This window comes from Hymenobacter mellowenesis (assembly GCF_030581005.1).
GTDB classification, from domain to species: domain Bacteria; phylum Bacteroidota; class Bacteroidia; order Cytophagales; family Hymenobacteraceae; genus Hymenobacter; species Hymenobacter mellowenesis.
In genome coordinates, this window is record NZ_JAUQSX010000008.1 from 1 (window position 1) to 57671 (window position 57671).

Annotated in this window: 39 protein-coding genes, 1 tRNA gene, 1 rRNA gene, 1 pseudogene and 1 riboswitch (1 of these 43 running past the window's edge); of the genes and pseudogenes, 20 read left to right on the top strand and 22 right to left on the bottom strand. The window is 62.8% G+C overall.

The annotated features are described in order from the left end of the window. Positions 1–298 (bottom strand): 16S ribosomal RNA (locus Q5H92_RS15510); the annotation flags it as partial. 113 nt (positions 299–411) lie between these two features. Here Q5H92_RS15510 and Q5H92_RS15515 point away from each other — a divergent pair. Both Q5H92_RS15515 and Q5H92_RS15520 read left to right on the top strand, forming a co-directional pair. Then, positions 412–693, top strand: a complete 282-nt coding sequence (locus Q5H92_RS15515) for a hypothetical protein (RefSeq protein ID WP_305012458.1) — start codon at positions 412–414, stop codon at positions 691–693. 858 nt (positions 694–1551) lie between these two features. After that, positions 1552–2154 (top strand): MBL fold metallo-hydrolase, encoded by a 603-nt coding sequence (locus tag Q5H92_RS15520; protein ID WP_305012459.1) that lies wholly within the window; start codon positions 1552–1554, stop codon positions 2152–2154. Between the two features lie 308 nt (positions 2155–2462). On the opposite strand, the pseudogene Q5H92_RS15525 reads toward Q5H92_RS15520, so the two are convergent. After that, positions 2463–2742, bottom strand: a pseudogene (locus tag Q5H92_RS15525) (integrase core domain-containing protein); the annotation flags it as partial. A gap of 408 nt (positions 2743–3150) precedes the next feature. Further along, positions 3151–3223 (bottom strand) — tRNA-Gly (locus tag Q5H92_RS15530). A 90-nt stretch (positions 3224–3313) separates the two neighbouring features. On the opposite strand from Q5H92_RS15530, the gene Q5H92_RS15535 reads away from it, so the two are divergent. Genes Q5H92_RS15535 through Q5H92_RS15545 form a run of 3 tightly spaced genes read left to right on the top strand, consistent with a single transcriptional unit; the run spans position 3314 to position 5225 of the window. Continuing rightward, positions 3314–3580, top strand: coding sequence for a hypothetical protein (locus Q5H92_RS15535; RefSeq protein WP_305012460.1), 267 nt, complete (start codon positions 3314–3316; stop codon positions 3578–3580). A 29-nt stretch (positions 3581–3609) separates the two neighbouring features. Further along, positions 3610–4155, top strand: coding sequence for a GNAT family N-acetyltransferase (locus Q5H92_RS15540; RefSeq protein WP_305012461.1), 546 nt, complete (start codon positions 3610–3612; stop codon positions 4153–4155). Positions 4156–4178: 23 nt separating this feature from the next. Continuing rightward, positions 4179–5225, top strand: coding sequence for a hypothetical protein (locus Q5H92_RS15545; protein ID WP_305012462.1), 1047 nt, complete (start codon positions 4179–4181; stop codon positions 5223–5225). Between the two features lie 6 nt (positions 5226–5231). Here the strand turns inward: Q5H92_RS15545 and Q5H92_RS15550 are convergent, their stop codons facing one another. Beyond that, positions 5232–7559, bottom strand: a complete 2328-nt coding sequence (locus Q5H92_RS15550; protein ID WP_305012463.1) for a B12-binding domain-containing radical SAM protein — start codon at positions 7557–7559, stop codon at positions 5232–5234. Between the two features lie 124 nt (positions 7560–7683). Beyond that, entirely contained in the window at positions 7684–9327 is a 1644-nt protein-coding gene (locus tag Q5H92_RS15555; protein WP_305012464.1) for a hypothetical protein, read from the bottom strand. Between the two features lie 254 nt (positions 9328–9581). Here Q5H92_RS15555 and Q5H92_RS15560 point away from each other — a divergent pair, with 254 nt between their 5' ends. Next, positions 9582–9935 (top strand): four-helix bundle copper-binding protein, encoded by a 354-nt coding sequence (locus tag Q5H92_RS15560; RefSeq protein WP_305012465.1) that lies wholly within the window; start codon positions 9582–9584, stop codon positions 9933–9935. Positions 9936–10026: 91 nt separating this feature from the next. Here Q5H92_RS15560 and Q5H92_RS15565 read toward each other — a convergent pair whose 3' ends face one another. The 3 genes from Q5H92_RS15565 to Q5H92_RS15575 are packed head-to-tail and all read right to left on the bottom strand — an operon-like array spanning position 10027 to position 11622. Beyond that, complete coding sequence (locus Q5H92_RS15565) at positions 10027–10599, bottom strand: helix-turn-helix domain-containing protein (RefSeq protein WP_305012466.1); 573 nt, start codon at positions 10597–10599, stop codon at positions 10027–10029. Between the two features lie 5 nt (positions 10600–10604). Beyond that, positions 10605–10964 (bottom strand): hypothetical protein, encoded by a 360-nt coding sequence (locus tag Q5H92_RS15570; RefSeq protein ID WP_305012467.1) that lies wholly within the window; start codon positions 10962–10964, stop codon positions 10605–10607. Between the two features lie 55 nt (positions 10965–11019). Then, complete coding sequence (locus Q5H92_RS15575; protein WP_305012468.1) at positions 11020–11622, bottom strand: thioredoxin family protein; 603 nt, start codon at positions 11620–11622, stop codon at positions 11020–11022. Positions 11623–11791: 169 nt separating this feature from the next. Between Q5H92_RS15575 and Q5H92_RS15580 the strand changes: the two genes are divergently transcribed. After that, complete coding sequence (locus tag Q5H92_RS15580) at positions 11792–12064, top strand: hypothetical protein (RefSeq protein WP_305012469.1); 273 nt, start codon at positions 11792–11794, stop codon at positions 12062–12064. Between the two features lie 239 nt (positions 12065–12303). Here the strand turns inward: Q5H92_RS15580 and Q5H92_RS15585 are convergent, their stop codons facing one another. The 5 genes from Q5H92_RS15585 to Q5H92_RS15605 form a co-directional block, all read right to left on the bottom strand. Continuing rightward, positions 12304–13365 (bottom strand): YncE family protein, encoded by a 1062-nt coding sequence (locus tag Q5H92_RS15585; protein ID WP_305012470.1) that lies wholly within the window; start codon positions 13363–13365, stop codon positions 12304–12306. A gap of 83 nt (positions 13366–13448) precedes the next feature. Beyond that, the gene (locus tag Q5H92_RS15590) at positions 13449–15386 is read right to left on the bottom strand and encodes a TonB-dependent receptor plug domain-containing protein (RefSeq protein ID WP_305012471.1); all 1938 of its coding nucleotides are present in this window, start codon (positions 15384–15386) and stop codon (positions 13449–13451) included. A gap of 200 nt (positions 15387–15586) precedes the next feature. Beyond that, positions 15587–15796: riboswitch (cobalamin riboswitch) on the bottom strand. A gap of 76 nt (positions 15797–15872) precedes the next feature. Then, positions 15873–16727: a transporter gene (locus Q5H92_RS15595; RefSeq protein WP_305012472.1), complete on the bottom strand. Its 855-nt coding sequence runs from the start codon at positions 16725–16727 to the stop codon at positions 15873–15875. A gap of 64 nt (positions 16728–16791) precedes the next feature. Further along, the gene (locus Q5H92_RS15600; protein WP_305012473.1) at positions 16792–19260 is read right to left on the bottom strand and encodes a TonB-dependent receptor; all 2469 of its coding nucleotides are present in this window, start codon (positions 19258–19260) and stop codon (positions 16792–16794) included. Positions 19261–19368: 108 nt separating this feature from the next. Continuing rightward, positions 19369–20715 (bottom strand): Nramp family divalent metal transporter, encoded by a 1347-nt coding sequence (locus tag Q5H92_RS15605; RefSeq protein ID WP_305012672.1) that lies wholly within the window; start codon positions 20713–20715, stop codon positions 19369–19371. A gap of 246 nt (positions 20716–20961) precedes the next feature. On the opposite strand from Q5H92_RS15605, the gene Q5H92_RS15610 reads away from it, so the two are divergent. Further along, positions 20962–21948, top strand: a complete 987-nt coding sequence (locus Q5H92_RS15610; RefSeq protein WP_305012474.1) for a cation diffusion facilitator family transporter — start codon at positions 20962–20964, stop codon at positions 21946–21948. A 240-nt stretch (positions 21949–22188) separates the two neighbouring features. On the opposite strand, the gene Q5H92_RS15615 is transcribed toward Q5H92_RS15610, so the two are convergent. After that, positions 22189–25089, bottom strand: coding sequence for a T9SS type B sorting domain-containing protein (locus Q5H92_RS15615; RefSeq protein ID WP_305012475.1), 2901 nt, complete (start codon positions 25087–25089; stop codon positions 22189–22191). Positions 25090–25718: 629 nt separating this feature from the next. Here Q5H92_RS15615 and Q5H92_RS15620 point away from each other — a divergent pair. Both Q5H92_RS15620 and Q5H92_RS15625 read left to right on the top strand, forming a co-directional pair. Beyond that, the gene (locus Q5H92_RS15620) at positions 25719–27824 is read left to right on the top strand and encodes a T9SS type A sorting domain-containing protein (protein WP_305012476.1); all 2106 of its coding nucleotides are present in this window, start codon (positions 25719–25721) and stop codon (positions 27822–27824) included. Between the two features lie 243 nt (positions 27825–28067). Further along, positions 28068–30929 carry a CUB domain-containing protein gene (locus Q5H92_RS15625; protein WP_305012477.1) on the top strand — a complete coding sequence of 954 codons (2862 nt, stop codon included), beginning with the start codon at positions 28068–28070 and terminating at the stop codon, positions 30927–30929. A 76-nt stretch (positions 30930–31005) separates the two neighbouring features. On the opposite strand, the gene Q5H92_RS15630 is transcribed toward Q5H92_RS15625, so the two are convergent. After that, complete coding sequence (locus Q5H92_RS15630) at positions 31006–32406, bottom strand: PQQ-dependent sugar dehydrogenase (protein WP_305012478.1); 1401 nt, start codon at positions 32404–32406, stop codon at positions 31006–31008. Positions 32407–32533: 127 nt separating this feature from the next. Here Q5H92_RS15630 and Q5H92_RS15635 point away from each other — a divergent pair, with 127 nt between their 5' ends. Further along, the gene (locus tag Q5H92_RS15635) at positions 32534–32986 is read left to right on the top strand and encodes a GNAT family N-acetyltransferase (protein WP_305012479.1); all 453 of its coding nucleotides are present in this window, start codon (positions 32534–32536) and stop codon (positions 32984–32986) included. Positions 32987–33103: 117 nt separating this feature from the next. Continuing rightward, the gene (locus Q5H92_RS15640) at positions 33104–34669 is read left to right on the top strand and encodes a family 43 glycosylhydrolase (RefSeq protein ID WP_305012480.1); all 1566 of its coding nucleotides are present in this window, start codon (positions 33104–33106) and stop codon (positions 34667–34669) included. A gap of 35 nt (positions 34670–34704) precedes the next feature. Here Q5H92_RS15640 and Q5H92_RS15645 read toward each other — a convergent pair whose 3' ends face one another. Both Q5H92_RS15645 and Q5H92_RS15650 read right to left on the bottom strand, forming a co-directional pair. Continuing rightward, positions 34705–35310: a DNA-3-methyladenine glycosylase gene (locus tag Q5H92_RS15645; RefSeq protein ID WP_305012481.1), complete on the bottom strand. Its 606-nt coding sequence runs from the start codon at positions 35308–35310 to the stop codon at positions 34705–34707. A gap of 5 nt (positions 35311–35315) precedes the next feature. Then, positions 35316–37268, bottom strand: a complete 1953-nt coding sequence (locus tag Q5H92_RS15650) for a carboxypeptidase-like regulatory domain-containing protein (RefSeq protein WP_305012482.1) — start codon at positions 37266–37268, stop codon at positions 35316–35318. A gap of 243 nt (positions 37269–37511) precedes the next feature. Here Q5H92_RS15650 and Q5H92_RS15655 point away from each other — a divergent pair, with 243 nt between their 5' ends. Next, positions 37512–38108 carry a hypothetical protein gene (locus Q5H92_RS15655; protein ID WP_305012483.1) on the top strand — a complete coding sequence of 199 codons (597 nt, stop codon included), beginning with the start codon at positions 37512–37514 and terminating at the stop codon, positions 38106–38108. Positions 38109–38110: 2 nt separating this feature from the next. Here the strand turns inward: Q5H92_RS15655 and Q5H92_RS15660 are convergent, their stop codons facing one another. Continuing rightward, positions 38111–39112, bottom strand: a complete 1002-nt coding sequence (locus tag Q5H92_RS15660) for an aspartate-semialdehyde dehydrogenase (RefSeq protein WP_305012484.1) — start codon at positions 39110–39112, stop codon at positions 38111–38113. 229 nt (positions 39113–39341) lie between these two features. On the opposite strand from Q5H92_RS15660, the gene Q5H92_RS15665 reads away from it, so the two are divergent. The 4 genes from Q5H92_RS15665 to Q5H92_RS15680 all read left to right on the top strand — a co-directional run bounded on the left by Q5H92_RS15665 (position 39342) and on the right by Q5H92_RS15680 (position 46790). Beyond that, on the top strand, positions 39342–42800 hold the full coding sequence (locus Q5H92_RS15665) for a lamin tail domain-containing protein (protein WP_305012485.1): 3459 nt from the start codon (positions 39342–39344) through the stop codon (positions 42798–42800). Between the two features lie 126 nt (positions 42801–42926). Next, a complete protein-coding gene (locus tag Q5H92_RS15670) occupies positions 42927–44498 on the top strand; it encodes a DUF1800 domain-containing protein (RefSeq protein ID WP_305012486.1) in 1572 nt (523 codons plus the stop codon). 166 nt (positions 44499–44664) lie between these two features. Further along, entirely contained in the window at positions 44665–45882 is a 1218-nt protein-coding gene (locus Q5H92_RS15675) for a DUF1501 domain-containing protein (protein WP_305012487.1), read from the top strand. 101 nt (positions 45883–45983) lie between these two features. Beyond that, positions 45984–46790: an energy transducer TonB gene (locus tag Q5H92_RS15680; RefSeq protein WP_305012488.1), complete on the top strand. Its 807-nt coding sequence runs from the start codon at positions 45984–45986 to the stop codon at positions 46788–46790. A 2-nt stretch (positions 46791–46792) separates the two neighbouring features. Here the strand turns inward: Q5H92_RS15680 and Q5H92_RS15685 are convergent, their stop codons facing one another. Continuing rightward, positions 46793–47563 (bottom strand): alpha/beta fold hydrolase, encoded by a 771-nt coding sequence (locus tag Q5H92_RS15685; protein ID WP_305012489.1) that lies wholly within the window; start codon positions 47561–47563, stop codon positions 46793–46795. Between the two features lie 128 nt (positions 47564–47691). On the opposite strand from Q5H92_RS15685, the gene Q5H92_RS15690 reads away from it, so the two are divergent. Further along, positions 47692–48693: an SRPBCC family protein gene (locus Q5H92_RS15690; RefSeq protein ID WP_305012490.1), complete on the top strand. Its 1002-nt coding sequence runs from the start codon at positions 47692–47694 to the stop codon at positions 48691–48693. A gap of 124 nt (positions 48694–48817) precedes the next feature. Here the strand turns inward: Q5H92_RS15690 and Q5H92_RS15695 are convergent, their stop codons facing one another. Next, on the bottom strand, positions 48818–49855 hold the full coding sequence (locus Q5H92_RS15695) for a LacI family DNA-binding transcriptional regulator (protein ID WP_305012491.1): 1038 nt from the start codon (positions 49853–49855) through the stop codon (positions 48818–48820). Between the two features lie 325 nt (positions 49856–50180). On the opposite strand from Q5H92_RS15695, the gene Q5H92_RS15700 reads away from it, so the two are divergent. Beyond that, a complete protein-coding gene (locus Q5H92_RS15700) occupies positions 50181–53003 on the top strand; it encodes a bifunctional transaldolase/phosoglucose isomerase (protein WP_305012492.1) in 2823 nt (940 codons plus the stop codon). A 260-nt stretch (positions 53004–53263) separates the two neighbouring features. Next, positions 53264–54247: a glycoside hydrolase family 43 protein gene (locus Q5H92_RS15705; RefSeq protein WP_305012493.1), complete on the top strand. Its 984-nt coding sequence runs from the start codon at positions 53264–53266 to the stop codon at positions 54245–54247. 142 nt (positions 54248–54389) lie between these two features. On the opposite strand, the gene Q5H92_RS15710 is transcribed toward Q5H92_RS15705, so the two are convergent. Continuing rightward, positions 54390–56546, bottom strand: coding sequence for an alpha-galactosidase (locus tag Q5H92_RS15710; protein WP_305012494.1), 2157 nt, complete (start codon positions 56544–56546; stop codon positions 54390–54392). A gap of 243 nt (positions 56547–56789) precedes the next feature. Continuing rightward, positions 56790–57671 carry the 3' end of a glycoside hydrolase family 127 protein gene (locus Q5H92_RS15715; protein ID WP_305012495.1) on the bottom strand. 1167 nt of this gene lie beyond the right edge of the window, so 882 of the gene's 2049 nt are visible here — the last part of the coding sequence; the start codon falls outside the window, past its right edge; it ends in the stop codon at positions 56790–56792.

A 57671-nucleotide genomic window follows, 5' to 3' on the forward strand; every position in this document is an offset into this window, starting at 1 on the left:
GGGGACCAGCCTCTCAGCTCCCCTAGCCATCGTCGCCTTGGTGGGCCGTTACCCCCCCAACTAGCTAATGGCACGCAGCCCCATCCGAATCCAATAAATTTTTAACAACTACACGATGCCGTGTTATTGTCTTATGCGGTATTAATCCGCCTTTCGGCGGGCTATCCCCCAGATTCGGGTAGGTTGGCTACGCGTTACGCACCCGTGCGCCACTATCGTATTGCTACGACCGTTCGACTTGCATGTATTAGGCCTGCCGCTAGCGTTCATCCTGAGCCAAGATCAAACTCTCCATTGTAAAATGTTCTACACCATTCCGAAGAATGGCTGATGTCGAGTGCGAATCCGACTCGTATTGACGAGTTCTATGTATTCGTGTTACGCTTGTAATTTCTACTTCCAACACTGCTGTTGAAAGCCCTTACTATTTATCTTTTCCAAACATTCAAAGAACGTGTGTCAACTCCATTTGAGGTGACCGTGTGGCTGTTAGCAGCCGGTGTTTCTTCTTTTCGTTTTCCCCTTCTGGCGATTGGGAGTGCAAAGGTAAGAAGAAGTTTTGAAGTGGCAAGCGAGAGGCGAAAATTTTATTCTTTCTTCGTTTCGCTTTTCAAACTGTTGCCGCCTCCTGTTGAAGCGGGGTGCAAAGGTAAGGCGCTTTTTTCGGCTTTCACAAGGGCTTTCGAAATTTAATTTTCGAGGGCTTTGGCGAAGCGGCACGGCGGACAATACACGTATCGTGGCCGTGAAGTTCCTGTCCTTTTCAAATTTTCTGTCGGAGCAGTTGCTTTGGCAGAACCCGAGGCCCGGTTGGCGATTGGGAGTGCAAAAGTAAGAGGAATTTCTGGGGTGGCAAGGGGTAACAGGCAACTTTTGTGGGGGAGCGGACGTAGCGGAGACGGTTTTGAGGCGGCGTGGTGTTTGGAATCAGCGACTTATAGCGCAACGGTTTTTTAGAAAATTTTAGCGGATGGGTTCAGGGGCGAAGAATTCGGTGAGGTTGGGGCGGTATTGACTACAGCCGGCTGCTACATGTGCTCTGAGCTGGTTGGGGGGATACGGTGAAGATGATGCTATTCTGCTTGTGGCACGGCCATTTGTGATAGGTTTCATGGCTGGAGACAGTTTGAGGCATTGGGTGACGGTGGACACCAAATAAAAATGTGATTCTAATGGCCTGCCATGGTTTTGAATTACGTGGCGGGTTTCAGCCTCCGTTCAAACTCAACTTAAACTTATATGATATGCTATAGGCCCGAACATGTGCAGGCCGGTTGGGTTATGGCCATAGGTTTCAGTAGCTACTGTAGCATCTGCTTCAGCGCGTGCTGAGCTTGAACGAATACTTCTTATTATAATAAGATTGGCAAATGATGAAGCATTATCTTCTTACGGCTGCGCTGGCGGCAATTACGCTTCAAGCACAGGCCCAAACTGCTGCCACTGCACCGCGGGTGGCCGCCAACAAGATTGTAACCAGGAATGGTCTGCTCACAGTGCAGCCCATCACGCACGGCAGCGTGGTACTTACTTGGAATGGTAAGACTATTTATGTGGACCCTTATGGTGGGGCCGAGGCTTATGTCGGACTGGCCGTACCTGACATCATCCTTAATTACGGATATCCACGGTGACCACCTAGACCTGAAGACGCTGGCCGGCTTATCGGTGGGCAAGGCGCTAATGGTGGTGCCGAAAGCAGTGGCAGAGAAGCTGCCATTGGAATACAAAGCGCAGGTCCGCATTCTTAGTAACAGTCAGCGGCTCGATACGCTGGGCATAGGAGTTTCGGCCATTGCGATGCACAACCTGCCTGATGCGGCTGATGCGCCTCATACCAAAGGCCGGGGCAACGGTTATGTGCTGAACCTGGGCGGCAAAAACGTGTATCTATCTGGCGACACGGAAGATACAGCTGAAATGCGTGCCTTGAAAGGCATTGATGTGGCCTTTGTGTGTATGAACCTGCCCTATACCATGGATGTGAACCAGGCCGCGCAGGGCGTGCTGGCCTTCAAGCCGGGCATTGTGTACCTGTACCATTATCGGGGCCAGAACGGCCTGGGCGACGTGGTGGCGTTTAAGAAAACGGTGAACGCGGCCAATAAGAAGATTGATGTGCGGCTGCGCAATTGGCACTTGGCAGCTAAATAAGGTACTATAACTATTTTGGAGGGTTGGTTAAGTGGCGGAAATGGGCTCCGCTTGCCTCCAGTGCAGGTTGATGATATTGTTAATGTAATGCTCTATATCGACTGAAGTGCTGTAAGACGAGCGGGCCAGATGGTGCGCTCGTTTCGTTTTCGCTTTGGCGTATGGCGTAAGTATTGGTTTAATTCTTAGTAGCAATGCTGCATCGATAATTGTTTGAATTTTGTGATTATCAGTTTGATTCCTGATTTCAATCGGGATGTGGTTAGAGAACTTTTTGAAGCAGGTTAAATTATCTGTAAACCAGCTAATTAAATTATAATTAGATGTATAGTTCCAGCGTGAGGTGGACGGGTCTTGGGTAAAGAGGTGGTATTCTTTTGCCACGGCGCACAGACGAATTCGGGAGGGGTCAGCCCGCGCAGGGTCTCCAAGCGCTTGGCGGGGTTGTACGCCATCAAAAGACCTGCAAGTGCTTATTGAGTTCGTCGGTCGTCTGGCAATGGTAGTGCTGTACGGTGTCCGCTTTGATGGTGCGGTTCATGCGCTCGACCTGACGTTGGTCCACGGGTGCGCCGGTTTGGTCAGGCGGCGCTTCCCCCCAAAGTCCAGCAGAGGCGAGCAAAGAGGTGCCCGCCCGGAAACTATCGGTGGGGCTGCAGTGAACTGTGGGCCGTTGCCGGTCCGTACGGTGTGGCCAAAGCCCCTATCCGCTTGGCTTGCCGATAAGGCGCCGCCGGTGATACGTATTATCTGGTTGACCTGAACCTGAAACCTAATAGACGGGCCCCAGCCGGGAGAACTAGGACAGCCTCTCGGCCTTGGCGGCACGGGCCATCGGCCAAGACTTCGCGACCCTACTCGACAACCTAATGCGCCAAGCATGGACTATGACCCAGTCTTGCAAAAATGAACACCTTCAAGACTTGTATACACTCCAGTACAACCCAAAACCAAAACAGCCACCTAGCAACGAAGCTAAATGGCTGTTTCTGAATGAGCGAGAAACGAGGTTCGAACTCGCGACCCTCAGCTTGGGAAGCTGATGCTCTACCAACTGAGCTACTCTCGCGGGGGACTTGGTGGCCCGAAATTAAGCCAAAGAACCGGATTCACAACCTGGGCCAACCCGCGCTTTCGCGGCCGCGTATGACGCAGCACCATGGCTACTCCTCCCCTTCCCCCCGTTACCCGCCGCCTGGTGGGCCTTTTGCTCATGATGAGCGGGGCGCTACTGGGCCTCGGTATGCTGTTGAAAGTGTACGTGGCGGTGATGAGTTGGAACACGGTTTATCAGGATTCCTACGCCATGCTGTCGGTGTATCTGGTGGGGCTGCTGGCGAGTGGGCTGCTGATGCGCATGGGACTGCGCATGCGGCGCGGCGATGACCTGTCGAAGCGCGACCCCGATACCGAAGAGATACTGTAAATCGGCCGCGGCGGCCCGACCTTTGCTCCATGTCATCTCCTCTGCGCATCTCGCTGGCCAAAGCCAACCCCGCCACCGCCGCCCAACTGGCTGACCTGGGCCGCCAAACATTCCAGGATACCTTCGCCGCCACCAACACGGCCGCCGACATGGCTGCTTATCTGGCCGAAAACTTTGGGCCTGAAATTCAGCTGGCCGAGTTGCAGGACCGTGAAAACACTTTCCTGCTGGCCCACATGCAAAACGAACTGGTGGGCTACGCCAAGCTGCGCGACAACTCGGCCCTGGGCCTGGCTGAGGGGCAGGAAGCCGCCGGCCGCCTCGAAATAGAACGCTTGTATGTGCGCGACGATTGGAAGGGCACCGGCCTGGGCGCCGCCCTCATGCGGGGCATTCTGGCGCTGGCCGAGCAGCTGCACTGCTCCGCCGTGGTGCTGGGCGTATGGGAGAAGAACGACCGGGCCCGCGCTTTTTACCAGCGCTTTGGCTTTCGGGAAGTGGGCCAGCACGAGTTCCGGCTGGGCCAGGATGTGCAAACCGACCTGATTTTGCGCAAAGGGATGGCAGGGCGTTAAACCGGCTACTTTTGGGAATGCCTATGCCCGCCTTGCTGCGTTTATTGAAGAGCCGTGCCGCTGGGGTACCCCTCGCGCTGGCGCTCCTGGCTGCGGGAGGTTGCCAGTCGCAGTCCGACGCGGCCACGGCGGCCGCCCCGCCACCCGTGGGCCACTACGAGGGCAGCCTCACGGTGGCGGGCCAGCCCGAAACGCGCATCGCGCTCGACATTCGACACCCCAGCCCGGGCCACTACGAAGCCGAACTAACCGCGCCCACGGCCCCAGGCCTCAGCTTCGTGGCCGACACCGTTTTTTTTGGCAATAATCAGTTGCGCCTTGTGCGCCCGGCCCGTCCCGGCCAGACCCTGAGACTGACCTCGGAAGGCGACTTCTGGCGGGGCACGCTGGGAATGGATTCGGTTCAGGCCACCACCGTGCTGCTCAAGCGCGGCAACCCGACGCCCAGCACCTACCATGTTGAAGAAGTGCCGCAGGCCAACGGGTCGGGCTGGCTTTTCGGGCCGGCCGATGTGGGCACGCTGGGACCGGCGCTGGCCTTGCTGCCTGATTCGGCTACGGCGGCGGCGGCACCACTATGGGCCGATGCGCTGGCCCGTGAGGGCACTATTGTGCTGCTGCTGCCCATGGCTGCTGCACCAACGCCCGAAACTGAGATGCCGCGTCTGCGGGCAGCGCTGCGCTTGCTGCGCAGCACGCCGGGCGCCGATACTGCCAACGTGGGTGCGTGGGCCGCCGGACGGCGGGCGGCGGCGCTGGCGCAAGCCGTAGCAGCGCCCAACGGGTCCCGGGCGTCTTACCTCATTATGCAGAATGCATCCATCGACCCGGCAACGCGGGCAGCCTTGCGCGAGCTGAGAAACCGGAAGCTGTCGGTGCTGGGCTTGTATGGCGGGCTGGGCACCGGCGCGCAAGCCGCTGCGCTGCGCAACGCCTTGGGAGGCCGCCGGGGGGCAGTAGTGCGCAGCTACCGCACCGGCGGGGCCGATTTGCTGGTGCCCGGCGGCCTGAGCCCACGCCTCGGGCCCGGCCTGCCCGCCGATGTGGTGGAGTGGATGCGCAGCCGGTAGCTGATTTTAAATCAAGAGCAGACCTTTTTCACGCACCAGCTGCCAGGCAGAGCTTTGCAGAAAAGCTTCGAAAGAGCCCTCTGAGGCAGGGAAAGTAGCAGCAGCTTCTTTCAGCAGCACTTTGGTGTCGTAATCTTCGCTAAGGCTGGTGAGCAATTGGTGCAGCCAGCGGCCGGCGGCTTCGGTGGTTTTCACTTCGAAATCTTCGGCCTGCTCGTAGCAGGTGAGCACGGCGCGCGGGGCTTTTTTGCCGGCTTCGAGGCGGAGCTCCGGCGCGTTGCCGAGCCAGAACAGGCGCTGGTTCTGGCGGGCGAAATCGGGCTTTTCGGGGGCTTGCAGGGCCTGCTGCACGAGGTGACGCGGGGTGGTGGGGCGCGGGGTTTTGAAATCGAACCAACGGGCTAGCGGCTCATCCAGCGCCACGCCGTGCAGGTAATTGTAGAGGCTCTTGGCCAGGCCGGGGCCGAAGGTTTCGTGGTCGGTGCCGAGGGGGTCGTCGTGCCAGAGGTCGTTCCAGGCGAAGCCGGCGGGCTCGGGGCCAATGGCCTGCACCTGGTATTTCGCGGGGTTCTTGCCCACGGGCGAGTGCGCCGTCATCGAAAAGCGGTGCCAGTAGCCGCTCTGCACCACGCCAGCGGCGAAAAGCTGGCGTACCACTTCGAGGCTGTCGATGGTTTCCTGCGCGGTTTGGGTGGGAAAACCATACATCAAATAAGCGTGCACCATGATGCCAGCTTGGGTAAAACCATCGGTCACGCGGGCCACCTGGGCGAGGGTGACACCCTTTTCCATCAAAGCCAGCAGCCTATCCGACGCCACTTCCAGCCCGCCGCTCACCGCGATGCAGCCCGAGGCAGCCAAGAGCCGGCAGAGGTCAGCCGAGAAGGTTTTCTCGAAGCGAATGTTGCCCCACCAGGTGATGGGCACGCGGCGCTTGAGCAGCTCCACGGCCAGGTCGCGCAGGGCCAGCGGCGGCGCGGCCTCGTCCACGAAATGAAAGCCGGTCTGGCCGGTTTGTTGGATGATTTGCTCGATGCGGTCCACCAGCAGGGTGCTGGGGGCCGTTTCGTAGCGCGAGATGTAGTCCAGCGTGACGTCGCAAAAGGAGCAGCGCTTCCAATAGCAGCCGTGGGCCACGGTAAGCTTGTTCCAGCGGCCGTCGCTCCAGAGGCGGTGCATGGGGTTCAGCACCTCCAGCACCGAGAGGTACTCGGTGAGGGGCAGGTCGGAGTAGTCGGGCGTGCCCACTTCGTGGTGCGGCACGTCGGGGTGCGGATGGTTGATGTACTGGATTTGGCCGTTTTCGTCGCGCAGAAAGGTGCGTTGGAACTGGCTGCGGTCAGGTAGAACGTCATTATGCAGCACGTCATGCTGAGCTTGTCGAAGCATCTCTACCGCTTCGCTGCCACCAGTACTGATTACTTGTACGGTAGAGATGCTTCGGCTGCGCTCAGCATGACGTGCTTTTTGCTCATTCGAACCGCCCAAATACTCCAGCAGCCGCAACCAAGGGCCTTCGCCGTCATCCAGCGTCAGGTAGTCGATGTAATCAAAGAAACGGGGCTCTTTGATGGTGCGCAGCTCCGTGTTGGGATAGCCGCCGCCCATGATGGTCACGGTGGCGGGGTTGGTTTCTTTGATGCGCTTCGCCAGCCGCAGGGCGCCGTAGAGGTTGCCGGGGAAGGGCACGGTGAAGCCTACCACATCGGGCTGCACGCGCGCTAGCAGCGGCTCCAGTTCCTCCAGCAGCATGCGGTCGAGCAGGTTGGGGCCGGCTTCCAGCTCCTGGTGCAGGGGCTCGAAGCTGGTGGCCGAGAGGGCCAGTTTCTCGGCGTAGCGCGAGAAACCGAAGTGCGGCCCCACAGTTTCCTTGATGAGGTCGGCGAGGTCTTCGAGGTAGAGCGTGGCCAAGTGGCGGGCCTGGTCCGTCAGGCCCATGGTGCCGAAGGCGGTTTCGAGGTCGGCCACGTTGTCGAAGCGGCTGGCTTCGGGCAGGAAACGGCCGTGGCAGATGCGCGGGGCCAGGGTTAGGTCTTTATTCTGGAGGAAGCGAATGACCGGGCCGATGGTGGCGAGGTAGCGGCGTTGCAGCCGCAGCATGCGCCGGGCATTGTCGCTCAGGTCGAAACCGCCAGCCTCAATCTCCTGAAAAACTCGCTTCAACCCTGCCTCCGAAAACAGCCGCAGCACCAACTGCAGGCCCATATCGGCCTGCGTCACATCGTAGTCGCGCCCCGTGAGGAAGCCTTTGATGTAGGCCGTGGCGGGGTACGGGGTATTGAGCTGCGTGAGCGGCGGCGTGAGCAGCAGAATGCGGGGTGAGGCAGTAGGCACAGTGGGGACTAACCCGGCCAGGGCGGCTAGGGTTCATTTCCGGCAAAGGTCGGGCTGTAGCGCGGACTCTGCGAGTCCGCGCGTTGCAGAACGTTCGCCCAGGCGCGGACTCGCAGAGTCCACGCTACATCTTCATCCACGGGGCCGTGAGGCGCAGGTACACCGAGGCCGAGAGCGGCAGCTTGCCGTAGCCGGGGCCGGCGTAGGTGACGCCGTATTGGCCATTTTGCAAACTCTGGGGAATGAAATAGCCCGTCAATTGCCCGCCGAGGCTCAGCTCCGGTCCGCGCGCGCCGCCCAAGCTGGCCAGGCGGTAGCTGGTGCCCAGCGTGAGGGCGTGAATGTTATAGACTGAATTCACCAAATTATCAGTTGAACCCGAGGAGTAAAAATTCAGCTCCTCACTGTCCTTTTGCACAAACTCGTAGCGGCCGTAGAACGTGGGCCGGCCCAGCGTGAGGTTGGTTTCGGCCAGCACGGCGTGCTCACCGCGGTGGCCGGCGCCGTGCTCGTTCAGGCCCCACACCAGGGCCGAGGCCAGGTAGTGGCGCTCGCCGCTGAGCATTTTGCTGTGCAGCACCGAGGCCGTGGTGCGAGTCACGTTTTCGCCGGGATGCAGGTCTTCGGGGCTTTTGATGAAGGCGCGGCTGACCTGCAGGGCCAGGCTGCGACTGGGGTTCCAGTTGAGGCGGCCGGCCCAAGAATCGGCGCGGGGGCGGTCGAAATCGTAGCGGTACTGGTCGGGCTCGCGGCCGGTGAAGTTGCTGCCTTCCAGCTTGAACTGCTTGTAGCGCACGCCCAGCGTGGCCACCCCGAAGGTGATGTGCGTGGCATCGGTCCAGTGGTGCGAGAGGGGCGCGTCGGGGTTGGGCATGGCCGAAATGCGGTGCATGAACGCCACCGGCCCGATGGCCGGCTCGCCAGGGTAGCCCACGTAGAGGCTCAGGTCCACGTCCTCGTTCACGGCGTGGGTGTAGCTCGCGCTCAGGCCCGAAATCAAGTCGTGCGGGTGCTGCTTGTCGATGAGCGGCTGCCCTTTGTAGCTCTCGCCGGTCTGGAACAGCAGCGGGTAGCCGCCGCGCGTTTCGGTGAGCGGGTCGAGGCTCACCATCAAACTCAGATTGAGCAGGCCACGCGCGCCGATGTTGCGCTGGGCCATGGCCATGCCCCAGTTGGGCCCGTCGATGGCGTTGTCGTGACCGCGCTTGCCGCTGTTGTTGAAGTTCTGACTGGTGTAGCGGGCGTAGGCGCCGGCGTGGTACATCAGCATCCAGGGGCCCTTGTGCTGCATCCACATGTACATGGGCGTGGCGTCGGGGTGCCAGCTGGTGCCCGAGCCGTTGCGGTTCATGGGCAGGTTGCGCGAGAGGGCGTGGCTCATGCCGCCCATGTGCATCATGCTGCTGTCGTGGGCCATGTCCATACCGCCCATGTTGTGCTGGGCACCCGACATTTCCATGCCCTCGGTGTGCCCGGCGTGGTTCATGGGTGCGGGTTGAGCGGGCGCGGCAGGTGGCGCGGGCATATCCATGCCGGGCATCGAGTGCTCGTGGCCGGCGTGGTGGGTAGTATCGGCAGGCGCGGCGGGCACGGGGACAACTGATGTGGCGGGCCGTGGGGCCGGAGCGACTTTTTTAGGCGCGGCGGGCCTGGGCGCGGCCGGGCGGGGTTTGGCGGGTTTGGGCTGGGGTTTGGCCGGCATGGGCATCGTCATTTCCATGTGCTCATGCGTCTGGGCCAGCGCCGGCAGCAGAGGCGCGGCGGCCAATATTCCGACCGCTAATAATCGGTTTAGAAATGACATATCGAATGGCCTGATAGAAGGAGAATCATCCTCGCTATACCCACAACCATCCCCAATGGTTAAGCCATTATTTGGCCGAAAGTGTACAGCATCCCGGGGCCGCCCAAATTGTGTAGAGCTGAAGCAGGAATTCTATACCGCCCGCTTCCCGGCCAGCCGCGTACACCAAATCCACCGCTTTCCGCTTCCAATCCTTTTCACTAAATCAACCCCATACCATGCAAATGCCCGCTGCCGCGCCCCGCGCCCGCCAAAACAACCAAGCCGTTCTCGATGCGCTCAGCCGCTGCATCGCCGCCTGTGAAATGTGCGCCGACGCCTGCCTCGACGAGGCGGACCCTAAAATGATGGTGCCCTGTATCCGCCTCGACCGCGACTGCGCCGATATCTGCCGCCTCACCGCCGCCTTCATCGCCCGCGGCTCCGACCACGCCCAGCACGTGCTCAAGGAGTGCATCGAGATTTGCCAGAAATGCCACGATGAGTGTGCCCAGCATCAGCATGACCATTGTAAGAAATGCGCCGAAGCCTGCCAAGCCTGCGTAGAGGCGTGCAAAGGCTACACCGTGTAGTATCTGCCCAGCTAGCATAAGTGTCAGCTTGTGCCACAAAAAAGGCGGCCCTTGAGAGGCCGCCTTTTTATTTTATGCCGACACTGGGCCTCTACGCCAGCGCGTCGAGCGACAGGCGCTCGGGCAGCATGAGGCGGCGGAACTCGCTCACAGAGTAACCCGTCACCTGGCGGAACTGGTTGCTCAGGTGCTGGCCGGAACTGTAGCGCATCTGGTCGGCTATCTGGTTCAGGGTCAGTTCGCCGTAGCTGAGCAGCTCCTTCACGCGCTCAATTTTGAGGCGGATGAGGTATTTCTCGATGGTAAGGTGGGCGGTGCGCGAAAACACCTTGCTCAGGTGCGAGTAGGTGGCCGCAAACCGGTCCGTCAGGAACGCCGAAGTGGTGAGCGGGGAGCGCGCCGTGCGCAGGTGCTCCAGGTATTCGGCTAGGGTGCCTTTGATTTGCTCGGTGAGCTGTTCGGCCCGGCCGCGCAGCAGCTCGAAGCCGGCGGCTTGCAGCAGCGGCGCTAGGGATTCGGGGTCAGCGGGGGTGGTTTCGTCCAGTTCGGCCACGCCCAGGCTCACGGCTTTGGGCCGGTAGCCGGCGCGCTCCAACAGATTTTGTACGGCCTCCACGCACCGGGGGCACACCATGTTTTTGATATGCAGTAGGTTGGTTTTCAAGAGTTCTAACGTGTTTCTGGCCGCCGCGAGGCCGCCGGTGAGGAATGAGAACGCGCCGCTGCAGAACCGGCAGGGCTCCGGCGCAGACGGGGCGCCGGAGTAGAAACTTCCGCCCACCCGCGCCCGAACCAATGCCCAGTGGCCCACGTCACGAACGGCACCACGGCCAGGAACGTGACGGCCAGCAGCCAGACGAATACGAGAAAGGCGAAAAAAAGTCGACTAAAGAAATGGTCACCTGTCCCGAATAAATAACCGACCAGCATGAGTGCCAGCACCAGGCTCACGCCGGCCAGCACGCCCACCCGCCGCCAAGGCCAGGCGGCAACGTGTTTTTCCAGGCGACGGCGCAACGGGAGCAGCATATTTTTCGGGAAACGAGGAGGTGAAAATAGGGGAAATTTTATTGAGACCAAGCCCTTAGCCCAACAAGGCCAGCAGTTCGCGCTGCACGGCCTCGCCGTTATCGGCCTCGTACCAGGCATTCATCTCCTTAATTACTTGATTGACGTGCAATGTTTTATCGGCGTGCAGCTGCTTGGCCAGCACCTGCGCGGCAGCCGGGCGCGGGCCCCAGTCGCCGAGGTCGGCGCCGGTGGCCGCGTCGCGCCGAATGAGCTTGGGAATGCTGTTGCCGCCGTTGGTTTGGTGGGCAGCCATCAGTTCGGGATGGTCGGAGCGCAGCACTACGTGCAGGCTCACGCGGCCGGCGCTCACTTCGGCCAGGTGAGCCAGCACGGGCAGCGTGTGGGCGGTGTCGCCGCACCAGGCTTCGGCCAGCAGCAGCCACTGCTCGGGGCGGGGCAGGTTGGCGAGGGTTGAAACCAATTCGGGCAGCAGCGGCTCGGCGTAGGCGCGGTCGAGGTGGGCCTGGTTCTGGTCGGTGTAGCGGATGAGGCCGGGCGTTTGCTCGGGGCCGGTGGTGCGGTGCTCGGCGGCCAGCGTGGCCACCAAGGCGCGGAATTCGGGGTAGGTGTAGGCGGGCGCGGGCACGGCGGCGGGCGAAACAATGGGGCTGGACATCAGAAGCAAGCAATGAGAATGAAGGCGCCGGGCCGCACCGGGCGCAACCCCGGGGCCACGCCTACCGCTACAACCGTACCCGCCCGCCAGGGTTCAGGTTGCGCTGCGCTGGGTTATTTCTTTACCTTGCAGTGTCACTCATTTCTTTCTCCTTCACCTTCACGCTTTCATGCTTCTGAAATCCCTCCTCCGCCCCTTCGCCGTGGCTTGCGTTCTCACCGCCACGTTTAGCGCCTGCAGCTCAGGCACCAAAGACGGCGACACCAACGTCGAGCGCGGCTATACCAAAAAAGGCATGGCTGCCGGCACCGACGGCACCGCCGGCGGCGACTCGGCCACCGCCGGCCTCAGCCGCGACACCGCCCGCAAAGTGACCGGCAAAGACCTCTACAAAGCCGCCAGCGACGCCAAAGACCGCAACCACGACGGCATCGCCGACTAATTTTCCCCTTTGGCTTGGATGTAAAAAGGCCCACACCTTCCGGTATGGGCCTTTTCCTTTTTTGCAGAGGGAAGGTGGGTATTTAAATGGTCACGCAATTCCTAATAGAACGTCATGCTGAGCGTAGCCGAAGCATCTCTACCGCTTCGTTGAATCGATTGGGTTACTACCGCAGTAGAGATGCTTCAGCTGCGCTCAGCATGACGTGCTGATTAAGAAGGTCACGTCTTCACGACCCATTAATAAAACACGAACCCATTCGGGCCCACCTTCACCTCGAAGGAATCGATGGGCGCGCCGGTTGCCTGGTAGCGGATGAAGCGGCCGTTGCTGTTGTAGCTGGGCGAAACGGCCGCGAAAATGGAATTGTCGCGCGGGTCGATGTCGAAGCCGGTGAAGCTGCGCCGGATGAAGGGCGCAGTGGGCAAGGCCGTGGCCGCGGTGCTAATCTGGTACTCGGCCCCGCCGAAGCTATAGTAGAGCTGGTCTTTGGCTGCGTTGACGCGTAGCTTGCCGGGGCTGGCTGTGCCGGGGAACGCCAGCTTCAACTGCGTGGTGGGGCTGCCCGGGTTGAAGCGCACGAGGGTGCCGTTCGAGATGCGGGTGAGGGTGTAGGGCGGCACGCTCAGGTACGACACAAAGCCGCTGCACAGCGCCCACACGTTGCCGTCTTTGTCGGCCACCAGGCTGCTGGGCCCGTCGGCCACGGTGATGGTGGAGGCCAGGGTACCCGTGGCTTCGTCGATAACGGAAATGGTGTTGTCGAGGCTGTTGGGCACGTAAATTTTGCCGCCCAGGGCCAGCAGCTTCTCGGGGTTGCGGCCCACCGTCACGCGGCTAGTCACGGTGTTGGTGGTCAGGTTCAGAATACTGAGCACGCCGGGCAGGTAGCTGGTGTAGGGTCCGCGCCATTCCGTGACGTAGCCGCGCGTGCCCGAGGTCGAGGTGAAGTAGCGCGGCTGCGTGAGCCCGCTGATGGTGGCCACCGACTTGAAATCGGTCAGGTTGACTACTTCAATTTTGTTGGAAGCGTTGACCACGATGTAGCCGCGGCCGTCCTGCACGCCCATGCTCTGTACCACGTCGCCGAGTTTGGCGCCGTTGTTGGCACTGCCGAAGGCATCGGGCGTCAGCGCTTTATTGGATTTGTTGAACACGCTCACGGCGCCGTCGCCCACCCCAAACTGGCCTTCGCTGAGGATGTAGACGCCATAGGTGGGCGGAGTTACCGGCACGGGAGTTTCTTCGGTTTTCGGGTCACACGCGGCCAGTAGCGCCAGGCCGGCGAGAAAGGGAATCAAGTGTTTTCTCATGAGAAAATGCGCCGACGGCTGCCGGCTAAAAATGGAAAATGAGTTAAGAAAAAGACGTCGTAAACCCGCCGCTAGCGCCAGTTCAGGCGCACGCTGGCGCTGATGGCACGGGGCGGTGCCGGCCGGCCGGGGTAGCTGAAATAGCTTTGGTTGAGCAGGTTGGTGGCTTGTAGCAGCAGCAGCACACTGGTATTGGCCGGGCCCTGCACGGTGCGCCCCAGCGTGGCGCCCAGCAGCCCGGTGCCCGGCAAAAAATCGGTGCCGGAGGCATTGATGTAGCGAAAGCTGGTGAAGGCCAGCGTCGTACTCAGCAGCCAGCCGCGCCAGTGCTGGTCGGTGCTGAGGCTGGCCTGGTGCAGCGGCACGTAGGCCAGCTGCACGCCCACGGGGTCGGAGTCAGCAGCTGAGCCCTGAGTTTTGCGCGTGTCGGTGTAGTGGTAGGCCACTTGCACGCGGCCATCGTAGCGGCCCTGGCGCAGGCGCAGGGCCGTGCTGGCTTCCACGCCTTGGCTGCGCACCCGGCGCAGGTTGCGCGGGCTCCAGATGCCCGTGCTGGCGCTGGGCAGCCACTGCACCCAGTCGTCCACATCCTGCCGGAAGGCCGTCAGCTCGCTTTCGAGGGCCAGGCGGCGGCTCCAGGCGCGGCGGTGGCGTAGGCCGCCCTCGTAGCCGATGCCCAATTCGGGGCGCAGGTCGGGGTTGCCGCCCGGCCGCCAGTACCGCTCGTTCAGGGTGGGGGCGCGGTAGCTGCGGGCGGCGCTGGCTTTGAATGTAAGGGCCTGCGCGGCGGCCGAATCAGGCGCGGCCAGCAGGTCCCATTCCAGCCCCAGGGTGGGCGTGAGCGGAGCCAGGCCGGCCGGCAGCGCTGCCTGCCGCAGGTTGGCCGAGAGGCGCAGGACCGGGCGCGGGTCGTAGCGTAGCAGGGCGAAGGCGGCGGCGCGGTTTTCGCTGATTTCGGTGCTGCCGTAGCCGTCTACCCGGGCAGCAAAATGCTGCGCTTCGGCGCCCAGGCGCAGGCTGCCGCGCGCACCCAGGGCGGAGGTGTGCTCGGCCTGGGCCTGGGTGGTGCGCACGCGGGAGTTGCTAGGGGCGCCGCCGTCGCGGTAGTTGAGGATGTCCTCGAACCACGCGCCGCGCACGGTCCACTGCTGGCGCGCGCCCACGTGCCGGTAGCCCAGCACGAGGCGACGGCTTTGGTCACGCTCGCGGGCCTGGGTGCCCACTATGTTCACACCCGACTGAATTTCGCGGTCCACATCAGTCAACCAGGCGGCGGCGGTCAGCTCGCCGGCTTGGCCGATGCGCCAGGCCACGTCGGGGCTCAGGCTCCACTGGTGGCGCAGGGCGGCGTTTTGCAGGGTGTAGCGCACGGGGCCGCGGGCTTCCTGCAAGGTATAGGTGTAGTTGTTTTGGGCCTCGCGGTAGCTGGCAGCCACGCGCACGGCCACGCTGGGGGTGGCGGTGCGCGTGGCTGCCAGGCTGCCGCCGGCCAAGCCAAAGCTGCCGGCATCGGCCTGCACACTGCCGCGCAGGCCGGGCCGCCAGTCGGGGGCCGAGTTGAGGAGCACGGCGCCGCCCACGGCCCCGCTGCCGTAGAGGGCCGCCGCCGGGCCCGGCTGAATGGCCACGCTGGTGCTGGCGCCCACGGTCAGCAGCGAAAAATCGTTCTGGCCCAGCGTGGGCAGCATGATGTTCAGGCCATTCCAGAGCACGGCCGTGTGCTGGGCCGAGGTGCCGCGCAGGGCAATGGTAGCCAGCTGGCCGGGACCGTAATACTTGAGCGCCAGCGGGGTGCGGGCTTGGAGCACGTCCGCTAGGTTGCCGCCGCGGTACTGGGACAGCGTGGCCGAATCGAGTTCCAGGCGGGTGCTGCCCACGGCAAACCGCTCGGGGCCCACGGCGCGGACCTGCACCTCGCCCAACCGGTGCCGCCGCTGGCCGAGGCGGGCCGAATCGGGCGGGGCGGTCTGGGCATGGGCGGTGCCGGCCAGCAGGCACAGCAACGCCACACGCCGAAGCGAAGCCCGATTGAGAGAGAAAAAACGTATCCGAATCAAATTCTCAGTTAAGAAAATTCGATTCAAAATCCGGCGCCAACCGGCTGCAATTAGCAGCTGGCTACCGTCAGACTGAGGCCGAAAAACAGGGGTAAGGTGGCCGCCCGGGGGTGGCCGCTGTTCTCTTTCTCCATTCGTCCTCCGCGAATGCTGAACCTGTGAATGTCCGGGCAGGTCTCCTGGCTTGCTCCGCCGAACGGACCGCCTTCCCATTTCATTGATTAACAATCAACAAACAGTGGCATTGTGGCCCGCTCCGATGTGAAGCGTACAGTTGCGGGGACAGCTCCGGCATTGAACCGGATTCCCTTTTCAGCCGCGCCCCGCGATTGGGAGTTGGCACCTTGACGGGGCAAAGGTACAACCGTAGCGTGGACTCTGCGAGTCCGCGCCCGCCTGAACTAACGTGCGCGGACTCGCAGAGTCCACGCTACAGCCTCAGCGGCGGAAGGTGACGCCCACCAAGTACTCGCGGTCGGTCAGGCGGTTCAGGGCCAGGTGGGTGCCGAGGTCGAGCTGCAGGTTGGGAGTGAGCTTGAAGATGGGCGCGATGTTGGTGGAAGCCAGCCAGCGGCGCTGCTCCGTATTCCATAGGGCCACGGCCTCCGTTACGAGGCCGAATTTTTCGGTAAAATCGTATTCCAGTGCAGTAGAGGGCATAAAGCGGACGTAGCGACTGCCCGTTTCACGGTCATAATTCAATTCGGCTCCAAGCTGCGCTTCGAGGTTCGCCTTGTCGCTTAGCTCCACGTCGAGGGGCAATACCACGCCGTATTCCATCCCACCATCGCCCACGGCGCCGCCGCTGGGCAGGCGCACGTAGCCGATGACGGACATGGCGAACGTGCCCTGCTGGTCGTCGCCCACGAAGTTGTGCTTCACGCGCACCGTCACGTCGCCGAAACCGGCGTTGCGCTCCTGCCAGTCGTCGGCGTCAGTGGGGCGCTGCTTGGCCACGCTGTAGAGCGGCACTTCCAGCTGCAGGTCGGTGCGGCGGCTCAGGCCGAGCTTGAGCATGGAGTAGGCTAGGTGCAGCTCACGATTTTTGTCATCGTTGCCCGAGCCGCTGTTGATGAGGCGCAGGGCGTCCATCTCCAGTTGAAAGTGGCCGGCATCAACGGTGAAAGGGCTTTCGGTGACGCCGGGGCGGTCGGGTTGCAGCTCACGCAGGCGATTGCGCGGCACCGGCTTGCGCCAGCTGAAATGGGCCGAATCGTAGGGCGAGGACCTGGGCGGTGCCTGCGCCCGGCCCAGGATTGGCAGCAAGAGGAATAGATAGAACAGCTGTTTCATGCGCGCTCTACGCAGAAAGTCTGCAGTCGGGGGTTAGACGACAGGCGACCCTAATATCCAGCCCCTAAAACGGCACCAGCACTTTCACACCCACGTTGCGGCCAGGGTTGAAAATACCGGTGCGGCCCGTGGGCGAGCTGGCGTAGTATTCGAAATACTTAAGCCGGTTGAGGTGGGCCTGGTAGGCGGTGTCAAACACGTTATCGACCTGCACGATAAGCTGGGCCACGGTGCGGCCGGCGCGGCTGGTGTAGGTGGTGCCGGCGCCCAGGCCCAGCAAGGCGTAGCCGGGCGTAGCGGTTTCGGTGTTGTCGAGGGCGTAGAAACGGGTTTGGCGGGCACTGCCGTCTATGGTAAGGCGGGCGTAGGTACCGGTGAAGCGGCCGGCGCGGACCGGCGCGGTGGCGCGCAGCTCGGTGCGGCCGCGCAGGGGCGGAATCAGGGGCAGGTAGCGCGCGGCTTCTTCCTGCTGAGCAGGCAGGTTGGTTTGGGCGCTTTCGCCGGTCACGAAGGCTGCGCTGCTGCTCCAGGCCAGCCAGGGCAGGGCCGCGGGCCGCCAGCTCAGGCTGGCTTCGAGGCCGTAGAGACGGGCGGCGGCCTGCTGAAACTGGTAGGTGACATTGCCGGGCACGATGACGACTGGCTGACCGGCGGCGTCCTGCAAGCGGGCCTGGTAGATGAAGTTCTGCACGTAGTTGTGGAATACCTCCACCGAGGCATCCACTTCGGACTGGTGCCAGAGCACGCCCACATCCTGCTGCCAGCTGAATTCGGGCTCGAAGCCGCGGTTGCCGAGGTACACGATGTGGGCGCCGGGGTCGAGGCCGTTGGAGCCGATTTCGGGGATGTTGGGCGCGCGGTAGCCCCGGGCCAGATTGGCGCGCAGCGTGAGGCGCTCCGTGGCCACGTAGCTCGCCCCCAGGCTGGCCGACCAGCCCTGGTAGCGCCGCCGAAACGCCGGAAACTGCAGCGCCGCGCCGGCCTGCGCGGGCCCGGCCGCCTGGTCGAACCCCGTGGCCGGGTTGGGCGCCACGTAGAAATCCTGCCAGCTCACCAACCGCGTATCGTAGCGCGCGCCGCCGCTGATTTCCAGCTTGCCCAGCGGCTTTTTCAGCAGCACGAAGCCGCCCGCGTCCAGCAGGTTGTAGTTGGGAATGGGGAAGTCGGTGGCGTTGAGGTGGCGGTTGAGCTGGCCCATGCCGTTGCTGCCCACGCTCATTTCCAGGCCCTGCCAGGTGGGCAGGTGGTAGCGCACATCGTAGGTGAAGGTGGTGAGGCGCAAAGCCAGGCCCGGCTGGCTGGGTACGGTAGGGTGGTTGAATTCCTCGCGCTGGTTTTGCTGGGCGCCCAGCAGCAAATGCAGCTCGCCGCCACCCAGCGCCACCTGCGTTTTGGTGAACACCCGGTAGTGCCGGATGCGCTGGTGCAGCGGGCCAATGCCGTAGCTGCGCAGTTCATTATCCGTTACCAGCGGCCGGTTTTTCACGTCGTCCAACCCGCTTTCCGCCATCTGGCGCGTGAAGCGGCGGCTGAGCGAGTCGCGGCTGCCGTCGGGGATTTCCTGCTGGTTATCGTAGAGGGTTAGGTAACAGTGCGAGCTGCCCCAGGCCTTGCGCACGCCGGCCATGCCCGTCAGCGTCAGCTCCCGAAAGCCGGTGTTGTACACCAGGCCGTCCACGCTATTGCGGTAGTCCCGCGCCAGGCGGTGGCTGGCCCGGAAGCTGGTCTGGAAGCCGTTTTTCTGATAGTTCAGCCCCAGCGAGTTGCCCACCAGGCCGTTGTTCGACTGGTATTCGGCCAGGGCTTCGCCGCGCAGCCGGCCTTCGGGGCCGCTGGGCAGGGCGGGCAGCAGGTTCACCACGCCGGCCACGGCATCGGAGCCGTAGAGCAGGCTGGCGGGTCCTTTCACTACTTCCACGCGCTCAATGTCGTAGCCGTCCACTTCCACGCCGTGCTCGTCGCCCCACTGCTGGCCTTCCTGGCGCAGGCCGTTATACAGTGTGAGCACACGGTTGTAGCCCAGCCCCCGAATGAAGGGCTTCGACACGTTCGGGCCGGTCGTGACGGCGCTCAGGCCCGGAATGCCGCGCACGGCCGCGTCGATGACGTTGGTGTTGGCGTTGAGGCTGATTTCGCGGCGGCTCAGGGTGGCAATGGGCACGGGGCTGCGCCGCACTTCGGTGGCCCGGCTCACGCCCGTCACCACTACGTCGGCTAGGGCGGCGGGCGCGGCGGCCAGGGTGAAAGTGAGAGGCAGCGTTTGGCCCGCGGCCAGATTAACGTTTCTATTTACGGCCGTGTAGCCCACGGCGCTGGCCAGCACCCGCACCGGCCCGGCGGGCACGTTGGCGATGGTGAAAGCACCCTCGGCATCGGCCGTGGCGCCCAGGCCGGCGGCGGGCAGCGCCACGCTGGCGAAGGGTACCGGCCGCAACTGCTCGTCGCGCACGGTGCCCGCGAGCGTACCCGTCTGGGCCAGCAAGCAGCCGGGCAGCAAGAGAAGCAGTAGCATCGCAAGTAGCAGCTGTTTCATACTTAGAATAATAAATATTAATGGATATTAAAGCCAATAGAGCGACAGGCCAGAATGCTTAGCACCTGATTTCACAGCTTTTAGCTCTGGGCTTTTAACTCAGTCCCCTTACCCTACCGCCGTTTGCCAGAGCAGGTAGCCGTTCAAAGCAATGATGACGGCCGACACCGACCAGGCCAGCACGCGCACCACCGGCCGGTTCACAAACACGCCCATCTTGGCCCGGCTGCTGGTGAAGAGCACCAGCGGCACCACCGCAAAGCTGAGCTGCATCGATAAAATAACCTGGCTGAAAACCAGCAGCTTTTCGGCCCCGCTTTCGCCGTAGATAATGGCCACCGTGAGGGCCGGCACCACGGCCACCAGCCGCGTGATGAGCCGCCGCACCCAGGGCCGGAGCTTGAGGTCAAGAAATCCTTCCATCACAATCTGACCCGCCAGCGTGCCGGTCAGGGTCGAATTCTGGCCCGAAGCCAGCAAAGCCACCGCAAAGAGCACGCTGGCCGCGCCCGCGCCCAGCACCGGCGCCAACAGCTTGTAGGCGTCCTGAATCTTCGCCACTTCAAACATGCCATTGTGATGGAATGCCGCCGCCGCCAGCACCAGAATGGCCGCGTTGATGAAAAAGGCCAGAAACAGTGCCACCGTCGAGTCGATGGTGGCGAACTTGATGGCCATGCGTTTGCCGGCCTCGGTCTGCTCAATTTGCCGCGTCTGCACAATGCTGGAGTGCAGGTACAGGTTGTGCGGCATCACGGTGGCGCCCAGAATGCCGATGGCCACGTAGAGCATGCCCGGCGTTGTCACCACCTGCCGCTGCGGCACCAGCCCATGGGCCAGGGCCACCCAATCGGGCCGCGACACGATGAGTTCGTATAGAAAGCACCCAAAAATCAGCACCATCAGCCCCGCCACGATGCTTTCAATGATGCGAAAACCCTTGTTCTGGAAAAATAGCACCACCAGCACATCCAGCGTAGTCAGCACCACACCCCAGGCCAGTGGCAGCCCAAACAGCAAATTCAGGGCAATGGCCGAGCCGATGACTTCGGCCAGGTCGCAGGCCGCGATGGCGATTTCGCACAGAAACCACAGCATCAGGCTGATGGGCCGGGAGTAATGGTCGCGACAGGCCTGGGCCAAGTCGCGGCCCGTCACGATGCCCAGCTTGGCCGCCAGGTGCTGGAGCAGCATGGCGAACAGGTTGGAAATCAGCACCACCGACAGCAGCGTGTAGCCGTACTTCGAGCCGCCGGCCAGGTCGGTAGCCCAGTTGCCGGGGTCCATATAGCCCACGGCCACCATCAGGCCCGGGCCCCAGAAGGCCATCAGCTTGCGCCAGAACGAGGCATTGGCGGCCGGCACCTTGATGCTCGCGTACACTTCGCTCAATGAATTGGCCCGGCGGGGGTGCCGCCAGCCGGTTTCGGCCGGCGCAGTAGGTTCGGAGAGGATAGCAGGAGGCACGTTGAATAGTTGTTTCAATACAAATATACTAAATTTTAGGCTTACCTAAAAATTGATTTCGACTGCCTTAAATACAGTAATTCTCAAAAAAGGTTTCACAGCCGGCCAAGCATTGTTTCGAGTTGGGTCAGCTCTGAGTTAGCGCACGTTAGTTGCCAATGAAGCCTTGCTGGCGCGCCGCGCCTCTGTTGGTTGGCATCAGGCGCCCGACCTTTGCCCCGAAAACCGCTTTGCATGACGCCTTCCCAAACCAAACGCCGCCTCGGCCTGCTTTCCCTCGTAGTGAGTGTGGTGCTGGTGGCCATCAAGTTCTACGCCTACCACCTCACCCGCTCCCAGGCGGTGCTGACCGATGCGCTGGAAAGCATCATCAACGTTTTTACCAGCGGCTTTGCGCTCTACAGCCTGTACCTGGCCAGCCTGCCCAAGGACGAAAACCACCCCTACGGACACGGCAAGATTGAAAACCTTTCACTGGGCTTCGAGGGCGGGCTGATTTTCATGGCCGGCGCCTTCATCCTCTACCACGCCTCGCGCGGCCTGCTCCACCCGCACCCCGTGGCCCGGCCCGACTGGGGCGTGGCGTTGCTGGCGAGCACGGCTTTCGTGAACCTGGGCGTGGGACTCGTGCTGGTGCGGGCCGGCAAGCGGTTGAAATCGATAGCGTTGGTCGGCGATGGGCAGCACCTATACATCGATGCCCTCACATCCATCGTGTCGTCGTTGGCGCTGGTGCTGGTGGCCGTCACGGGCGTGGTGCGCTTCGATACGGGCGCGGCCCTGCTGCTGGGCGGCTTCATTCTGGTGAACGGCTGGCGCATGCTGCGCCGCGCCATCTCGGGCCTGATGGACGAAACCGATACCGCCACCGTGGCCGCCGTCATTGCCGAGCTGCAGGCCCAGCGCCGCCAGCCCTGGATTGACGTGCACAACCTGCGCGTGCAGCGCTACGGCGCCAACCTGCACATCGACTGTCACATGCAGATGCCCTACTACTTCACGCTGGAGCAGGTGCATTCCCAATTATTCGACATTGAGGAACTGATTAAGGAGCGGTTTGCGGTGGATGTCGAGATGTTCGTGCACGCCGACCCCTGCACCTTCGCCGCCTGCTCCCTGTGCCTGATGGCCGACTGTCCGGTGCGGGTGCACCCCTTCCGCCACGAAATCGTCTGGGATATCCACAACGCTGTGCGGAACGAGCGCCACCGCCTGAGCTAAAGCAACGCTCCGGCTAGGTTGCACGAGGCGGGCTACCGGCTTTGGGCCGGCTGTTCGCCCGTCACTCAGCAGACCTCGGCGCATAACAAGCGAACAACGAACTGAATGCCAGCAGCCAATCCAGTTGCACCACGAAATCTTTAGACACACGGCGCTTCCGCCGCAGGTTGAACACAAAAAAAGGGTGCCGCGATTATCGCGGCACCCTTTTTTGCATGGATGCGGGTAGGTAGCGCGGGCTTAGCGCACTACTTCCAGCCAGCCTTTGGTCTGAACACCTTTGCTGTTGGTCAGCAAGTAGTAGTACACACCAGCGGGCTGGTTGTCGCCACCCCAGTTGTTGGCGTAGTTCGTCGTTTCGTACACCTTGCGGCCCCAACGGTTGTAAATCTCCAGCTTGCTGTTCGTGTTAGCAGTCGAGACTTTAAACACGTCGTTCTGCTGGTCGCCGTTGGGCGTGATGATGTTCGGAATCTGCAAGTCCGGCACAAACACCTCCAGCTTGGCGGTGGTGGGAGCGCAGGTCTGGCCGAAGCCCGAGGGCGTGGTGGTGAGCGTGATGGTGTAGTAGCCGGCCTGCGAGAGCTGCAGTGCCGTAGGCGTAGTGGCCGAGCTGAAGGTCACCGGCGATTCGCTCACCGCGTCACCCAGGATGTCACGCACGCGCTGGTACGTCCAGACGGAAGCCACCGATACACCAGCCGGCGTATTCGTGGTGTTGGTGAAAGTGAAGTACACGGGCGGACGCGTCGTCGCCTTGCCATTTACCGGCGCGTCGAGCGCACCGCTCGAGGTGAAGGCCGCAGTAACCGTCGGCAACACGCGCACCACTACCGAGGTAGTATCGCCGCAACCGAATTGCGGGTTACCCAAAATCGTCACGCGGTAGCGGGTCGTCACCGTCGGGTTCACCGTCGGGTTGGGCTTGGTCAGGTCGGCCGTAGCCAGGCCGTTGGCCGGGTCAAAACGGTAGGTGTAAGTATCCGTGAAACCCGGCACCGAAGGCGGCGTGGCCGAAGCAGTGAGCGTGGCTGGGCTGCCCGAGCAAACATAGGCACTGCTGGTGGTCAGGCTCACCGTGGGACGGGGCACTACGGTTACCTGCGTCGTAGCCGTGTTGGTGCAGGCGTAGGGAGAAGCACCGTTCACAGTCACGGTGTAGGTGGTGGTGGTAGTGGGGCTCACCCGCAGGGTCGCGGTATTCGCACCTGGGGTGCTAGCCGTCACGCCCGGTCCCGACCAGCGGTAGGTGTAGGAGTCAACGAGGTTATTACCCGCGCCAGCCGGGCGGGTGGTAGCAGCCGTCAGTACCACTTCCGTTCCGGCGCAGACGTTCGGCACCGAGCGGGTGATGGTCACGATGGGCTGGGGCACTACGCGCACCACCACCGAAGTAGTATCGCCGCACGCACCCTGCGAGAAGCCCAGCGTGGGCGCAATGCTCAGTAGGTAACGAGTCGTCACCGAGGGATTCACCACGATGTTGCGGGTGTTGGTCACAGCCGGCAGGCCAGCCGTGGCGGCACTGCCCGCTCTTACGCTCCACTGATAGGAGTAAACCTGCGCCTGCGTGGTGTTGGTGGCGATGCGGCGGATGGAGTCCGGCCGCAGCACGTTGCCTTGCAGCGTGAGCGAGCCGCCGGGGCAGATGCTGTTCGAGCCGGGAGTCGTGTTGCCAATGCCGGTAGCACCCAACGTGGTGACTGCTTGGGCAACGTTGCCTTTTATAATCCGAATAACGAGTACGCGGTTCTGCACACCTTTGATGGGGCAGGCGTTGTCTTCAATCTTGAAGCTCAGCAGGATGGTGCGACCCACCGAGCCGGGCGACGGCTGGAAGAAGAACACGCCCTTGGGGTTGGTCGTGCCGTTGCCGGTGAGGCTGAAAGTGCCCACATCGCCCGAGTCCAGGTAGCGGGGGTCGGTGTTGATGTTCGGGGGCAGCGTCACGGTCAGCAGCTGGTTGGCGCTGGGGACGCGGGTGTTGTCGGGGTCGGTGAAGTTGAGCTCTACGCGCGAGTAGTTGCAGCTGCGCACGTCAATCCGCGTCGTGTCGGCGGTGTTCACCGCGTTTGTGCCCGAGTTCACGGTGATGGGGTTGGCCTGCACGGGGTTGGGGGTGCTGTTGCCACCGCAGTCAATCACAATCAGGTTGGCCTCGCGGCGCACCGTGCCAATGACGCGGCGCACGCCGTTGATGCGACGGTACTCAGTGATGAGCACCGCAATCTGGTACTTATTTGCGCCGCCAGCCGGGCCAGCAGTAGCGTTATAGATGCCGGGCGTGAACGTAATGGTGCGCGACTGCTGGTTGAAGTTGAACGAGCGCGCCACACCGGTTTTGAGCGGGCAGGAGCCGATGGTATCCAAGCCCAACTGAATGGGGTTGGTGGGGCTGTAGTTGCCGCCCGGGATGCCTGCAAAGCTGAAGAAACCGCCACCGGGGCAGTTGATGGGCGCCAGCACCGCGCCAGCACCGGGGAAAGTCAGGTAGGTAGCGGGGGTGCCGCAAGCCTGCAGCGGGGCAGCCAGCGAGTACACCAGCGAGTCACCATCAGCTTCAGTTGCCGAGAAGGTGATGGTGGTGCGCTGCTTCCAGCACACATACTGAATCGGAATATCCTGCGCATCGAACTGGGGCGAGTTGTTGGCCACAGCCGTGGTGCCCTGGTTGCGGTTGTCGAGGGTGGCTTCCACGTACAGGTCGCCGGCGTTGATGTTGGCCAGCGCCGGGCGTGCGTTCTGGCTGGTGCTCAAAATCCACTGCCCGGGGGCCAGCGTCACCTCGGCCAGGTAGTTGTACACGTCGTAGTTCGGCAAGCCGGCCGGGCCCTGGCAAGGGCCGGCCGATACGGCGGCACAGAACGGGTTACCGGCTTCCACAGCACCTTGTTGCACAAACGCAACCTCCGTACCCAAGGCACTACAGCCACCGGTACGGTAGTTCAGCATGAACTGGCTGGGCGTGATACCCGAGCAGTCGCGGTAAAGGCGGAATTTGACGCGGTACCGGTTGTTGCCCAGCGACACATAGGTCATATCGCCCCCCAGCAAGTGGGAAGCGCGCGCTTCCTGCACGCTACCCATGAGCAGGGCGCACGCAAAGAGCAGCAGGGTGAAGGAATGTAAGATTTTTCTCATGGGTGAAAAGGGGTGAAATGAAGTAAAAAAACGCGAATTGGGTGGTTACTGACGAATCAGCGGTCCAAGATACAGGCAGAAAAACAGAGGACCAAGAATAGCCGTCAAAGCCTGATTTTGGTCCAGCAAATTACGGGCCATACTTAACGAATTTTTGACAAAATGGAACTTATTTGTGATTTTTATTTGGTTCGCCTGACGTCCTTATTTTCAATGCAGTGCTTCTAGCCTATTCTGCTGCTTAGCGCGGCGAGTGGCCCCTCGCCGGTTCCGCCGATGGTCAGCCCAGCTCTTATCGCATTCATATATATAAAATAAAGACAACAGCACGAAGCCCAGGCCGCCCCCTTTTGCCGTATTACAAGCAGAAGATGCTCCAAGCCGCTCAGAAATAATCCAGCTTTTTTTTATGGCTTAAAAGCCGCATGAACAGCCTGCTGACTGGTTTTTTGACCAGCTTTCCTCCTTTTGCCCGGCTTGCAATACATTTGCTTTTTTGTATCTGCTTAAGCTTTCTTTCTACATTACATTGCCAAAAGCATGTACCTGTGTGCTGCCCGAAAGCATTGCCCAACGCATTTCCACCCCCTTTTCCACCCGTATTGTTCAACCTTTTCCCCCTTCACCCCATGCATACACCTTTACACGCGCGACAGCGCGGGCCTTTGAACTGGGCTTTGTTGCTGTTGGCGGCGCTGCTGTTCAACAGTGGTTCCCTTCGGGCGCAAACGGCCGACACGTACGATTTCAGGGCCAGCAGCGGTACCTACACCGCACTGACCGGCGGCACGCCCGTGGCGACCATTCTCGTCGATGATGAACTGTCGGGCACGATACCCCTGGGTTTCTCTTTTGTGTTCGATGGCAACACCTACACCTCCTGCAAGGTGTCGTCGAACGGCTGGCTGACGTTTAACCCCGCCGCCTCCGGCAACAGTCTGAACAATGACCTCTCAACCGGCACGGCCAGCGAACGGCCCCGGGTAGCGCCCTACTGGGACGACCTGAGCGGCACCAACGGCTCGGCCAGCTACCTCACCACCGGCACAGCGCCCAACCGGGTGTTCACGTTTGAGTGGCGCAACTGGATTCGGCTGGGCCAGGCCGGGTCTGCTTTTTCGATGCAAGTGCAGCTAGTGGAGGGCACCAACGCGGTGCGCTTCGTGTACCGCTTGGAAACCAGCCCGGTTACGGGTGTGACGGCTTCCATCGGCTTGTCGGGCGTCAATTCCTTCTTATCGCTGGCCAATACCAGCGCTTCGCCGCCGGTTAGCTCGTCGTCTGAGACGGACAACATCGCCACCTTTCCGGCCACGGGCCAAATCTATACGTTCACACCGCCCGTGGTGACGGCCTGCCCCACGCCGCGCAACCTGAACTCGGCCGTGAGCGGTGCTTCGGCCGCGGTGTCGTTTAGCGTGACCAACGCCACGCCCGGGCCGTTTACCATTGCCTACGGTCCGGCGAACTTCAATCCGAACCTGCCCAACTCCAGCACCAACGCCTACACGACTATTACGTCGACTGTGACGACGGTTGTGCTGACGGGCCTGGCAGCGGGCACTACTTACCAGTTCTACGTGATGCAGAACTGCGGCGGCTCGACGGGCAACAGCAACTATTCTAACCCCGGCACCTTCACCACCAACCCCAACCCGGCCACTAATAACGAATGCACCACGGCCGTGGCCCTGCCGGTGGGCGGCACCTGCACCTCGCCCACCACGGGCGCCGTGTTTGGCGCCACGCAAAGCCTGCCGCCCACCACGAACTGCACCAGCACGTCGGCCAACGATGTGTGGTATTCGTTCGTGGCCAATGGGGCTACGCAGACCATTGCTTTCACCCCGCAGTTTGCCGGGGTGCTGGATGTGCGTTCGGGCAACTGCACCACTTCCACCAGCATCTTCTGCACCTCGGTATCGGCTGGCAACGCCTCCACCAGCAATGTTGGGGGCCTGACCAACGGCCAGACGTATTACCTGCGCGTGTATGCTTCGACCAGCCCGGCTCCGGTGGCCGCCAGCAGCACGTTCACGCTGTGCGTGACCACGGGCCCGGTAGGCCCGGCCAACGATGAATGCGCCAATGCCGTCCCGCTCAGCGTGGGCGTTGCGTGCGCCGCGCCGGTGGCGGGCACTTTGCAGAATGCAACGCAGAGCCTGCCCCCCACGGCTGGCTGCGCGGGCATTAATGCCTACGATGCGTGGTATTCGTTTGTGGCCACGGGCCCTTCGCAGATTATCACCTTTGCTCCGCAGTTTGCCGGCATCATGAACGTGCGCTCGGGCGCTTGCGCCACTTCAACCAGCGTGTCGTGCGTGGCAACGGCCGCCGGCGCTACGAGCGTTAACACCATCACCGGCCTGACAAACGGCCAGACCTACTACGTACGGGTGTACAGCTCGGCGGCCACCCCGCCGGCGGGCACTGCCGCCGCGTTCTACTTGTGCGCATCGGGCCGGCCCACGGCTGCCCGCGCGCAAGCCGATACCGAAGCATTGGTGGTGTTCCCTAACCCTAGCAATACCGGCCAGCTCACCCTGCGCCTGGCAGGCACGGCCGGCCCCGGCCAGGCCACCCTGCTCAACGCCCTGGGCCAGGTGGTGCGCCGCCAGCAGCTGAGCAGCGCAACCGAGCAAACGTTCTCGACCCGGGCACTCGCCGCGGGCCTCTACACCCTGCGCGTGACGGTGGGCGAGCAGGTGCTCACCCGCAAAGTGGTGCTGGAATAGCCCTCCGCGTTCTGGTCTGAAGAAAAAGTAGCGGCGTCGGCACTGGCTGGCGCTGCTACTTTTTCCTGACGCTCCAAGCCAGGCCATTGGCGGCCGGCTATGCCAACTCATTGTGCTCCCACGCAAGCGCCGGTGCGGTGCACTGCGCTACGGCTGCGGCCGTCGGTATGGCAGGTGCTTCCGCATTTGCCGTTTCAAACTGCCAAGTTCTTTCACCTCTCTCCGTTCTTATTCTTTCAAGCCATGCAACACATTGTACCCATGAAATACCCACCGGGTGCGCAGGTCGCCCCCACTCCGGCTTCGCGCTGGTGGCACCTCCCCATGCTGTTGGTACTGTTCCTGATGGCTCCCAAGGCTTGGGCGCAGACCTACATCATTGGCACCAACCAAACGACCTGCGCCGGCACTATCTATGACTCGGGCGGGCCCAACGGCGACTACACCGACAATGAAAACCTGACCACGGTGATTACCCCGGCCACGGCGGGGGCCAAGGTGCGGCTCAATTTCTCGGCATTCAACCTGGAAAACAACTACGACTACCTGCGCATCTACGACGGCCCCACGGCGGCGTCCCCGCTGCTGGTTTCGCTCACGGGCACTACCCTACCCGGTCAGGTCCAGGCCATTAACGCCACGGGCCAGCTTACGCTCGTCTTCACCTCCGACGGCTCGGCCGTCCGCGCGGGCTTTGCAGCTGCCATCACCTGCGCCGTCAACGTACCCACCGTCACCTCTTTCACGCCTACGAGCGGGCCGGCTGGCACGTCGGTGGTCATCACGGGCACTAACTTCACGGGTGCTACGGCTGTATCATTTGCGGGTACCAGTGCCACGGCCTTCACTATCAACTCGGCCACCCAAATCACCGCCTTCGTACCGGCTAATACCCTCTCGGGCAGCGTCTGCGTGACGACCCCTTCGGGCACGGGCTGCTCCTCGGCCAACTACGACACCGGCAACTATGTGATTGGCGCCAGCCAGGCCATTACCACCTGCGCGGGCACCATCTACGATTCGGGCGGGCCTAATGGCAATTATAGCAACAACGAAAACCTGACGACGGTGATTACCCCGGCCACGGCCGGGTCCAAGGTTGTGCTTACGTTCTCGGCATTCGACCTGGAAAACAACTACGACTACCTGCGCATCTACGACGGCCCCACGGCGTCGTCGACGCTGATTGGTGCTTTCACGGGCACGGCTAACCCGGGTTCCGTTAATGCATCGGCGACCAACACCACGGGGCAGCTAACGCTCGTGTTTACCTCCGACGGCTCGGGTACGCCCACGGGCTTTGCGGCCTCAATAGCGTGCTCGGCCGCCGTGCCGGGCATCAGCAGCTTCACCCCAACCAGCGGCCTGCCGGGTACCAGCGTCGTCATCACGGGTGCAAACTTCACCGGCACCACGGACGTGACCTTTAATAACCTCTCGGCTACGAGCTTCGTGGTGAATTCACCCACACAGATTACGGCTGTGGTGCCCTCAGGTGCCACCACCGGCCGCATTCGGGTGATTAATACGGCCTCTGCTACCAGCAGCACCAACTTCACGGTGCCCGCACCGACTGTAACCAGCTTCACGCCTACCACGGGCGGCGGCGGCACCTCGGTAGTCGTCACCGGCACCAACTTCACCGGCGCCACGGCCGTTGTCATCGGCGGAACCGGCGGAACCAACGTGCCCACTTTCACCGTCAACTCGGCTACCCAAATTACTCTTACCGTGCCCAACAGCGCGCTGGGTGGCCCCATTTGCGTAACCACGCCCGCCGGCTCTTCCTGCTCGACGGCTACTTTCACCACCGGCACCCCGACTTATATCATTGGTACGAACCAGACCACCTGCTCCGGGATAATCTACGATTCGGGGGGAGCATCCGGGCAATACACTGACAACGAGAACCGTACCACGGTGCTCACGCCGGCCACTACCGGGGCGAAAATATCGCTCACATTCTCGGTGTTCGACACGGAGAGTTCTCTTGATGTCCTGCGCATCTACGACGGCCCCACGGCTTCGGCAGCGCTGATTGGCAGCTACAGCGGCACCACGAACCCTGGTACTGTAAGCGCCTCCCTGGCCAATCCCACGGGGCAACTCACGCTGGTATTCACGTCGGACGGCTCGGTCACTCGCGCGGGCTTCGCAGCTTCTATTGAGTGCTTGAGCTGCTACCCGGTAACGAACCTGACGGCCACCAACGTGACCACCACTTCGGCCGTGCTGAACTTCACGCCTGGCCTGGGCAACAGCAGCTACCGCGTGACGTACACGCCCACCAACGGCACGGCCACCACGGTTACCGCCACGTCTTCGCCCTACACCCTGACGGGCCTGGTGCCGGCTACGCCCTACACCATCAGCATTCAGCCCCTGTGCGCCACGGGTTCGACCACAGCCACGACTACCGTTACGTTCACGACGCTGCTGCCCAACGACGAGCCTTGCGGCGCCCTCGGCTTGCGGGCCACACCCCTCACGGCGTCGAACTTGGGCGCCACCACGAGCGTGCAGAACGGCATCAATACGCCCAGCTGCGGCGGTGGGCCGCTGCCCAAGGATGTGTGGTTCACCTTCACGGCCACGGCCACCTCGTCGACGCTGACGCTGACCGGCAACGCCGCCGGCACGGTGCGCGTGTTCACGACGGGCAACTGCTCGACGGGCACGTTTGCAGAATTTTTCTGCCGCGGTAGCGGCACCAACAACACTACCGTGGGCACCGTGACGGTGCCGGGCCTGACGGCCGGCACGCGCTACTACGTGGCCGTGAACGGCTTCGGCAGCTCCGATGCCGCGGGCTCCTTTACCATTGCAGCCACCAACGTACTGGCCACTAAAGCCCAGGCCAACACCAACGCCCTGGTGGTGTACCCCAACCCCAGCAACACCGGCCAGCTGACCATCAAGCTCAACGAGCTGCGGGGCGCGGGCCATTTGACGCTGTTCAATGCGCTGGGCCAGGCTGTGCGGACCCAGGCCCTGAGCGGTGCCGCCGAGCAAACCATTTCCACGCAAGCCCTCGCCACTGGCCTTTACACCCTGCGCGTGACGGTGGGCGAGCAGGTGCTCACCCGCAAAGTGGTGCTGGAATAGCCCGTTGCCTGCCTCAAGGGCACAAAAAAAGAGCCGGCAGGTTGCCGGCTCTTTTTTTGTGCGCGCTGGTTTTCCGTTATTCCACCACCAGCTTGCGGGTGGCGCGGCCGGCTGCGCTTTCGGCATGCACCAGGTAGGTGCCAGCCCGCAGGCCGCTCAGGTCCAGCACAGCGGAGAGAGTGCCGTCGGGCTGTAGCTCTCGCACGGCCCGGCCCGCCAGGTCGCGCACCGTGAGGCGGGAAGTGGCGACAGGCAGCTGCACGGTGGCCTGGCGGTGCGCCGGGTTGGGGAAGATATCGAAGGCTAAAGCTGCGGCCGGGCGGGTGGCGGTGGGCACGTAGGCGCGGTTTTCGAGCACCAGAATCCGGTCGTCGGTAGTGGCGGGGGCGCCGCGGCCGTCGCGGTTGCTGGTGCCGATGTACACCTTGCCCTGCGGGGACACGCAAATGGCGCGCAGCCGGCCAAACGTGGTGAGGTAGCCGGTAGAAGGCAAAATGGACTGGCCGCCCGCCGCCAGGGGCAGTTGCAGTAGAGAAGCGTTTTTGAGTAGGGCCAAAAGCAGGCTGCCTCGCCAGGCCGGGATGGCCGGGTGGTTGTAGTAGACCAGTCCGGCCGGGGCAATGGTGGGCGTCCAAGTGGTGAGGGGTTCGCGCACGTTGTTGGCGGCGCAGAAGGTGGCTTCGGCGGGCAGGTTGCAGTAGCCTTCCACGGTGGGCCAGCCGTAGTTGCGGCCGGCTTCTATTTTGTTGATTTCGTCGTCGTTGTTGGGGCCGTGCTCCGAGCTGTAGAGGCTGCCGTCGGGCAGCTGCACCAAGCCCTGCGGGTTGCGATGCCCGAAAGTGTAGACCGGGCTGCCCGGTATCGGGTTGCTGGCCGGAATGCTGCCGTCGAGGTTCAGGCGCAGGATTTTGCCGTTGAGCGAAGCCGTATTTTGCGCCTGGGGCTGCTGCTGGGCATCGCCGGTGGTCATGAGGAGAGTGCCATCGGCCAGCACCAGCAGGCGCGAGCCGCTGTGTGAGGTGGCCGCATCGATGCCGCCCAACAGCACCAGCGGCGCCGTAAGCGTGCCCGCGGCGGCCGAGTAGGTATAGCGCACCAGCTTCTCCTTGAGGGCGCCGGCCGCCGTGTAATTGTACACTACATATACGTAGGGCGAGGTGGCAAACTGCGGGTGCAGGGCCAGGCCGAGCAGGCCGCTTTCGCCAGTGGGCGTCACGTCGGGCAGCGTGAGCAGGGCCTGCACCTGGCCCGTGGCTGGGTCGACGCGGCTGATGCGGCCGTAGCGCTCGGTCATCCAGATGAAGTTGTCGGGGCCCCACACCAGCTCCCACACGGTATTTAGGTTGGTGGTCAGGGCCGACACGGTGACGGTGGCCGCGCCCACCGGAAAGGTGCTGAGAGCGGGCGCCTGCGCGCAGGCGGCCAACGGCAGCGCCGCTGCCCAAAAGGCCAGCGTGGCATTACGTAAGTAGTTCATGGCAATAGGCGTATGGCAGTAAGCGTGAATGAGAAAAGCCGTTGAATAGCTAACGGAACCTGCGCCCGGGCGGATGCCACGCCCGGCACTTTTGTAGCTTGCGGGCACATTCTTTCCCCGCCTTCTCATGTCCGATTTCCTCACCGAAACCCACCTCAGCGGCTACACTCTCAGCACCGACCCGGGTCGGCTCGACGTCGCGGCCATTCACCGCTGGCTGAGTGAAGAGTCGTATTGGGCCAAAAATATTCCGCTGGCCACCGTGGAGCGGGCCATTGCCCACTCGCTTAACTTCGGCCTCTACGCGCCCGACGGCGCCCAAGCCGGCTTCTGCCGCGTGGTGACGGACCGGGCCACGTTTGCCTGGCTATGCGACGTGTTTGTGCTGCCCGCGCACCGCGGCCACGGGCTCTCGAAGTGGCTGGTGCGCCAGATGCTGGCCCATCCCGACTTGCAAAACCTGCGCCGCCACCTGCTCGCTACCTTCGATGCGCACACACTCTACCAACGATTCGGCTACGAGCCCTTGGACCGGCCCGACCGCTGGCTCGAAATCAAGAAGGATAAGCCGTATGGTTGAGGCGCGTGCAGGCCTTCCCGATTGAAAGAGCCATCTAAACGATATACTTCTACCCTTATGTACCTGTTCCGGACTTTTATACAGCCTTCGGCCAAGCATTACCCAGTCTGTTTGCTGGTGTTCCTCCTGAATATCGTCCTGACTTCCGGGGCTGATGCCCAGCAGCTGAACATCAAAAACGATGCCTTCTGGAATACCACCGACGGCCAGCCCATTTATAGTCAGGGCGGCGGAATCTTCACCTTCAAAGACCCCAAGTCCGGACAGGAGAAATATTACTGGTACGGCGTGCATTACAAGGAGGCAGAAACTTACCGCAACGCCCCCAACAAAACCCTGCCCCAGGCGAGCTACGAATCGGTAACCTGCTACACGTCGACCGACCTGGTGCATTGGACGTCGGAAGGCGACGCCCTGACCAAGGCCGAGGCCCTGCCCGACGGCCGCCCCACCTGGGTGGGCCGCCTGGGCGTGGCCTATTTGAAGGAAAGCGGCCAGTACGCCATGCTGGTGCAGCACGGCGCGGAGGTGCTCATTGCCGTGGCCAGCCAGCCGGCCGGCCCATTCAAGTGGCACCGGAAAATCAACATGCTAGACCGCATCGGCACGACTAACACCGGCGACCAAACCGTCTTCACCGATGCCGACACCGGCAAGTCGTATTTGGTGTATTCGTACGGGCGGGGCCGCAGCAAAATCTACGTTTCCGAAATTGGCCTACGCAACGGCCAGGTGGATTTGCTCGATTGCACCAAGGTGTTTGAAGGTGCCGGCCGCGAGGGCAACTGCATGTTCAAGTACCAGGGCAAGTACTACATGGCGGCGTCCAACCTGTACGGCTGGGATGCTTCGCTCGCCTATTACCTGGTTTCCGATAACATCAGAGGGCCATACGAACCTGCCAACAACATGCGCGTGCTGGAAGGCAGCGCCGACGATTACGCCCATGTCACGCAAACCGGTTTTTTTGTGAATGTGAAAGGCAGCCGGCAAGAAACCGTGCTGTATTGCGGCGACCGGTGGGCCGATTTTGCCGGCAACGGCCTAGGCTACAATCAATGGACTCCCTTGTCCTTCGCCGGGGCCACGCCATACTTCAATTCGCTGGGGTCGTGGAATCTGGATGCCAAAACCGGCGAATGGGAGGTGGCGGCCGACAACAACTACGCGAAGAACGGGAGCTTCGAAGCCGACCGCAAACAAATGCCGAGCCCGGTGAAGCCGGTGCAGACTTACCTGCTGGGCTGGGAAACCACCGTGCTCAAAGGCAACGTGGTTTCGCTCGACACCGCCACCTCGCCTGTGCTCAACTACAACAACACCGAGGAGGAACGAAAAAGAGTTGTCGGTGAGAAAAGCCTCAATATCAGCGACAAGGTGCCCTTCGAGCGCCGGGTGTCACAGGTCATTCGCTCGTCGCCCTACGTGAAACTGCCCAACGGCTTCTACACGCTCACCGCCAGTATGAAGAACACGGCAGGCTTTTCCAACCTGGAAATGTATGCCGAAACCGCTGGCAAGCGTTTGGCTCACAGAGTAAAGCGGGCCAATCCACAGTGGACAACCATCGTGCTCAAACGCATACCCGTTAAGGATGGCAAAGTTGAAATCGGTTTCCGGGCAGTTGGCGCGGCCCGGGCTTCGTGCCGGGTGGATGATGTTTCGCTGGTGCTGGAGAAGTGACGGCGCTCAGTGGTCAACGCACTTCCTGAAGCCATCTACTTCGCCGGGCTCGTCCACTTATTGTCCCGAATCCGAAAGCGCCACGGCAGCCCCGCCGCCTCGGCCCCCGCGTACTCCAGCCCCACGCGGGCGCTAGCTACAACGTCACTTACCGCCTCGCCGTGGTCTTCAAACCAGAGCACCTCGCCCGTCACGGACAGGCCGGTGAGGACCGGGGTGATGCCCAGCGCCTGGCTCAGCAGCCCCGGGCCGGCGGTGAAGCCGCGCTTGGCGGCAGCCAAGCCGCGGCGGCGCAGCATTTCCTCGATGCCTGCGGTGGGTTCGATGGCCCGGATGAGCACGGCGTCGGGGTGGGCGGCGTCGTGAGTGGCGATGTTGAACAGCGCGTAGCGGTTGTACACGGTGTAGATGTAGGCCGCGCCGCCGGGCACGTGCAGGCCCTGCGCCTGATGGCGCTTACGCTGCAGATGCATCGTGAGGGAGTTGTCGCCCTCGTGCCGGTAAGCCTCGGTTTCGACCACCCGGCCGGCCGTCACAATACCGTCGATGTTGGTATAGAGGTGCTTGCCGAGCAGGTCGCGGGCAATGGTCAGCACGTCGGGGCGCCGGAAGAAGGCAGCGGGCAGTTTGGAATGCGGCATAGGTTTCAGCGGACGCGGTAGCGGAGCCCGATGCTGAGCAGCCAGGGTTGCTGCTGCCACGGCAGGCGCGTGGTGGGCTGGTCGTTCACGCGCAGGTCTACGTCGGCGCTGGGCAAATCGACGGTGGCGCTGCTGCGGAACAGAAAAAAGCCGCTTTCCTCGTCCACTTGCAGTTGGGTTTTGCGGCGTAGCGGCACCAGGTAGCTGGCATCGGCCACCAGCTCGAACTTGTGGCTCAGCTCCAGGCCCAGGCCCAGGCTGGGGCGCAGGGCGTCGCTCACGGTCTGGATGCGGGCGCTTAGCTCGTCGGCGCTGAGGTGGGTGCCGGCCACGCGCAGGCCGCTGTCGGGGTTGTCGAAGGTGCCCAACGGCAGGCCCACCGTCTGGCGGAGGTAGCCAAGGCCGGCGCGGCCGTAGAGTGGGCGGTGGCCAGGGTTGAAGTTGTGCTCGTAGCTCAGGCCCGCTTCCCAGCCGTCGCCCTTAAACTGCCGATGCAGGCGCTGCGTGGCCAGGCGCACGGCCAATTCCTTCGTCAGGGCATATTGGTATTCAAACTGCACGAAGACGGTCAAATCCTGCGCGCGCACCGGGGCCGTGCGCTGCATTTGCAGGCCATAGCCGGCCGGCGCATACGCCACCGCGAGGCCGGCGGCGGGCACGGCCAACGGCCAAGCGCCTAGGTGCCAGCCGTAGCTGAAGCGCTTCAGAAAGCGGTCGAAGGCGCTGAGCTGCTTCTGCTGCGGGTCGGTGCCGGCCTCTGCAGAAGGTTTGAACAGGGAGTCGGCCTGCTGCTGGCGCTTTTGGTCGAACAGGATTTTTTGCACCGCCGCCGGGGGTAGCAACGTGGTGTGGCCCTTCCAGAAAGCCGAGTCGTAGGCCACGGTGTTGCGCAAAAACACGTCGTAGAGCTGTGCCCGCTCGGTGTAGCCGGGCCGGGGCGTCTGGGCCGTGTCGATGGCCGTGGTGAGGAATTCACCGAAGAATTTCAGCGGCGGCCCCACGGGCAGTTTGGCTTCGGTTTGCCACCACACGGTTTTCAGGTGCCAGCGGCCGGCGTACAATTGGTACGCCACGCGCAGAGCGCGCGAGTCGGCGATGTCGCGCGCGCCTCGGTTGAGGCCGGCGGCCGTGTAGTGCCACTCGGCCCCCAGAAAGGCGTAGCTGTCCTGCTCGATGTACATGCGGCCCTCGAAAGCGGCGCGGCGGGTGCCGGCCTTCGGCCCGAAGGTGATGACGTACACCGGCCGGTCCTGAAACGTGCTGCCGGGCGCCAGGCGGTAGTCGTAATCCTTGAAATGGGCCGGGTCGATGAAATCCGAGCGGCGGTGCACGAAATCGCCCATGTGCGCGATGAACGGCCCGCCGGCCCAGTCGATGCGAATGGGCGTGCGGTCGCGCCGCAAATCGACCTTGCGCGACTGCTTTATTTGAATGTCGCCCTCCGCCGTGCGCTTTGTATACGACTCCTTGAAGGCTAGCACCAGGCCCTCAGCCAGGTAGCGCGGCTGCCCGGCCGGGTCGTTGTCCGACTCGCGGTAGAAGCCCGTGAGCTGCGTGGGCCGCACGGGGTAGTTGCGCGGAATGCGCGCCACGGCCTCCCGCACAATGCCCAGCACCGAGCCCGTCACCTGCACCTCGCCCAGCGCGGCCGGACTGATTTTCAATTCAATGCGCAGTTCCGGCCCCGGCAGCGGCGGCAGGGCGCGGGTGTATTTGCGGTAGCCGAGCAGGGCCACTTCCAGCCGCTCGTCCAGCAGCGCCGCCGGAATGCTCAAGGCAAAGCGCCCGTCGTCGTTGGTGCTCGTGCCGATGCGGTTGTCGGCCACGCCTACCTGCGCGTTCGGGATGGGTTGGTGGGTTTCGGCGTCCAGCACTTGGCCGCGCAGCAAAACGGGGGCTTGCGCCAGCACGGGCCCGGCCAGCAACACCAGCCAAACCAAGCGCAATAGGCGGAGCATTGGAAACGTTAGCGGTTTTACCATAAAATGGCTTGGGGAAGCGGGTCTGCTGGAGTCGGCGGCCTTCATCTGGTACGCTTGCCGCGAAAAAACAGGCCGGGCGCGGACGGCTCACGGCTTGGCAAATTATTCAACAACCATTGAGTTCCCAACGGCGTGACTACCACGGCCAGTATTTGAGCGGCAGATTTTCTGCACTTTTCAACAGACGTTGCTTTTCCGCCTTAACTACCTACTACGCAATTGTTTCACCACACCAGGAAAATAGCCGCCGCGCTGGGGCTGCTAGGCCTGGCAGGCTGCCGGGCATTCGACCCTGCACTGCTCGCGCCCACGCCCGAAACCCTGCCCGCCCGGCTGCCACCCTTGGCGGCCGAAGTCCGACTGCCGCATTTTTTCGTCAGCCGCGATTCTCAAACCGTGGCCACGGATGTGCGCACCCTGTTTGGGCGCGAAGTGCGCGAGGTGCTGGTCGATTCCTCCGGCACGCCCCAGGGCTTCGCGGTGCTCACCGCTCGCCGCGTCCGCTACGGCACAGGGCCGGTTTATTCGTACATCTCGGGCCTGGCGTTTGGCGGGATGAACCTGTTGGGGTTTCCATTCGCCCGCTACCGCTGCGCTGTCGATTTGCAGCTCGACGTGCGCAACCAGCGCCGCGAACTGGTAGGCACCTACTACGCCCAGGAGCAAGCCACGGCCACGGCGGGCTTCTACAGCCGTGCCAACTATGCGCAGCCCGAGCGGGTGCTCTACCTGCAGTGCGTCCGGCAGGGGCTGACGCAGATTAGGGCGCAGCTGCAGCCCGAAATCCCCCGCCTTCGGGAGGAGCTGGCGCCGTAAGGCTAGCGGCCGGCCGGCACCAGCTTGCCCACCAGGTACTCGGCAATCTGCACAGCGTTGGTGGCGGCGCCCTTGCGCAGATTGTCAGCCACCACCCACATATTGAGAGTGCGGGGCTGGGTTTCGTCGCGGCGCAGGCGGCCCACCAGCACGGCGTCGCGGCCGTGGCTGTCTTTGGGCATGGGGTAGCGGTTGGTGCTGGGGTCGTCCACCAGCTCCACGCCGGGCGTATTGGCCAGGATTTCGCGCACCTCGGCCAGGTCGAATTCGCGCTCAAACTCCACGTTGATGGACTCGGAGTGGCCGCCCATCACCGGAATCCGCACACAGGTGGCCGTGACGCGGATGCTGTCGTCGCCCATGATTTTCTTGGTCTCATTCACCATCTTCAGCTCCTCCTTAGTGTAGCCGTTGGGCTCGAACACGTCGATGTGCGGCAGCACGTTCAGGTCGATGGGGTGCGGGTAGGCGGGGTTGGTGGCGGGCTTGCCGGCGCGCTCTTCGAGGAGCTGGTCCACGGCTTTTTTGCCGGTGCCCGTCACGCTTTGGTAGGTGCTCACCACAATGCGCTGCACCTTGTAGGCCTTGTGCAAGTCATTCAACGCCACCACCATCTGAATGGTGGAGCAGTTGGGGTTGGCAATGATTTTATCCTCCGGCGTGAGGGTATCGGCATTCAGCTCGGGCACCACCAGCTTCTTGGTGGGGTCCATGCGCCAGGCCGAGGAATTGTCGATAACGGTGGTGCCCACGGCGGCAAAGCGCGGCGCGTGCTCCTTGCTCACGGAGCCGCCGGCCGAGAAGATGGCGATGTCGGGCCGGGCTGCAATGGCGTCGTCCATGCTCACCACGGGGTATTTCTTTCCCAGGAACTCCACCTCCTGGCCCACCGACCGCGCCGAGGCCACGGGCAGCAATTCAGTAAGGGGAAACTGACGCTCGGCCAATACTTTCAACATCTCGGTGCCCACCAAACCGGTGGCACCCACAACAGCAATTTTCATGGAAAAAGCAGAAAGATAAAAAGCTGCGCCTTCGAGGGGCGCCGAACGACAAATGTCGCCACAAATGGACTACTTTAGACGTTGCGTAGGCTTACGCTGCGCTTTGCAACAAATCGTTTGTCATCCTGAGCACAGCGAAAGACCTGCTCACGTCAGCACGAATGGTCCTAACGTGAGCAGGTCTTTCGCTGTGCTCAGGATGACAACACTTCACCCCTCATTGGCTTCAATGAAACACCTTTTACTGCTGCTCCTGCTGTTCCCCCTCTTCGCTCACGCCCAAATGAGCGACGATTTTACGGATGGCAACTTCACCGCTAACCCCGCCTGGACCGGCGACGTGGCCAGCTTTCAGGTGAACACGCAAATCCTGCAAAGCAACGGCCCGGCCGTGACGGGCACCCAGTTGCAGCTGGTGACGCCGGTGCAGGCCGTGACGGGCACCACCTGGGAATTCTGGGTTAACCTGCGCCTGGCCACTTCCAGCGGCAATCTGGCCGATGTGTGGCTGATGTCGGAGCAGGCCGACCTCAAGGCCACCGGCAACCGCGGCTACTTCGTGCGCCTGGGCGGCACCCCCGACGAGGTGGCCCTATTCCGCAAAGACGCCACCGGCAACCCGGTTTACGTCGTGGACGGGGCCGACGGGACCTTGCCTACCACCACCACGGCCAGCACGGCCAGCACCACGCGCGTGCGTGTGACCCGCAGCCCGGCCAACGTCTGGACCCTGGAACGCGACCTCAGCGGCGGGCGCACCTTCGTCTCGGAAGGCTCGGCCACCGACGCCACCTACCAGCGCAGCCAGTACCTGGGCGTACTGTTGGTGTATTCCTCGCTGAACGGCCGCAATTTCTATTTTGATGATTTCGTCGTCACCGACAACACCCCGCCGCAGCTGACCGACGTGGCCGTGGCCGGCCCCAACCAGCTCGACGTGCTGTTCAACGAACCCGTGGCCATCAGCACGGCCGCGACCAATTTCCGCCTGAGCAGCGGCGCCGTGCCCACCACGGCCGTGCGCAGCACCACCGACCCCGGCCAAGTGCGCCTCACCTTCGCGGCGACGCTGCCCACCGGCGCCAACACCCTGGAGGCCCGCAACGTGGCCGACCTCTACGGCAACGTGGCCGCCGGCCCGCTCACGCTGGGCTTTACCATTGCGGCCCCCACCGTGGGGCCGGGCTACCACCAACTGCTCATCAGCGAGATATACGCCAACGAAGTGGCGCCTGCCGGGTCACCGGCGGCTACCTACGCATCGGAATTCGTTGAGATTTACAACCCCACGGCCAATGTACTGGACCTGGGCGGCGTGCGCCTCTCGCGCACCAGCAGCACGGGCCCGGCGGCCGTGTTTCCGGCCGGGGCCGTGCTGCAGCCTGGCGAGTACGCCGTGGTGTGCGGCAGCACCCGCACCAGCCAGTTTGCCAGCTCGGGCAAAGTGTTCGGGCTCACCAACTTCCCGGCCTTGCTCAACGCCGGCGACCAGCTGCTGCTGCGCGACCGCCAGGGCCGGGCCGTGTTTGAAGTATCGTATTCCGACACCTGGTACCAGGACCCAGTGAAACGCGGCGGCGGCTGGAGCCTGGAGATGGTGGACACCGGCCAGCCCTGCTCCGATGGGCAAAACTGGATGGCCAGCACCGACCCCACCGGCGCCACGCCCGGCCGCCGCAATTCGGTGGCCACCAACAACCCCGACCGCACGGCGCCGGCCCTGCTCAGCGCCGCGGCCAGCAGCGCTACCACCGTTCGCCTCCTATTCGGCGAAAAGCTCGACAGCACGCTCATGGCCAACGCGGCCCTGTATACCCTGCAGCCGGCCGTGGCCGTGCAGCGCGCCGTCGTGCTGCCCTACGATTTCCGGGCCGTTGAGCTGACGCTGGCCGCCGCGCTGCCCATCAACCAGGCCACCACCGTGGCCGTGCAGCGCGCTACCGACTGCGTGGGCAACGGCACCGGGCCGGTCACGTCGGCGGCTTTCACATACTACGGTCCACCCGTGGCACCGCGGCTCAACCAGCTGGTGCTCACCGAAATCATGGCCGATGAAGACCCGCCGGTGGGATTGCCGAAAGCCGAGTTTGTGGAGATTTTTAATTCTACGGCCACGCTGCTCGACCTGGGCGGCGTGCGCCTGCTAAAGCCCAGCACGACTACGGCAGCCGTGTTTCCGGCCGGGACGGTGCTGCGGCCGGGCGAGTACGCCGTGGTGTGCGGCACAACAGCCGCCCCGCTCTTCAACCAGTTTTTTGCCTCGGCTACCACCGCCCCGCGCGTGTTCGGGCTGACCAGCTTTCCGTCATTGAGCAACGGCGGCGACCAACTGGTGCTGCGCGGGCGCGACGGCCGCACGTTGTTCGAAGTCGCGTACTCCGATGCGTGGTACCGCGACGCCAACAAAAAGAACGGCGGCTGGAGCCTGGAAATGATTGACACCAGCAACCCCTGCGCCGGCGCCAACAACTGGACGGCCAGCGTGGACCCGCTGGGCGGCACGCCCGGCAAGGTGAACTCGGTGCGCGCCGCCAACGCCGATGCCAACGCCCCCACCCTGCTGCGCGCCGTGGCTCTGAATGCCACCACTGTGCGGGCCTACTTCTCGGAAAAGCTCGACAGCACCTCGGCCGCCAACGCCGCCCGCTACGCCCTGGCCGCCCCCGGCCCGGCCGTGACGCGGGCCGCCCCCGTATCCCCTGATTTCCGCCAAGTAGACCTGACGCTGGCCGCCGCCCTGCTGCCCAGCCGCCCCACCACCCTCACCGTGCAAACGGCTACCGACTGCGTGGGCAATGCCAGCGGCTCCCTGCAATCGGCCACGCTGGCGCTGCCGGAGGCGGCCGTGAGCGGCGATGTGGTGATAAACGAGCTATTGTTCAACCCGCGCACCGGCGGCGTGCGCTTTGTGGAACTGCTAAATCGCAGCAACAAATTCATTGACCTGCAGGGCTGGCAAATCGGCAATCTGAAGCCCGACAACAGCGTGGATGCCGACGTGCTGGGCACCGCGCCGCTGGTGTTGGCGCCAGGCCAGCTGCTGGCTTTCAGCACGAGTACGAATACCATTATTTCGCAATACCCCACCAGCAGCGACGAAGCGAACCTGGTGCAAATAAGCGGTTTTCCGACCTTCCCGGATGCCAGCACGGCCTTGCTATTCAATGCCACAGGCATTGAAATCGACCGGTTTGCCTACAGCAAAACCATGCACCTGAGCTTGCTGGCCTCGCAGGAAGGCGTGTCACTGGAGCGCATTCGGGCGGCGGGGCTGAGCAACGGCAGCAACTTCCACTCGGCGGCCAGCGCGGTGGGCTACGCCACGCCCGGCCGCCCCAACTCGCAAGCCCAGGATGCGGTGGGCGGCGACCAGGAGTGGGCCGTGGCACCCGAAGTATTCACCCCCGACGACGACGGCCAGCAGGATTTTGCCACCCTCAACTACCACCTCGACCAGCCCGGCTACGCCGCCACCGTGACGGTGTACGACGCCCTGGGCCGCCTCACGCGCCGCCTCGTGCGCAACGAAACCCTGCCCACCACCGGCTTCGTGCAGTGGGACGGCATCGACGACCGGGGCCACAAGGCCGCCGTGGGCTATTACATTCTACTGGTCGAATTATTCCGCCCCAACGGTGGCGAAAAGCGCGAATTCAAGAAGACTGTGGTGCTGGGCGCGCGATTTTAGACGCTTCGCTTAATGAGAAATGCGGAACTTCATGGAACGTCATGTCGAGCGCAGCCGAGACGTTCCATGAAGTTCCGTTGGCCCACGCCTCATTAAACCCCGCTTGCTGGTTCGCGTCTTAAAGACATGAACAGCGCCCAGCAACTCCAGCACTTATACTGGCGCGCCGGCTTCGGCCCGCGCCCGCAAGACGTGTCCGCCGGCCTCAGCCCGCGCAAAGCCCTGCGTCAGCTCCTACACGATTCCGAGAAGTACGAGCCCCTGGTCGGCCCGGCCCTGAGCTACGCCGACCCGCAGGGTATGGCCATGACCGACCCGGCTTCCATCAAAAACAACCCCGTGCCGAACGGCATGGTGACCACGCCCGACCAGCCCGCCCCTCCCGGCGCACCCGTGCCGCCGGTGGCGCCCATGCGCCCGCGGGCAGCTTTCCGGGGCGGCACCATTGCGGCCGGCGTGCCTCGCCTGCGCCGCGCCGACCTCACACCCGAGCAACGCAAGATGCAGAACGAGGGCATCCGCGACGCTTACAACAACATGAGCACGGCTTGGATGGAGCGCATGGCCACCTCGCCAGCCCAGCTACGCGAGAAGATGGTGCTGTTCTGGCACGGGCACTTCGCCTGCCGCGTGCGCCAGCCCGATGCGGCCCTAAGCCTGCACAACGCCATGCGCCAGCACGCGCTGGGCAAATTTCCCGACCTGCTGCTGGCCGTGAGCCAGGAGCCGGCTATGCTGCAGTTCCTCAACAACCAGCAAAACCGCAAGGAGCACCCCAACGAAAACTTCGCCCGCGAGGTGATGGAGCTCTTCACGCTGGGCCGCGGCAACTACACCGAAAACGACGTGAAAGAAGCCGCCCGCGCCTTCACCGGCTGGGGCTCCGACTACCAGGGCCGCTTCAAGTTCCGGGAGCGGGAACACGACGCGGGCAGTAAAACCTTCCTCGGCAAAACCGGCAACCTGACCGGCGAGGACGTGCTCCAGCACATCCTGGCGCAGCCGGCGGCGGCCACGTTTCTGGTCACGAAAATCTACCGCTTCTTCGTGAACGACGTGCCCAACCCGGCCCACATCGAGCCGCTGGCGGTGGCCTTCCGCAGGAGTGGTTACGACCTGACCGATTTGATGGAGCGCCTGTTTTCGGCCGACTGGTTTTACGAGCCGGCCAACGTGGGCACCCATATCAAGAGCCCCGTGGAACTGCTGGCGGGCATTCGCCGCACGCTCAACGTGAAGATTGACAACAGCCAGCCGCTGCTGGGCTACCAGCGCGCGCTGGGCCAAAACCTGTTTCAGCCGCCGAACGTGGCCGGCTGGCCCGGCGGCCGCAACTGGATAGATTCGTCGTCGCTGCTGCTGCGCCTGCAGCTGCCTTCCATCCTCTTCAAAAACGCCGAATTCGCGGTGGCGCTCAAGCAGGACGAGAATGACATCGCCCCGAATATGACCAAGGCCGAGCGCACCGTGCGGCCCGGCGCGGGCGCCCACCTGCCGCTGGCCCCGCTGCAACAGCTGCTGGGCGCAACGCCCGCCGCCCAGCAGCCCGAGAAGCTCAGTGCCTTTTTGTTACAAGCCAACATCCGGCCCGAGAATTTGCAGCTGGTGCAGCAGGCGGCGCAGCAGAAAGAGCCGGCCGAGGCGTTGCGCGCCACGCTGGTGAGCTTGCTGAGTCTGCCGGAATATCAGCTGGCGTAACTGAGTTGAAATTCAATTTTTTAATGTCATGCAGAGCGCAGCGAAGCATCTTTACTGCTTAAGTAAATGAATTGCGTTGGGCGGTAAAGATGCTTCGCTGCGCTCTGCATGACGTTCTGATATTTCAATTGCCCCCTTTCCTCCTTCCTTTTCCGAAAACAAACTTATGGCTACCACCCGCCGCGAATTCCTCCGCAACTCCGCCCTGGCCAGCACGCTGCTGCTGGTACCCAAGTTTCTGCACGCCCTGGACCGCGGCCCCGGCCTGGCCCGGCTGCGCGACGCTACTGGTGCCCGCCGCCTGATTGTGGTGCAGCTGGGTGGTGGCAATGATGGGCTGAACACCGTCATTCCTTACAAAAACGACCTGTACTATAAGGCCCGGCCCACGCTCGGCATCAAAGAAGCCGATGGGATTCTGGCGCTGGATAAGGATATGGGCCTGCACCCGGCGTTGAAAGGGCTGAAAGGGCTGTACGACCAGGGCCAGCTGGCCGTGCTGAACGCCGTGGGTTACCCCAACCCCGACCGCTCGCACTTCCGCTCGATGGACATCTGGCAGTCGGGCTCGGGCTCCGACCAAGTGGTGAGCACCGGCTGGCTGGGCCGCTACCTTGATTCGAGCTGTCCCGACTGCCAGCGGCCATACAACGCGCTCGAAATCGACGACACGTTGAGCCTAGCCATGAAAGGCGCCCGGCGCAAGGGCTTGGCTCTAAAAAACGCTGATAAATTCCACCAAATCACCCAAAACCGCTTTCTCTCCAAGGTGAGCAAGGAAGCCGCGCCCGAGCATCAGGACCAGGTAGACTACCTCTACAAGACGCTGGCCGAAACCGCGTCGTCGGCCGATTACCTGTACGACAAGTCGAAGATTTACAAGTCGACGGTTACCTACCCGAACTCCGATTTCGGCAAAAACCTGAAAACCACCGCCGAGCTGATTAACTCCGGCGTGGAATCGCGGGTGTTTTACCTGGCTTTGTCGGGTTTCGATACCCATGTGCGGCAGCAGGAGCAGCAGCAGCGCCTTTTCACCGACCTCGGCAATGGCCTAGCCGCCCTGGCCGATGACCTGCGCCAGCACGACCAGTGGAACAACACGCTGGTGCTGGTGTTCAGCGAGTTTGGCCGGCGCGTGGGCCAGAACGCCAGTAACGGCACCGACCACGGCACGGCTAACAACCTCTTCCTGGCCGGCGGCGCCCTCCAGAAAAAAGGCGTCCTCAACGACGCCCCCGACCTCGCCAACCTCGACCAGGGCGACCTGCGCCATCAGGTCGATTTCCGCAGCATCTACGCCAGCGTACTCAAAGACTGGCTGGGGGCCGACGACACCGCCATCCTCGGCACCGGCTTCGAGCGCATGCCGGGGCTGGTGTAGTCCGCTTCATCTTTCCAACTTAACCGCCCGGTTTTCTGACAGAAGGCCGGGCGGTTTTGTATTCGGCGGAGTAGCTTGCGCGCTCATCGTTTTAGCTACCCATGAATCGATTTTTAGGTGCCGCCTGTCTTTTGGCAGGGCTGGCCATTGCGCCGATTATCGGCCAGGCCCAAACTACTCCGGCTGCTTACACCGGCCCGCACTACCCCGGCGGCCCCGATTCGCTCCGGGCTTTGATGTACCGCAGCGCCCGGCTGTTTGGCGCCGGGCAAACCGGCCTGGCCGTGGTGCGGGTAGAGTTGAAGGATGGCCGCGAGCCCACCAACTTCAAGGTGTGGGGCGCCAACCCGCCTGAGCTCATGACGAACAAGGCCGCCCAAGGGGCGCTGAGCTACCTGCAAACCCACATGTTGGCCCTGGAGCCTGGTACTCCCGACCCTGATGCCAAACCGGGCCGCGTGCCCCGCACCTTTGTCGCGCTCGATTTTTCGACGCCGTTGGCCGCGCAACCATATGCCTATGCCGACACGGACCCGGTTTTCCCGGATTTTGCCGCGCTCTTGCGGGCGCAGCGCAACGTCTATCTAGAGCGCGCTCTGGCCATCCCCTCCATCCTCGCCAATCTGACTTCGCCCAAAAAAGGCCTATCGACCTACATGCAGATGCAGACGAAATACCCGGCGGAGGCGCTGCGCGCGCAGCAGCAAGGCGCCGTTTATGTGTACTTTGAAGTGGCTCCCAGCGGTGCCATCGAACACGCCCAGATTATCAGCTCGGCCGGCGCGGCCCTCGATGCCGAGGTGCTGCGCGTGGTGAAGACGCTGCCCGCAGCCACTGTGCCGGCCATGCTGCAGGGCCAGCCCGTGCGCATTTTCTACCTAATGCCCCTCACCTTCAAAATCCAGTAACGCTACCGCCCAAACACCGCGCTGGCCAGCGCAAGCACGGCCCGGCGCGTGGGCTCGGGCTGCTCCAGATACGAGAGGTGGCCGCTGCCTTCCAGAAACAGGGCCGAGCCCACGGGCGGTAGCGCGGCCTGACGCACGGCGTCCTCAAAATGCACGGCCACGTCGTGCTTGCCGGCCACCATCAACATCGGAAAAGCGGCTTTGCTGAGCACGGCAGTGCGGTCGGGCCGGGCCGCCATACCGCGCAGGGCGCCGGTGATGGTGGTTTCGGGGGTGGCTTTGCCGATTTCTTCGAGCAGGCCGCGGGCGTCGGTCAGCCGGTCGCGGTTGGTGGGCGCGAAGAGCGGGCGCACGAACGATTCCATGAACTTGGCCACGCCGTATTTCTCCACGAAGCCGATGTTCTTTTCGCGGTTCTGGCGCTTCTCGTCGGTGTCGGCCAGGGCCGTGGAGTTGATGAAGGCCAGGCCGGCCACGCGCTGGGGCCAGCGCTCGGCCAGGGCCAGGGCCACGTAGCCGCCCATGCTGTGGCAGACAAGCAGCACCGGGTGGGGGCAGTCTTTCTGGTTGAGGTAGTCGATGACGTGGCGGGCCTGGGCTTCCATCGAGAAGTCGGGCACGGGAGCCAGGTTGGTGCCGTGGCCGGGCAGGTTGGGCGTCAGCAGCCGGTAGTCGTCGGGGAAGGAGCGGGTGAAATCAGTCCAGACCTCGCGGCTTTCGGCAAAGCCGTGGAGGAAAACGATGGTGGGCAGGTGGGACGGCGTGGGAGTCATAGGAGCAATTACCTTGCGAAACGGTTGGGGGCCACGGTTTCCGAAGATGCCTCGGGCCAGCCGGCACCAGCGTTTCAATTCCACCAAAACTACTCATGCAGATTGCACGGCGCCGTATTCCTTATTTTATGGCCATTGGCATTGGGCTCTTGTATTCTCTGACAGCGCGCTTCGTGCTGGGCGAAGAATTCATCAACGACAGCGGCCTGCTCACCGGTTCGTTTTTGTGCATCACGCCCGTGGCCATTGGCGCCATCACGGCCCACTACTCGCCGCCGACGGAGGGCAAATGGCGCCGGCTGGTGGTGGCGCCATTCTCAGCGGTGATGCTTTTTCTGTTCTTCGCGCTGCTATTTCATTTGGAAGGCTTTATCTGCATTGTCATTATCGGCCCGCTGTATCTGCTGCTGGCCTGTATCGGGGCTTCTTTTTACGCAGGCCTGGCCGACCCGCAGGAAAAAAAGAACGACAAAACCCTGGTCGTAACCGCCTTCGCTCTGCTCCCCTTCCTGGCCGCGCCGCTCGAAAACCAGCTCAGCAACCCCGACTCCTTCCGGCGCATCGAAAACACGGTCATCATCAACGCCCCGCCCGCCGTGGTCTGGCAGCACATCATCCGCGTGGCGCCCATTCAGGCGCATGATTTGGGTCATAGTCTGATTGACGACATCGGCTTTCCGCGCCCGGTGGAAGCCACGCTCACGCACGAGGGCGTGGGCGGCGTGCGCCACGCCACCTTCGAGCGCGGCGTCGAGTTCATCGAAACCGTGGACGACTGGCAGCCGTTGCGGCGTCTCTCGTTCAGCATTGTACCCAACACAGCCACCATTCCGCCTACCACGTTCGATGAGCACGTCATCGTGGGCGGCCGGTTTTTCGACGTGCTGCGCGGCACCTACGAGCTGCAGCCCGCCGGCCCCGGCCGCACCCGGCTGGTGCTCCACAGCGAGCAGCGCCTCAGCACCCACCTCAACTGGTACGCCGGCCTCTGGACGGGCTACGTGATGAGCGAAATCCAGGGCCGCATCCTGGCCGTGCTGCAACGACGCTGCGAGGCTGCAGGCGCCACCGCTGCTGCCGTGGCGGCGCGACCGCACTACAGCCGTTTCGGCTTTATTGCACACAATTGAACGACGTAGGGGCGGAGCTTGCCCCCGCCCGGACGTTGAAAGAAATCGTTGAAACGGCGCCAGCGTCCGGGCGGGGGCAAGCCTCGCCCCTACGTCGTTCAAGACCTTAAACACGCGCTGGCGCCTACGCCGCCGGATTGGCTTCCGGGGATTTATCAGTCACCCCAAGCAGCGATGATGCCCGCTCAAACAGCTGCGGTTGCAGTACCACCTGCCGCTGCGAAATCGGCGCGTTGCCGGCCTCTACCAGCTCGGTGAAGAGGCGGAAAGCGGCCTGGCCCATCTCCTCGCAGCGCTGGTCCACGGACGTGATGTTGGGCTCGGCCACCAGGGTCAGGGCCTCGTTGCTGAAGCCCACGAGGGCCACGTCCTGCGGCACGCGCACGCCCCGGCTCTTGAGCAGTTGCAGGGCGCCCAAGGCAGCTGAGTCGCCGGCCGAGAACACGGCGTTGGGCGGATTGGGCAGGGTCAGCAGTTGGGCCATAGCGGTTTGGCCGCCTTCCACGCTCATATCGCACTCCACAATCAGGCTCTCATTGGGCGTGATGTCGCTGCTGCTCAGGGCATCGAGGTAGCCTTGGCGGCGGTTTTTGTAGATATTGAGATGCTGCGGGCCGGCCAAGTGCGCGATGCTACGGCAACCCTGCGCCAGCAGGTGGCGGGTGGCCAGAAACGCGCCCTGTTGGTCGTTCAGCACCACGGAGTTAATATTTTCACCTTCCAGCACGCGGTCGAAAAACACCAGCGGCACGCCCTGCTTGCGCACTTTTTCGAAGTGGCGGAAGTCGAGCGTGGTGCGCGACACCGACACCAGAATGCCCGCCACCTGAGCGCTGAGCAGCGTTTCGATATTGCGCCGCTCCTGGGCCACGTCCTCGTTCGACTGGCACATAATCACGCTGTAGCCCGCCCGGCTGGCGGCTGTTTCGATGCCGTGCACCACGGAAGCGAAAAACCGGCCCTCGATGTAGGGCACCATCACGCCCAGCAGCTTGCTGCGGCCCTTGCGCAGGGCCGCGGCCAGGTGGTTGGGCTGGTAGTTGAGCTTTTTGGCCAGCTTGAGCACGGCCTGTTTGGTGGACGGCCCGATGCTGTGGTGGTCGCTCAGGGCCCGCGAGATGGTGGTCATGGACACGCCCAGCTCCCGGGCCAAATCGGCCATGGAAACGGGGCGGACGGCTTCGGCAGAAGCAGCGGGGCGGGGGCGACGGGCGGCCATTGAAGTGCGGCGCAACGGAAACAGTTGCCCGTAAAGCTACTGCGGAGGCGGTGTTAAGATGTTATTATAACCGTCATGCAGAGCGCAGCGAAGCATCTCGCGTGTGGTAGTAATCCAATCGTCAGGCTTAGTGACAGCACGCGAGATGCTTCGCTGCGCTCTGCATGACGTTTCAGTTTTTTCTTTTCTCCTCGCACATTATCCCGTATAGCTTGAAATCAACGCCATTCTTTCCGGACCTTTGGCGCACTAACTCAACCGCACCTCTATGAACCCTCTCGTTGACATCCGTCAGTTTGACCAAAGCCTGTGGCTGGACTTCATCAGCCGCCCCATCATCATCGACGGCAAGCTGCAACACCGCATCCAAAACGAAGCCCTGCGCGGCGTTACCTCAAACCCGGCCATTTTCGCCAAGTCCATCGGCGACACGGCCGACTACGATTCGGCCATCAAGGCGCTGGCTTTGCAGGGCAAAACCACAGATGAAATCTACACCAATCTGGCCGTGGCCGACGTACAGGCCGCCTGCGACCTGTTCCGCCCGCTTTACGACGGCGCCGGCCACGGCTCCGACGGCTACGTGAGTCTCGAAGTATCGCCCGAGCTGGTGAACGACACTGAGGGCACCATCGCCGAGGCGCTGGCCCTCTGGAAAGCCGTGGACCGCCCCAACGTGATGATAAAAGTGCCGGCCACGCTCGAAGGCCTGCCCGCCATCCGCCGCCTCATCTCGGAAGGCGTGAACGTGAATGTGACCCTGATTTTTGGTCTGGAACGCTACCGCCTGGTGGCCGAAGCCTTCATCGCCGGCCTCGAAGACCGCGCCGCCAAGGGCGAGCCGCTGGCGCGTATCGACTCGGTGGCCAGCTTCTTCCTGAGCCGCATAGATGTGCTGATTGACCCCAAGCTGGAAAAAATCGCGGCCGAAGGCGGCGAAAAAGCCGCGCTGGCTCAAAGCCTCGTGGGCGAAGTGGCCATTGCCAGCGCCAAGCAGGCCTACCAGATTTACAAGAAAGTTTTCGCCGGCCCGCGCTGGGAGGCCCTGGCCGCCAAGGGTGCCGAAACCCAGCGCCTGCTGTGGGCCAGCACCGGCAATAAAAACCCCAAATACGACAACCTACGTTACGTCGACGGCCTCATCGGCCCGCACACGGTGAATACCGTGCCGGTGGAAACGCTCGACCTCTTCGGCAAAAGCGGCAAGGTGGCCACCACCATCGAAGGCAACCTGGAGCACTCGAAAGAAGTGCTGGCCCGCCTGCCCGAGCTTGGCCTGAATCTGGAGGAGCTGACCCAACACCTTGAAGAAGACGGCGCCCAGAAATTCAAGGAGCCCTTCGCCAAGCTCATGCAGTCCATCGAAAAGAAGCGCGCTCTGGCCCTGGAAGACCAGATAGACGACGCCAAAATGGAGCTGGGGAAATTCCAGGCCGACGTTGACGCGCAGATTGCAAAGTTCAAAGCCGACAACTTCGTGCACGGCTTCTGGGACAAGAAGGCCGACTTGTGGACCAACGACGAAGCCGGGCAGCACAGCATCCGCAGCTTCATGGGCTGGCTGCGCGTGGCCGAAACGATGGTGGGCCGCGTGACCGAAATCGAGCAGTTTGTGGCTTCGGTGAAGGCCGCCGGCTTCAAGCACGTGGTGGTAATGGGCATGGGCGGTAGCACCATGGCCCCGATTGTGTTCAAATCGTCGTTCCCGCAGGGCGAAAACGGCCTGCCCATCTCGGTGCTCGACACCACCGACCCCGGCACGGTGCGCGAGATTGAAGCCTCCATGCCGCTGGCCGAGACGCTGTACATCGTGGCCAGCAAATCCGGGACCACGGCCGAGCCGCTGGCTTTCGGCGACTATTTCTACGCCAAAGTCAAAGAAATCAAGGGCGACAAGGCCGGCGAAAACTTCGTGGCCATCACCGACCCGGGCTCCAAGTTCGTGACCGACGCCACCGAGGCCAACTACCGCCGCATCTTCCTCAACTTCCCCGAAGTGGGCGGGCGCTTTTCGGCCCTCACCTACTTCGGCCTGGTGCCGGCCGCCCTCTACGGCCTGCCCATCGGCGAGATTTTGGAGCGCGCCATCCTGATGATGCGCGCCTGCGGCGCCTACGGCCCAACGGACAAAAACCCCGGCCTGGAGCTGGGCGCCGCCCTCGGCGTGCTGGCCGAGCAGGGCCGCGACAAACTCACGCTGGTGGTGCCCGACTCGCTGCACGACCTCGGCCTGTGGCTGGAGCAGTTGCTGGCCGAAAGCACCGGCAAGGAAGGCAAGGGCATCCTGCCCGTGGCCGGCGAGCCGCTGGGCGAGCCCGGCATTTATGGCACCGACCGCGTGTTTGTGTACGTGGGCTACAAGGGCGAGGCCGACGAGGCCAACACCAGCAAGCTGCAGGCCCTGGCAGCCGCCGGCCACCCCGTCATCACCCTGCTGATGAAGGACGCTTTCGACCTCGGCCAAGAGTTTTACCGCTGGGAAGTGGCCACGGCCGTGGCCAGCGCCGTGTTCCGCATCAACCCCTTCGACCAGCCCAACGTGCAGGCCGCCAAAACCGCCACCGACAAGCTGATGAAGGCCGTGGAAGCCGACGGCAAGCTGCCCGAAGGCGAAAAACCCGCCGCCAGCGAAAACGGCGTGGACTACTACACCGCCGCCCACGGCGACGGCGCTGCCGGCGTGCTCAAAGCCTTCTTCGCCCAAGCCAAGCCCGGCGACTTCATGTGCCTGCAAGCCTACCTGACCGAGACGCCCGCCGTGAGCGCCAGCCTGCTGGAGCTACGCCAGCGCGTGCAGAATGCCCTGCACATCGCCACCACTTCGGGCTACGGGCCGCGCTTCCTGCACAGCACCGGCCAGTACCACAAGGGCGGCCCCAACACCGGCCTGTTCATCCAGTTCACCGACGACAACCCGCAGGACCTGGCCCTGCCCGGCCGCTCCTACACCTTCGGCACCTTCAAGAATGCCCAGGCCCTGGGCGACCTGCAGGCGTTGCTGGATAATGGCCGCCGCACCCTGCGCGTGAACCTTGGCAACGACGCGGAAGCGGGGTTGAAGACCATGCTGGCGGCGTTGGAACTGAAATAGCGTTCTGCACTGACAGAAGAACGTCATGCTGAGCGTAGTCGAAGCATCTCTACCGCTTCGTTTGTCATGTTGAGCGCAGCGAAACATCTTATCAGGTTAGAACTAACAGTTCGACGGTGAAAAGATGCTTCCTTCGTCAGCATGACAAGCGAAGCGGTAGAGATACTTCGACTGCGCTCAGCATGACGTTCTTTTTCTGTCTACTTTTACCAGTACTCAACCTCATTTAACGGCCGCGAACATCCATTAAACCCTTTTTTATGCCCACTTTACACAATCGATTGTGCAGCCTGTTTCTCTGTTTCAGCGCCACCTCTGCTGCACTGGCTCAAACGGCGCCGACGTCCGCACCAGCGCCGGGCAGCAACCCCATCATTCGGAATAAATACACGGCCGACCCCAGCGCCATGGTGCAAAAGGGCACGGTATACCTCTACACCGGCCACGACGAGGCGCCCGCCCGCCAGGAGCGCTACGTGATGAACGAGTGGCTCTGCTTCTCCTCGACCGACATGGTGAACTGGACCGAGCACCCGATACCGCTCAAGGTGTCGGATTTTGCCTGGGCCAAGGACGATGCCTGGGCCTCGCAGGTGGTGGCGCGCAACGGCAAGTTCTACTGGTACGCGGCCGTGGAGCACGGCAGCATCCACGGCAAGGCCATTGGCGTGGCGGTGGCCGATAGCCCCACCGGCCCCTTCAAGGACGCCCGCGGTTCGGCCCTGATTGCGCCCGACATGACCACCGACAAAATCAGCTGGGCCGACATCGACCCCACGGTGTTTATCGACGCCAAGGGCCAGGCCTACCTGTTCTGGGGCAACACCACTTGCTACTACTCCAAGCTCAAGGCCAACATGACGGAGCTCGATGGCCCCATCCAGACTGTGGCCGGGCTACCGCGCTTCACCGAGGCGCCATGGGTGCACGAGCACAATGGCTGGTACTACCTGAGCTACGCCTCGGAATTTCCCGAGAAAATCGTGTACGCCATGAGCCGCAGCCTCGAAGGCCCGTGGCAGTACAAAGGCATTCTGAACGAGATAGCCGGCAACTCCAACACCAACCACCAGGCCATCATCGACTTCAAAGGCCAGTCCTACTTCATCTACCACAACGGCGCCATCAACACCGACGGCGGCAGCTACCGCCGCTCGGTCTGCATCGACTACCTGTATTACAACAAGGACGGCACGATGAAGCGCGTGGTGATGACGACGGAAGGCGTGAAGGCGGCGAAGTAGTCATCACTACGTAAGAGAGTGGTTTATAACGTCATGCAGAGCGCAGCGAAGCATCTCGCGTGCTGTCACTATTCAATGCTATTGAGTTACTACCACAAGCGAGATGCTTCGCTGCGCTCTGCATGACGTTTTTTTCCGTGACCTACTCCGCCGTCACCTCCAGCACGTGGCTGGTCAGGGGCTTGGCCTCCGGGTCGCTCAGTAGCACGCCGATTTTCATCAGGTAGTCGCCGGAGTAGGTTTGGCCGTGGGCGGGCAGGCGCGATTTCTGGCCGGGCATGAGGTTGATTTCGGTGAGCCGGTAGCGCCGGGCCGGGTCGAGGCCCTGCAGCTTCACCGGCCGCACGGTTTCGTTGAAGCGCGTGTGCAGGTTGTAGCCGAAGACGACGGCCTGGGCCTGGTTTTCAGCCACGTAGAGCAGCGCGGCCTGGTTGCTTTCGTAGGGCGAGCGCAGGCGGAACAGGTCGCCCTGCCAGATGACGGGGCTGAGGCGCTTGTAGTCGCGCACGGCCTGCTGGCTGAATTTCAGCTCGTCGGGCGTCATTTTATCCACTTCGATGTCGTAGCCGAGCTTGCCCATCATGGCCACGTCGGTGCGGAATTTCAGCGAGTGGCTGCGGTTCCAGTTGGTGACGTGGCTGGCGATGGTGTTAGAGGGAAAGAAGTTGGAGAAGCCCCACTGGATGAACACGCGCTCGAAAGCGTCGGTGTTGTCGGAGGCCCAGAATTCGGTGAAGTATTTCAGGCCGCCGTACTCGGCGCGGGCGCCGCCGCCGCTGCACAGCATCATGGGCAGGTGCGGGTACTGCTGGCGCATACGGGCCATTACGCTATAGAGGCCGCGCACGTAATCGACGTAGAGGTGCGACTGGTCGCGGCCCAGATACTGCGAGTAGCCGCTGCTAATCATGCGGTTGCAGTCCCATTTCACGTAGGCCACGCCCTGGCTCAGCTGCTCATCAATTGTTTTGAACACGAAGTCCTGCACCTTGGGGTTGGTCAGGTCGAGCACCAGTTGCTGGCGGTACAGGTCCTCGGCGCGGTTGGGTAGTTTCAGCAGCCAGTCGGGGTGCTTTTCGGCCAATTCGCTCTTGGGGTTCACCATTTCGGGCTCCAGCCAGATGCCGAACTTGATGCCTTCCTTGGTGGCGGTTTGCACGAGGTGGCCCACGCCGTTGGGCAGCTTGGTGGTGGTGGGCTGCCAGTCGCCGAGGCCCTGGCGGTCGTCCTTGCGCGGGTACTTGTTGCCAAACCAGCCGTCATCGAGCAGAAACAAATCAACGCCCAGCCGGGCCGCGTCGGCCATCAGGCCATCGAGCCGGGCTTCGTTGAAGTCGAAATACGTGGCTTCCCAGTTGTTAAGCAGCACGGGGCGCGGCGCGGTGCCATCCAGGGTGCCGCCGTGCTGGCGGGCCCAGCGGTGCAGGTTGCGCGAGGCCTGGCCCTTGCCGGTGGTGTTGTAAGTGAAGATGAACTCGGGCGTGACGAACGGCTGCCCGGCCGGCAGCATGTATTCCGAAGCGTAGGGATTGATGCCCGCCGACACCCGCAACGCCTCCTGATTATCAACCTCGAACGCCAGCCGGAAATTGCCGCTCCAGGCCAGTGAGCCGGCCAGCACTTCGCCGCTGGTTTCGTCGGCGGGCCTGTCGAGGGCCAGGAAAAAGCTGGGCGTCTGGTACCAGCCGGCACGGGTGCCCAGCTTGGTGTCGATGACTTTCACGCCACTGGTCAGCTCCGATTCCTGCTGCTTGGCCTCCTCGGCCCAGTCGCCGTGGAACTGGCTGAGCCAGTAGTGCCGCGCATCGAAATGCAGCATGGCCGAGGCGTAGGCGGTGAGCATGACCGGCTTTTTCTCGCGGTGCACGATTTCCGTCCAGGTTTTGATAACGTCTTCCCTGCGGTAGGCCGTGAAGTGTAGGCGCACGTCCACCGGGTATTGTGGGTCGCGCAGGTGGATGGTCGTGGTCGTCACGCCTTCGCCGGCCGGGTTGGTTTGCACCTCCACAAATTCCAGCGCCAGCGAGGGGTTGCCGTCGGCGTGCACCATGCGCAGGGCGGGCTCGAAGAGGTTGTCGGTGCCGGCGGGCACGTAGGCTTCGTGGCGGGTGGGCAGGGTCTGGAAGTCGGCCGGGGCCAGCTTCGCGCCCAGGTAAGTCTGGTAGAGGCGGTGGTTATTGCCCACGGCCAGTACCAGGCTCAGGTGCTCGGTTTCGATGGCGATGGGCGGCGGAGATTGGGCCATGGCGGGCGCGAAACAGGTGAGCAGCAGCAGGCAGCAGAGGCGACGCAGGAGCATGGGATACGAAGAATTGGCGTTCAATATTAGCGCATTTGGCGCATGCGGTTCATATCATCCCCGTCCCCTTTCCCGGAGAGGGGCGCTTGACAAGTTGTAGCATGGACTCTGCGAGTCCGCGTCTTGGCGAACGTTCTGCAACGCGCGGACTCGCAGAGTCCACGCTACAACCACGCATAACCGGTGCCCCCTCTCCCCAAGGAGAGGGGGTCAGGGAGTGAGGCGCCCGCCAGAACGACGCCCCTACTTCCCCTGCGACACGTCCTTGGCCGGGCGCGTCACCAGCTCCACATCCGTCACCTGCTGCGGAAACCACACGGTCATTTCGCCCTTGCCGCGGTTGGCCCAGGCGTAGTACGGGATGGCCGTCAGGGTCTGGCGCACGGTGTTGATGCTGTTGTTGGCCACGTCCAGTTTTACCACGGGTACGGTGGCCGAGAGTTCGGTGATGCCGTTGAGCACGTCGGGCTTGGGGGTGGCGGTGAAGGTGGTGCCGGCGGGCACGATGATGTTGCTGGCGCGGCCGTCGTTGTCCTTCCATTCGGCGCAGTACATCACCGGGCCGCGCTGCAGGGCTACTTTGCCGGCGTCGTCGAGTACCCTGGGATGGGCCACCACGGTGCGGACTTCCATCGGCAGGTTCACTTCCACCATGTCGTTCTTCTTCCACTTGCGGACCAGCACGGCGTAGCCGTTTCGCAGCTGATAATCAATCGGCTGGCCATTCACTTTGATGACAACTTTCTCCGCCGAAGGCGTGGCGAAGGTGTACAGATTGGACGGCATGGCCTCGTTGCGGGCCCAGCCGGGAATGCGCACCAGCAGGTTGAAATCCGACGTCGCGGCCTGGTTCACGGTGAATTTCAGGTCGCCCTGCCAGGGGTAATTGTTTTGCTGGGTAAGGCGCACGGCCTTGTTCTGCACCGCCAAATCGGTGCTGCCGCTCACGAAGAGGTTCACGTAAATATCCCGGCCCTTCTGCCCGTACACGTAGCCGGGCAGCGACGGAAACAGCCGCGCCAGGTTGGTGGGGCAGCACGAGCAATCGAACCAGCCCGAGCGCGCCGGCTCGGTGTCCTTGAAGCCGGTGCTGTTTTTTATCTGCATGGCGTTGCTGTAGAAGAA

Excerpts from the sequence above, each read along its gene's own strand:
- Q5H92_RS15665 (WP_305012485.1), top strand. The coding sequence starts at position 39,342 with ATGAAACACCTTTTACTGCTGCTCCTGCTGTTCCCCCTCTTCGCTCAC.
- Q5H92_RS15685 (WP_305012489.1), bottom strand. The coding sequence starts at position 47,563 with ATGACTCCCACGCCGTCCCACCTGCCCACCATCGTTTTCCTCCACGGC.
- Q5H92_RS15520 (WP_305012459.1), top strand. The coding sequence starts at position 1,552 with ATGTGGACCCTTATGGTGGGGCCGAGGCTTATGTCGGACTGGCCGTAC.
- Q5H92_RS15710 (WP_305012494.1), bottom strand. The coding sequence starts at position 56,546 with ATGCTCCTGCGTCGCCTCTGCTGCCTGCTGCTGCTCACCTGTTTCGCG.
- Q5H92_RS15620 (WP_305012476.1), top strand. The coding sequence starts at position 25,719 with ATGCATACACCTTTACACGCGCGACAGCGCGGGCCTTTGAACTGGGCT.
- Q5H92_RS15595 (WP_305012472.1), bottom strand. The coding sequence starts at position 16,727 with ATGAAACAGCTGTTCTATCTATTCCTCTTGCTGCCAATCCTGGGCCGG.
- Q5H92_RS15615 (WP_305012475.1), bottom strand. The coding sequence starts at position 25,089 with ATGAGAAAAATCTTACATTCCTTCACCCTGCTGCTCTTTGCGTGCGCC.
- Q5H92_RS15570 (WP_305012467.1), bottom strand. The coding sequence starts at position 10,964 with ATGCTGCTCCCGTTGCGCCGTCGCCTGGAAAAACACGTTGCCGCCTGG.
- Q5H92_RS15625 (WP_305012477.1), top strand. The coding sequence starts at position 28,068 with ATGCAACACATTGTACCCATGAAATACCCACCGGGTGCGCAGGTCGCC.
- Q5H92_RS15690 (WP_305012490.1), top strand. The coding sequence starts at position 47,692 with ATGGCCATTGGCATTGGGCTCTTGTATTCTCTGACAGCGCGCTTCGTG.
- Q5H92_RS15700 (WP_305012492.1), top strand. The coding sequence starts at position 50,181 with ATGAACCCTCTCGTTGACATCCGTCAGTTTGACCAAAGCCTGTGGCTG.
- Q5H92_RS15560 (WP_305012465.1), top strand. The coding sequence starts at position 9,582 with ATGCAAATGCCCGCTGCCGCGCCCCGCGCCCGCCAAAACAACCAAGCC.
- Q5H92_RS15650 (WP_305012482.1), bottom strand. The coding sequence starts at position 37,268 with ATGCTCCGCCTATTGCGCTTGGTTTGGCTGGTGTTGCTGGCCGGGCCC.
- Q5H92_RS15575 (WP_305012468.1), bottom strand. The coding sequence starts at position 11,622 with ATGTCCAGCCCCATTGTTTCGCCCGCCGCCGTGCCCGCGCCCGCCTAC.
- Q5H92_RS15600 (WP_305012473.1), bottom strand. The coding sequence starts at position 19,260 with ATGAAACAGCTGCTACTTGCGATGCTACTGCTTCTCTTGCTGCCCGGC.
- Q5H92_RS15540 (WP_305012461.1), top strand. The coding sequence starts at position 3,610 with ATGTCATCTCCTCTGCGCATCTCGCTGGCCAAAGCCAACCCCGCCACC.
- Q5H92_RS15635 (WP_305012479.1), top strand. The coding sequence starts at position 32,534 with ATGTCCGATTTCCTCACCGAAACCCACCTCAGCGGCTACACTCTCAGC.
- Q5H92_RS15695 (WP_305012491.1), bottom strand. The coding sequence starts at position 49,855 with ATGGCCGATTTGGCCCGGGAGCTGGGCGTGTCCATGACCACCATCTCG.
- Q5H92_RS15675 (WP_305012487.1), top strand. The coding sequence starts at position 44,665 with ATGGCTACCACCCGCCGCGAATTCCTCCGCAACTCCGCCCTGGCCAGC.
- Q5H92_RS15645 (WP_305012481.1), bottom strand. The coding sequence starts at position 35,310 with ATGCCGCATTCCAAACTGCCCGCTGCCTTCTTCCGGCGCCCCGACGTG.
- Q5H92_RS15705 (WP_305012493.1), top strand. The coding sequence starts at position 53,264 with ATGCCCACTTTACACAATCGATTGTGCAGCCTGTTTCTCTGTTTCAGC.
- Q5H92_RS15660 (WP_305012484.1), bottom strand. The coding sequence starts at position 39,112 with ATGAAAATTGCTGTTGTGGGTGCCACCGGTTTGGTGGGCACCGAGATG.
- Q5H92_RS15680 (WP_305012488.1), top strand. The coding sequence starts at position 45,984 with ATGAATCGATTTTTAGGTGCCGCCTGTCTTTTGGCAGGGCTGGCCATT.
- Q5H92_RS15535 (WP_305012460.1), top strand. The coding sequence starts at position 3,314 with ATGGCTACTCCTCCCCTTCCCCCCGTTACCCGCCGCCTGGTGGGCCTT.
- Q5H92_RS15580 (WP_305012469.1), top strand. The coding sequence starts at position 11,792 with ATGCTTCTGAAATCCCTCCTCCGCCCCTTCGCCGTGGCTTGCGTTCTC.
- Q5H92_RS15630 (WP_305012478.1), bottom strand. The coding sequence starts at position 32,406 with ATGAACTACTTACGTAATGCCACGCTGGCCTTTTGGGCAGCGGCGCTG.
- Q5H92_RS15545 (WP_305012462.1), top strand. The coding sequence starts at position 4,179 with ATGCCCGCCTTGCTGCGTTTATTGAAGAGCCGTGCCGCTGGGGTACCC.
- Q5H92_RS15610 (WP_305012474.1), top strand. The coding sequence starts at position 20,962 with ATGACGCCTTCCCAAACCAAACGCCGCCTCGGCCTGCTTTCCCTCGTA.
- Q5H92_RS15670 (WP_305012486.1), top strand. The coding sequence starts at position 42,927 with ATGAACAGCGCCCAGCAACTCCAGCACTTATACTGGCGCGCCGGCTTC.